Origin of the sequence: Muricoccus vinaceus (assembly GCF_042433125.1) — a bacterium.
Classification (GTDB): Bacteria; Pseudomonadota; Alphaproteobacteria; order Acetobacterales; family Acetobacteraceae; genus Roseomonas; species Roseomonas vinacea.
Window position 1 is genome coordinate 1 of sequence record NZ_JBHLVZ010000013.1, and the last position, 54747, is coordinate 54747.

Annotated in this window: 51 protein-coding genes and 1 tRNA gene (1 of these 52 only partly in view); 28 read left to right on the forward strand and 24 right to left on the reverse strand. The window is 73.3% G+C overall.

Going from position 1 to position 54747, the window contains the following annotated elements; translation table 11 throughout:
- Together ACFFIC_RS09045 and ACFFIC_RS09050 are read right to left on the reverse strand one after the other, a co-directional pair.
- Positions 1-705: Gfo/Idh/MocA family protein (locus ACFFIC_RS09045; protein ID WP_377049850.1), on the reverse strand; the 705-nt coding region annotated here is incomplete at its 3' end.
- Between the two features lie 2 nt (positions 706-707).
- On the reverse strand, positions 708-1685 hold the full coding sequence (locus tag ACFFIC_RS09050) for a PDR/VanB family oxidoreductase (RefSeq protein ID WP_377049851.1): 978 nt from the start codon (positions 1683-1685) through the stop codon (positions 708-710).
- 253 nt (positions 1686-1938) lie between these two features.
- Between ACFFIC_RS09050 and ACFFIC_RS09055 the strand changes: the two genes are divergently transcribed.
- From ACFFIC_RS09055 to ACFFIC_RS09065, 3 genes are all read left to right on the forward strand, one after another.
- Entirely contained in the window at positions 1939-3282 is a 1344-nt protein-coding gene (locus ACFFIC_RS09055; protein WP_377049852.1) for a Rieske 2Fe-2S domain-containing protein, read from the forward strand.
- 110 nt (positions 3283-3392) lie between these two features.
- A complete protein-coding gene (locus tag ACFFIC_RS09060; RefSeq protein ID WP_377049853.1) occupies positions 3393-3791 on the forward strand; it encodes a MarR family winged helix-turn-helix transcriptional regulator in 399 nt (132 codons plus the stop codon).
- A gap of 178 nt (positions 3792-3969) precedes the next feature.
- Positions 3970-5040 carry an SGNH/GDSL hydrolase family protein gene (locus ACFFIC_RS09065; RefSeq protein ID WP_377049854.1) on the forward strand — a complete coding sequence of 357 codons (1071 nt, stop codon included), beginning with the start codon at positions 3970-3972 and terminating at the stop codon, positions 5038-5040.
- 6 nt (positions 5041-5046) lie between these two features.
- On the opposite strand, the gene ACFFIC_RS09070 is transcribed toward ACFFIC_RS09065, so the two are convergent.
- Positions 5047-6285: a glycosyltransferase family 4 protein gene (locus ACFFIC_RS09070; RefSeq protein ID WP_377049855.1), complete on the reverse strand. Its 1239-nt coding sequence runs from the start codon at positions 6283-6285 to the stop codon at positions 5047-5049.
- Between the two features lie 187 nt (positions 6286-6472).
- Here ACFFIC_RS09070 and tsaB point away from each other — a divergent pair, with 187 nt between their 5' ends.
- Together tsaB and ACFFIC_RS09080 are read left to right on the forward strand one after the other, a co-directional pair.
- Positions 6473-7105: a tRNA (adenosine(37)-N6)-threonylcarbamoyltransferase complex dimerization subunit type 1 TsaB gene (tsaB, locus tag ACFFIC_RS09075; protein ID WP_377049856.1), complete on the forward strand. Its 633-nt coding sequence runs from the start codon at positions 6473-6475 to the stop codon at positions 7103-7105.
- Positions 7102-7551 carry a GNAT family N-acetyltransferase gene (locus tag ACFFIC_RS09080; RefSeq protein WP_377049857.1) on the forward strand — a complete coding sequence of 150 codons (450 nt, stop codon included), beginning with the start codon at positions 7102-7104 and terminating at the stop codon, positions 7549-7551. The genes tsaB and ACFFIC_RS09080 overlap by 4 nt, the downstream gene beginning before the upstream one ends.
- Here ACFFIC_RS09080 and ACFFIC_RS09085 read toward each other — a convergent pair.
- Positions 7538-7723: a sulfurtransferase TusA family protein gene (locus tag ACFFIC_RS09085; protein WP_456306931.1), complete on the reverse strand. Its 186-nt coding sequence runs from the start codon at positions 7721-7723 to the stop codon at positions 7538-7540. The two genes, ACFFIC_RS09080 and ACFFIC_RS09085, sit on opposite strands and share 14 nt — an antisense overlap.
- A 297-nt stretch (positions 7724-8020) precedes the next feature.
- Between ACFFIC_RS09085 and ACFFIC_RS09090 the strand changes: the two genes are divergently transcribed.
- The 10 genes from ACFFIC_RS09090 to ACFFIC_RS09135 all read left to right on the forward strand — a co-directional run bounded on the left by ACFFIC_RS09090 (position 8021) and on the right by ACFFIC_RS09135 (position 17627).
- Positions 8021-8476: a MucR family transcriptional regulator gene (locus ACFFIC_RS09090; RefSeq protein ID WP_377049858.1), complete on the forward strand. Its 456-nt coding sequence runs from the start codon at positions 8021-8023 to the stop codon at positions 8474-8476.
- 201 nt (positions 8477-8677) lie between these two features.
- Positions 8678-9283 carry a Fur family transcriptional regulator gene (locus ACFFIC_RS09095; RefSeq protein ID WP_456306930.1) on the forward strand — a complete coding sequence of 202 codons (606 nt, stop codon included), beginning with the start codon at positions 8678-8680 and terminating at the stop codon, positions 9281-9283.
- Positions 9283-10119, forward strand: a complete 837-nt coding sequence (locus tag ACFFIC_RS09100; protein WP_377049859.1) for a GNAT family N-acetyltransferase — start codon at positions 9283-9285, stop codon at positions 10117-10119. Before ACFFIC_RS09095 ends, ACFFIC_RS09100 begins: the two co-directional genes overlap by 1 nt.
- Positions 10120-10190: 71 nt before the next feature.
- Positions 10191-11195, forward strand: coding sequence for a lysophospholipid acyltransferase family protein (locus ACFFIC_RS09105; protein WP_377049860.1), 1005 nt, complete (start codon positions 10191-10193; stop codon positions 11193-11195).
- 144 nt (positions 11196-11339) lie between these two features.
- Positions 11340-12743 (forward strand): tRNA (N6-isopentenyl adenosine(37)-C2)-methylthiotransferase MiaB, encoded by a 1404-nt coding sequence (gene miaB / locus ACFFIC_RS09110; RefSeq protein WP_377049861.1) that lies wholly within the window; start codon positions 11340-11342, stop codon positions 12741-12743.
- A 53-nt stretch (positions 12744-12796) separates the two neighbouring features.
- Positions 12797-13819 carry a PhoH family protein gene (locus ACFFIC_RS09115; RefSeq protein WP_408906649.1) on the forward strand — a complete coding sequence of 341 codons (1023 nt, stop codon included), beginning with the start codon at positions 12797-12799 and terminating at the stop codon, positions 13817-13819.
- Between the two features lie 7 nt (positions 13820-13826).
- Positions 13827-14450 (forward strand): rRNA maturation RNase YbeY, encoded by a 624-nt coding sequence (gene ybeY / locus ACFFIC_RS09120; protein ID WP_377049862.1) that lies wholly within the window; start codon positions 13827-13829, stop codon positions 14448-14450.
- The gene (locus tag ACFFIC_RS09125; RefSeq protein WP_377049863.1) at positions 14447-15418 is read left to right on the forward strand and encodes a hemolysin family protein; all 972 of its coding nucleotides are present in this window, start codon (positions 14447-14449) and stop codon (positions 15416-15418) included. The genes ybeY and ACFFIC_RS09125 overlap by 4 nt, the downstream gene beginning before the upstream one ends.
- Positions 15419-15429: 11 nt before the next feature.
- The gene (lnt, locus tag ACFFIC_RS09130; RefSeq protein WP_377049864.1) at positions 15430-17013 is read left to right on the forward strand and encodes an apolipoprotein N-acyltransferase; all 1584 of its coding nucleotides are present in this window, start codon (positions 15430-15432) and stop codon (positions 17011-17013) included.
- Positions 17014-17171: 158 nt separating this feature from the next.
- Positions 17172-17627 (forward strand): helix-turn-helix domain-containing protein, encoded by a 456-nt coding sequence (locus ACFFIC_RS09135; RefSeq protein ID WP_377049865.1) that lies wholly within the window; start codon positions 17172-17174, stop codon positions 17625-17627.
- Between the two features lie 13 nt (positions 17628-17640).
- Here the strand turns inward: ACFFIC_RS09135 and ACFFIC_RS09140 are convergent, their stop codons facing one another.
- Entirely contained in the window at positions 17641-18144 is a 504-nt protein-coding gene (locus tag ACFFIC_RS09140; RefSeq protein WP_377049866.1) for a DUF2244 domain-containing protein, read from the reverse strand.
- A gap of 162 nt (positions 18145-18306) precedes the next feature.
- Here ACFFIC_RS09140 and nth point away from each other — a divergent pair, with 162 nt between their 5' ends.
- Positions 18307-18954: an endonuclease III gene (nth, locus tag ACFFIC_RS09145; RefSeq protein WP_377049934.1), complete on the forward strand. Its 648-nt coding sequence runs from the start codon at positions 18307-18309 to the stop codon at positions 18952-18954.
- A 13-nt stretch (positions 18955-18967) separates the two neighbouring features.
- On the opposite strand, the gene ACFFIC_RS09150 is transcribed toward nth, so the two are convergent.
- Positions 18968-20287, reverse strand: coding sequence for a solute carrier family 23 protein (locus ACFFIC_RS09150; protein ID WP_377049867.1), 1320 nt, complete (start codon positions 20285-20287; stop codon positions 18968-18970).
- Between the two features lie 188 nt (positions 20288-20475).
- The gene (locus ACFFIC_RS09155) at positions 20476-22023 is read right to left on the reverse strand and encodes a flavin-containing monooxygenase (protein WP_377049868.1); all 1548 of its coding nucleotides are present in this window, start codon (positions 22021-22023) and stop codon (positions 20476-20478) included.
- Positions 22024-22153: 130 nt separating this feature from the next.
- Here ACFFIC_RS09155 and ACFFIC_RS09160 point away from each other — a divergent pair, with 130 nt between their 5' ends.
- Positions 22154-22642 carry a hypothetical protein gene (locus ACFFIC_RS09160; RefSeq protein WP_377049869.1) on the forward strand — a complete coding sequence of 163 codons (489 nt, stop codon included), beginning with the start codon at positions 22154-22156 and terminating at the stop codon, positions 22640-22642.
- Entirely contained in the window at positions 22642-23979 is a 1338-nt protein-coding gene (locus tag ACFFIC_RS09165) for a GAF domain-containing protein (protein ID WP_377049870.1), read from the forward strand. The genes ACFFIC_RS09160 and ACFFIC_RS09165 overlap by 1 nt, the downstream gene beginning before the upstream one ends.
- 40 nt (positions 23980-24019) lie before the next feature.
- On the opposite strand, the gene ACFFIC_RS09170 is transcribed toward ACFFIC_RS09165, so the two are convergent.
- A complete protein-coding gene (locus ACFFIC_RS09170; RefSeq protein WP_377049871.1) occupies positions 24020-24937 on the reverse strand; it encodes a hydroxymethylglutaryl-CoA lyase in 918 nt (305 codons plus the stop codon).
- Entirely contained in the window at positions 24934-26160 is a 1227-nt protein-coding gene (locus ACFFIC_RS09175; protein WP_377049872.1) for a CaiB/BaiF CoA transferase family protein, read from the reverse strand. The genes ACFFIC_RS09170 and ACFFIC_RS09175 overlap by 4 nt, the downstream gene beginning before the upstream one ends.
- A gap of 69 nt (positions 26161-26229) precedes the next feature.
- Here ACFFIC_RS09175 and hemN point away from each other — a divergent pair, with 69 nt between their 5' ends.
- Positions 26230-27633, forward strand: a complete 1404-nt coding sequence (gene hemN, locus ACFFIC_RS09180) for an oxygen-independent coproporphyrinogen III oxidase (RefSeq protein ID WP_377049873.1) — start codon at positions 26230-26232, stop codon at positions 27631-27633.
- Between the two features lie 4 nt (positions 27634-27637).
- Here the strand turns inward: hemN and ACFFIC_RS09185 are convergent, their stop codons facing one another.
- From ACFFIC_RS09185 to hrpB, 5 genes are all read right to left on the reverse strand, one after another.
- On the reverse strand, positions 27638-28789 hold the full coding sequence (locus ACFFIC_RS09185; RefSeq protein WP_377049874.1) for a YbfB/YjiJ family MFS transporter: 1152 nt from the start codon (positions 28787-28789) through the stop codon (positions 27638-27640).
- Positions 28786-30219 (reverse strand): sensor histidine kinase, encoded by a 1434-nt coding sequence (locus ACFFIC_RS09190; protein WP_377049875.1) that lies wholly within the window; start codon positions 30217-30219, stop codon positions 28786-28788. The genes ACFFIC_RS09185 and ACFFIC_RS09190 overlap by 4 nt, the downstream gene beginning before the upstream one ends.
- Positions 30220-30229: 10 nt before the next feature.
- The gene (locus tag ACFFIC_RS09195; RefSeq protein ID WP_377049876.1) at positions 30230-30916 is read right to left on the reverse strand and encodes a winged helix-turn-helix domain-containing protein; all 687 of its coding nucleotides are present in this window, start codon (positions 30914-30916) and stop codon (positions 30230-30232) included.
- A 268-nt stretch (positions 30917-31184) separates the two neighbouring features.
- Positions 31185-32321, reverse strand: a complete 1137-nt coding sequence (locus tag ACFFIC_RS09200; RefSeq protein WP_377049877.1) for a trypsin-like peptidase domain-containing protein — start codon at positions 32319-32321, stop codon at positions 31185-31187.
- A gap of 145 nt (positions 32322-32466) precedes the next feature.
- Positions 32467-34917, reverse strand: a complete 2451-nt coding sequence (hrpB, locus tag ACFFIC_RS09205; RefSeq protein WP_377049878.1) for an ATP-dependent helicase HrpB — start codon at positions 34915-34917, stop codon at positions 32467-32469.
- Between the two features lie 126 nt (positions 34918-35043).
- Here hrpB and ACFFIC_RS09210 point away from each other — a divergent pair, with 126 nt between their 5' ends.
- Positions 35044-35550, forward strand: a complete 507-nt coding sequence (locus ACFFIC_RS09210; RefSeq protein WP_377049879.1) for a carboxymuconolactone decarboxylase family protein — start codon at positions 35044-35046, stop codon at positions 35548-35550.
- Positions 35551-35552: 2 nt separating this feature from the next.
- Positions 35553-36476 carry a sigma-70 family RNA polymerase sigma factor gene (locus ACFFIC_RS09215; protein ID WP_377049880.1) on the forward strand — a complete coding sequence of 308 codons (924 nt, stop codon included), beginning with the start codon at positions 35553-35555 and terminating at the stop codon, positions 36474-36476.
- 37 nt (positions 36477-36513) lie between these two features.
- On the opposite strand, the gene ACFFIC_RS09220 is transcribed toward ACFFIC_RS09215, so the two are convergent.
- Complete coding sequence (locus ACFFIC_RS09220) at positions 36514-37479, reverse strand: DUF305 domain-containing protein (protein WP_377049881.1); 966 nt, start codon at positions 37477-37479, stop codon at positions 36514-36516.
- 179 nt (positions 37480-37658) lie between these two features.
- Between ACFFIC_RS09220 and ACFFIC_RS09225 the strand changes: the two genes are divergently transcribed.
- The 3 genes from ACFFIC_RS09225 (at position 37659) to ACFFIC_RS09235 (ending at position 40939) form a co-directional block, all read left to right on the forward strand.
- Positions 37659-38609, forward strand: coding sequence for an aldo/keto reductase (locus ACFFIC_RS09225; protein WP_377049882.1), 951 nt, complete (start codon positions 37659-37661; stop codon positions 38607-38609).
- Complete coding sequence (locus ACFFIC_RS09230; RefSeq protein WP_377049883.1) at positions 38593-40806, forward strand: protein-disulfide reductase DsbD family protein; 2214 nt, start codon at positions 38593-38595, stop codon at positions 40804-40806. The genes ACFFIC_RS09225 and ACFFIC_RS09230 overlap by 17 nt, the downstream gene beginning before the upstream one ends.
- Positions 40807-40853: 47 nt before the next feature.
- Positions 40854-40939: transfer RNA gene (locus ACFFIC_RS09235), tRNA-Leu, on the forward strand.
- A 34-nt stretch (positions 40940-40973) separates the two neighbouring features.
- Here ACFFIC_RS09235 and ACFFIC_RS09240 read toward each other — a convergent pair.
- From ACFFIC_RS09240 to ACFFIC_RS09250, 3 genes are read right to left on the reverse strand one after another with little or no spacing between them, the layout of a single operon-like run.
- Positions 40974-41948 carry a pirin family protein gene (locus ACFFIC_RS09240; RefSeq protein ID WP_377049884.1) on the reverse strand — a complete coding sequence of 325 codons (975 nt, stop codon included), beginning with the start codon at positions 41946-41948 and terminating at the stop codon, positions 40974-40976.
- Positions 41945-42577, reverse strand: a complete 633-nt coding sequence (locus tag ACFFIC_RS09245) for an alpha/beta hydrolase (RefSeq protein ID WP_377049885.1) — start codon at positions 42575-42577, stop codon at positions 41945-41947. The genes ACFFIC_RS09240 and ACFFIC_RS09245 overlap by 4 nt, the downstream gene beginning before the upstream one ends.
- A 51-nt stretch (positions 42578-42628) precedes the next feature.
- Positions 42629-43552 (reverse strand): ring-cleaving dioxygenase, encoded by a 924-nt coding sequence (locus tag ACFFIC_RS09250; RefSeq protein WP_377049886.1) that lies wholly within the window; start codon positions 43550-43552, stop codon positions 42629-42631.
- A 196-nt stretch (positions 43553-43748) separates the two neighbouring features.
- Between ACFFIC_RS09250 and ACFFIC_RS09255 the strand changes: the two genes are divergently transcribed.
- A complete protein-coding gene (locus tag ACFFIC_RS09255; protein ID WP_377049887.1) occupies positions 43749-44180 on the forward strand; it encodes a DoxX family protein in 432 nt (143 codons plus the stop codon).
- A 69-nt stretch (positions 44181-44249) separates the two neighbouring features.
- The gene (locus tag ACFFIC_RS09260) at positions 44250-45140 is read left to right on the forward strand and encodes a LysR family transcriptional regulator (protein WP_377049888.1); all 891 of its coding nucleotides are present in this window, start codon (positions 44250-44252) and stop codon (positions 45138-45140) included.
- Positions 45141-45164: 24 nt separating this feature from the next.
- On the opposite strand, the gene ACFFIC_RS09265 is transcribed toward ACFFIC_RS09260, so the two are convergent.
- On the reverse strand, positions 45165-45710 hold the full coding sequence (locus ACFFIC_RS09265; protein ID WP_377049889.1) for a MarR family winged helix-turn-helix transcriptional regulator: 546 nt from the start codon (positions 45708-45710) through the stop codon (positions 45165-45167).
- Positions 45711-45923: 213 nt separating this feature from the next.
- On the opposite strand from ACFFIC_RS09265, the gene ACFFIC_RS09270 reads away from it, so the two are divergent.
- Complete coding sequence (locus ACFFIC_RS09270) at positions 45924-47504, forward strand: FAD-dependent monooxygenase (RefSeq protein ID WP_377049890.1); 1581 nt, start codon at positions 45924-45926, stop codon at positions 47502-47504.
- Between the two features lie 51 nt (positions 47505-47555).
- Here ACFFIC_RS09270 and ACFFIC_RS09275 read toward each other — a convergent pair whose 3' ends face one another.
- The 5 genes from ACFFIC_RS09275 to ACFFIC_RS09295 are packed head-to-tail and all read right to left on the reverse strand — an operon-like array spanning position 47556 to position 53803.
- Entirely contained in the window at positions 47556-48548 is a 993-nt protein-coding gene (locus tag ACFFIC_RS09275) for a tripartite tricarboxylate transporter substrate binding protein (protein ID WP_377049891.1), read from the reverse strand.
- Between the two features lie 41 nt (positions 48549-48589).
- Entirely contained in the window at positions 48590-49729 is a 1140-nt protein-coding gene (locus ACFFIC_RS09280) for an acyl-CoA dehydrogenase family protein (protein ID WP_377049892.1), read from the reverse strand.
- Positions 49730-49742: 13 nt separating this feature from the next.
- Positions 49743-50945 (reverse strand): acyl-CoA dehydrogenase family protein, encoded by a 1203-nt coding sequence (locus ACFFIC_RS09285; RefSeq protein WP_377049893.1) that lies wholly within the window; start codon positions 50943-50945, stop codon positions 49743-49745.
- A 12-nt stretch (positions 50946-50957) separates the two neighbouring features.
- Positions 50958-52136, reverse strand: coding sequence for an acetyl-CoA C-acyltransferase (locus tag ACFFIC_RS09290; protein WP_377049894.1), 1179 nt, complete (start codon positions 52134-52136; stop codon positions 50958-50960).
- Positions 52133-53803, reverse strand: coding sequence for an AMP-binding protein (locus ACFFIC_RS09295; protein ID WP_377049895.1), 1671 nt, complete (start codon positions 53801-53803; stop codon positions 52133-52135). The genes ACFFIC_RS09290 and ACFFIC_RS09295 overlap by 4 nt, the downstream gene beginning before the upstream one ends.
- A gap of 145 nt (positions 53804-53948) precedes the next feature.
- On the opposite strand from ACFFIC_RS09295, the gene ACFFIC_RS09300 reads away from it, so the two are divergent.
- Positions 53949-54747, forward strand: the 5' portion of a protein-coding gene (locus tag ACFFIC_RS09300; RefSeq protein WP_377049896.1) for an IclR family transcriptional regulator. 41 nt of this gene lie beyond the right edge of the window; only the first 799 of its 840 coding nucleotides appear in the window; it begins with the start codon at positions 53949-53951; its stop codon lies beyond the right edge, outside the window.

The window sequence follows — 54747 nt, forward strand, 5'->3', positions numbered from 1 at the left end:
GTGGCCGTGGCCGTTGTAGGTGAGGGTGGCGGACAGGCCCTCGCCGAAGTCGAGCAGGGCGTTAAAGGCGCCCTCGGTTCCGCGGGCGCGGTCCCACACCGTGGCGGTGGCGCGGATGGAGCGGGCGGGGCGGCCGGCGAGAAGGCGCGCGACCTCCACCTGGTGCGGCGCCTGGGAGAAGATGGCGCCGCCGCCCCGCGCCGTGTCCAGTTCCTCGGGGCGGCGGGGGCGGTACAGGTAGTCGGTGAAGTTCAGCGCCGTGACCATGCGGACGGCGCCGTACTCGCCCGAGCGGATGATGTCGCGGGCGCGGAGATAGGGCGCGTCGAAGGAATGGCTGTGGCCGACGATCAGGTGGATGCCGCCCTCTCGCGCGGCGGCGATCATGGCGAGGCCGTCCTCCACGGTCAGCGCCATCGGCTTCTCCACCAGCACGTGCTTGCCGGCGGCCGCGGCGGCGCGGACATGGGCGACGTGGAGTTGGTGGGGCGAGGCGATGTAGACGGCGTCGAGGCCGGGATCGGCGCAGAGGGCTTCGACGCTGTCATGGGTGCGTGCGCCGAAATCCTGCGCGAAGCGCGCGCGCGCCTCGGGGCGCGGGTCGGCGCAGGCGGCCATCTCCACGCGCGTGTCGCGCGCAAGGGTTGGCAGCATGAGCATGAAGGCGCGGCCGAGGCCGGCGACGCCGAGGCGGATGCGCCGCACGCCTAGAGCTCCAGCACGAGGCTGTCGGTCCTGGCGCGGGAGACGCAGATCATGAGCGACGTCTTCTGCTCGGCGGGGGTGAGGACCATGTCGCGGTGGTCCACCTCGCCGGCGGTGTAGCGGGTGCGGCAGGTGCCGCAGGTGCCGCTCTCGCAGGAGGAGGGGAGCTTGCGGCCATGGGCGCGCAGCACCTCCAGGATGGTGGTGCCCACGGGGATTTCGAGCGGGTCGCCATCCGCGCCGAGGCGTATGGTGAAAGGCTTGTCGTCCGCGCGGGGGCGGACGAGGTCGGAGCCGAAATCCTCGAAGTGGACGCTGTTCTCCGGCCAGTGCCCGGTCATGTCGCGCACGGCGTCCATCAGGGGGCGCGGCCCGCAGCAGTAGATGTGCGCCTTCGTCGGTTCCTCGAAGACCGGCCAGAGGTCGTAGGCGTTCTCGGGGTTGCCTTCGTCGTGGTGGATGACCACGGCGTTGCTGCCGGCGAAGGCAGGGTCGGAGAGTTCCGCGTGGAACGCGGTGCCGGCGGTGTGGCGCGTCAGGTAGAAGAGGCGGAAGGGCTTGCCGCCGGTGGCCTTGAGATAGCGGATCATCGCCAGGATCGGGGTGATGCCGATGCCGCCGGCGACGAAGATGTATTCCGGGGCGCGCGTGTCCAGCTCGAAGAGGTTGCGCGGCGCCGAGACCTCCAGCGTCGAGCCCTCCGCCGTGTTGTCGACCAGCGCGACGGAGCCGCCGCGGCCGCCTTCGTCGCGCTTGACGGCGATGACGTAGCGATCGCGCTCGTGCGGGTCGTTGCAGAGGGAATAGTTGCGCATCGCACCGGAGGGCACGCGCACGGAAAGGTGGGCGCCCGGCGTGAAGGGCGGCAGCTCGGCGCCATCGGGGGCGCGCAGCTCAAAGAGGTGGATGCCATCGGCCGCGGATTCGGCGCGGGCGACGCGGAGCGGCATCAGCTCGCCTTCGGCGGGCGCGTCGAGCATGGGTTTGTTTCCTCCCGGCGGCCTTGTGGACTGCGAGTGAGCGGTGGTTAGAAGCCTAAGCTTGTTCTGGCAAGGGTCTTTCCGGAGGGAGGGGATGATCACGCCTCAAGGAGCGGGCCGATCGGGTGTTTGCCGCGAGATTGCCGGAGCCCTGGGGCGGGCTGGATAAACCTTGACGCAAGCCACGCGCCGCATAACCTTAGAGGTCTAACTACTTGCCGGGCGTGCCCGGCTCACCGGGAGAACGCGCCCCATGCTGACCGCCGCCGAGAACGAGACCCTGTGCCGCGTGGAGGGCGATGCGCCGATGGGGCGCCTGATGCGCCGCCACTGGGTGCCGGCCCTGCTGTCCGAGCAGGTGGCCGAGCCCGACGGCAAGCCGGTGCGGGTGACGCTGTTCGGGGAGAAGCTGGTGGCCTTCCGCGACAGCGAGGGACGGCTGGGCGTGCTCGGCGAGTTCTGCGCGCACCGCAAGGCCTCGCTCGCCTTCGGGCGCAACGAGAATTGCGGGCTGCGCTGCCTGTACCACGGCTGGAAGTTCGACGTGGAGGGCAACGTGGTGGACATGCCGTCCGAGCCGAAGGAAAGCAGCTTCGCCGACCGGGTGAAGCAGAAGGCTTATCCCGTGCGCGAGGCCGGCGGGTTCATCTGGGTTTACATGGGCAAGCCCGAGGAGATGCCCGCGTTCGAGCAGCCGGCCTGGGCGCCCACCCCCGGCGCGAAGGTCTCGGCCCTGCGGATCGAGTTGCCCTGCAACTGGGCGCAGATCATGGAAGGGCAGATCGACAGCGCGCATTCGTCCTCGCTGCACTCCTCGGACATGCGGCCGGCGCGGGGCGATGCCGCGGCGCTGGACACGCACTGGGTGCGGCCCTCGACCGACAAGAACCCGCGCATCCAGGTGCAGGTGACCAACTACGGCATGCGCTACGCCGCGGTCCGGCGGCCGATCATGAACGCGGCCACGCAGGACTACGTGCGGATCACCACCTTCGTCGCGCCCTTCACGGCGCTGATCCCGCCCAACTCCACCTACAACGTGGCCAGCGTGATCGTGCCGCGGGACGACACCAGCACCTACTTCCACTTCATCGCCTGGACCGAGGAACTCCGCGAGAACATCTCGCCCGAGGCGTGGCGGAAGTTCTGCGTGACCGAGGTGGGCGTGGACGTGGACGCCGACTTCCGCCCGATGAAGCGGCACGCCTCCAACGACTACCTCCAGGATCGCGAGGCCATGAAGGGCGGCAACTCCTTCACGGGCATTCCGGGCATCCCGAACCAGGACATCGCGATGTGGGAATCCATGGGCGCGATCGCCGACCGCACGAGCGAGCGGCTGGGGGCGAGCGACATCGCCGTGATCCAGTTCCGCCGGATCATGCTGGACGCGGTCGCGCGCCACGAGGCCGGGTCCGAGCCGATCGGGCTGGGTTCCCCGCACCTGCCGCAGGCCAAGCTCCGCTCCTACCAGGGGGTGGTGCCCAAGACCGCGGACTGGCGGACGCTGGGCGCCTCGGAGGAGGAAGCCCACTATCTCACGGGCATGGAGGAAGAGCCGGAGGAGCGGGAGATGGCCCAGGCGGCGGTCGCCTGAGCCCGCCCCTCTCCAAGGCGATCCGGGCACCGGCCCCGGAACCGGAGCCACCGGCGCCCGCGGGCCCGCGCATCGATCCCCTGCCCTTCGACGAGAGCGTGGGCTTCCTGGTGCGCGACCTGAACCGCGCGATCCAGCGGCACCTGCAATCGCGGCTGCAGGCGCACGGGGTGGCGCCGGGTGCCTGGTATTTCCTGCGGGTGCTGTGGGAGGAGGACGGGATCACCCAGCGCGACCTCGCGCGGCGCCTGGGCATGATGGAGCCGACCGCCGTCATTGCCCTGCGCGGCATCGAGGCGGGGGGATGGATCCACCGCGTGCGGTCGGAGACGGACAAGCGGAAGGTGCACATCTTCCTCACCGAGGCCGGGCGCGCGCTGCGCGAGGCGCTGGTGCCCGAGGCGCACGCGGTGAACGCGCTGGCGACGCAGGGGCTGTCCGGCGACGAGGCCCGGATGCTGCGGGCGCTGCTGCGGCGGGTGCGAGGGAATTTTCCGGCGCAGGACTGAAGGCGAGGTGCCCTGGCGGGAGCCCCCGCGCCTCCCCTCCGGGCGGCCTTGCCGGGCGGCATCACGGCAGTATGATCATACCTCCCCCGTGGCTGGCCGGGCCTTCGTGCCCCGCGCCTCCCTTGCGGAAATCATGCCGTCCTCAATAATCGAACGATAATTCAGGGCGGGTGACATCATGGCGTTCCGTGCAATCCAAGGCGGCGTCCTCGCCGCAGGCCTGTTGCTCGCCGGGGCGCTTCCGGCCCGTGCCTCCCCCTACACCTCGGTTTATGTTTTCGGCGACAGCCTTTCCGACAACGGCAACCTCGCCGAGGTCTTCTACCGGCAGAACCTTCCGCACCCGCCGAGCTACCAGAACAGCTTCAGCAATGGTCCTGTCGCCGCGCAGGTGCTGGCCGGGCGCCTCGGCCTGTCGCTGCGGCCGTCCCTCTGGGTGACGGGGTTCCGGGACACCTTCGGCCTTTATGGCAGCGGCTTCGTGCCCGGCACCAACTACGCCGTCGCGGCGGCGACCGCGGCGGCCAGTGCCGTGGGCGGCCCGCCCGGGATCAACCTGCCGCAGCAGGTGGCGGCCTTCGGCGCGGCCACGGGAGGGAGCGCGGACCCGAACGCGCTATACCTGGTGGAGATCGGCGGCAACGACGTCCGCAACGCGGCGCTGGAGGGCACCGGCAGCGCGGCGGTGGCCGCCGGGGTGCAGACCGAGGTGGCGGCGGTGCAGGCGCTGCTCGCGCTAGGCGCGCGGAACCTGCTGGTGGTCAACGTGCCGGATATCGGGATCATCCCGGAGTTCACGCAGGACAATCCGGGCCTGACCGGCACCGCGACGCGCCTCACGCAGCAGTACAATGCGGGCCTCGCCGCCGGGCTCGCCGGCCTTGCGGTGCCGAGCGGCGCCAGCGTCATCCCCTTCGACCTGTCCAGCTACAACCTCTCGCTCCTTTCCGATCCGTCGCGGGTCGGGCTGACCAACGTCACCGACCGCTGCTATGTCGCGACGCCGGTCTCGGCCGCGACCAGCCCGCAATGCGGGCCCGGCGCGGAAAACATCGGCGGCTTCGCCTACTGGGACGCGATCCACCCCACCGCGACGCTCCAGGCGCTCTGGGCGGATGGTTTCGGACGGGCGCTCGCCGTGGCCGTGCCGGAGCCGTCGAGCATGGCGCTTTTCGGTTGCGGGCTGCTCGGGCTCGCCGGGCTGCGGCGCCGGCGTGCCCGCCCCGAGGCTGCCGGGGCGACCGCCTAACCCGCGTCACGCATAGGTCAGCGGCCGCTTCCGCGCGGCCAGCGCCTCGATCACCGCCATCTGCCGCGGCAGGCAGACGCGCCGGAGGTCGAAGCGCTTCTCCACCGTGCGCCGCGCCGCCGCACGGAGGGGCGCGTGCCGGGCGGGGTCGGCCAGGACCTCCGCCAGGCGGGCGGCCAGGGGCGCGGGGTCGTAAAGGTCCGTCAGCAGGCCGTTCACCCCGTCCTCGATCACCTCCTGCACGGGGGGCGTCGCGGAGCCGATGACGAGGGCGCCGCAGGCCATGGCCTCCAGCACGCTCCAGGACAGGACGAAGGGCACGGTCAGGTAGACATGCGCGGCCGAGACGCGGAACAGCGCGTGCAGCGCCGGATGCGGGATGCGGCCCAGGAAATGGACGCGGGCCGGGTCGAGCGGGCCGAGCTCGGCCAGCATGGCCTCGCGCCAGGTGGCGGCGCTCTCGGGCGCGCGGCCGTAGCTGGCCTGGTCGCCGCCCACGATCACCACGCGCGCGGCGGGGCGGGCGGCGAGCAGCGTGGGGAGCGCGCGCATGAAGGTGGGAAAGCCGCGATAGGGCTCGAGCCCTCGGGCGACATAGGTGACGACCTCGTCGCCCCGGCGCAGCACGGTGCCGTCGGGCAAGTCGAAGCGGGCCTCGGGGTCGGGGCGGCAGAGGTCGGTGTCCACGCCCTCGTGCACGAGGCTGATCTTCTGGCGGAACCATTCGGGGAAGCGCTCGCGCTGCCAGCGGGTGGGGGCGGCGCCCCAGTCGGCGGCCTGCATGGCCGAGAGCATGGGCATGTTCATCGCGCGCAGGCGCACGGCGTCCTGCAGGGTGGCGGGCTTGCCGGGCTCGTGGCCCACATCGGCGCCCGTCGCGCTGTAGAAGAACTCCGCGTAGAGCAGGAACGGCGCCTCGGGGAAGATGTCCTTGATGAAGATGGTGTCGCCCCAGCCGATATGGCCCAGCACGGCATCGGGCCTGAAGCCCTCCCGCCGGAGATCGATCGCGATGCGGGCAACCCGCTCGGCGCGGGCGAGCGCGGCCTGCGCGGGGCGCAGGCGGGGCGGCACGGCCTCCTCGGGCGGCGGAGGGGGATCGTAGACCCGGAGGTCCACGCCCTCGGGCACGGGAAAGCTGCGGGCGCCGATGCCCACCACGCGGTTGCCCGCGCGCGCGGCCAGGGCCGGCATGACATGCGCGTACTGCCCGGGAAAGTTCGGGTGGATCAGCAGCACCTTCATGGGCGGGGCCTTCCGGCCTGGCGGTGGGTCATCGGCGCTCCTTCGCCCGCGCAATCTGCTGCCTGCGGATGGGGCGCACAATCCCGTGAAGCATGCGGCCCCAGGCGCGGGTCGGCGCGGCGCCGGACGGGATGGCCCGCGCGGCGCGGTCCTGACACATTCGCGCCCGGTCGGAAGGAGAGGCGCGATGCGGTTGCTGGGCCTGGACGGCGCTCTCGCGAGCGCCTCGGCGGCGATCTGGGAGGATGGGGCGGTGCTCGCCGCGGCGCGGCGGGAGGGCGCGCGCGGGCAGCCCGCCGCCCTGCCCGCCCTGGTGGCGCAGGTGCTGGCCGGAACCGCGCCGCCGGAGGCGGTCGCGGTGGGGGTGGGGCCGGGAGGCTTCACCGGGCTGCGGGCGGCGATCGCGCTGGCGCGCGGGCTGGCGGCGGGATGGGGCGTGCCCTGTCACGGCGTGACCACGGGGGAGGCGCTGGCGGCCGCCCTGCCGGCCTGGCAGGCGGCGGGGCGCGAGGTGTGGTCCGTCACCGCCGCCGGGCGCGGCGGGCTGGTGCTGGAGCGCCCGGGCGTGGCCCCCGTGCTGCTGGAGGAAGCCGCCCTGCCCCGCCCCTCGGGGCCGGTGGTGCTGGTGGGGGATGCCGCGCCGGCGGCGGCCGCGCGGCTTCGGGCGGGAGGCGCGGACGCGCTGCTCTCCGATTGCCGCCTGCCCGAGGCCGGGGCGGTCGCGGCGGCGGCGGCGCGGGCCCTGGCGGCGGGACGGGCGCGGGATGCGGCGCCGCTTTATGCCGAGCCTCTCGCGCTGCGGACCCAGGGGGCGGCGTGAGCGGGGCGGCGCTGCAGCCCTTCGGCCGGGCGGAGGCGCCGGTGCTGGCCGCCCTGCACGCGCGGGCCTTCGCGCCGGAGGAGCGGTGGGGCGAGGCGGCGATCCGCCTGATGCTGGGGCTGGACGGCGGCTTCGGCCTGCTGGCCGGGCCGGCGGAGGCACCGCTGGGCTTCGTGCTGGCCCGTGCCGTGGCGGGTGAGGCGGAGGTGCTGACGCTGGCGGTGGACCCGCCCGCCCAGGGCGCCGGGGTGGGGGCAGCGCTGCTGCGGGCGGCACTGGCCGAGGCCGCGCGGCGCGGCGCGGCCTGCCTGTTCCTGGAGGTGTCGGAGGCGAATGCGCCGGCCCGCGCGCTGTACGCGCGCGCGGGGGCGGCGGAGGTCGGGCGGCGGCGGCGTTATTACTCGGATGGCAGCGACGCGCTGGTGCTACGGGTCAGCCTTTCCTGATCAGCAGGCGGGTGGTGCCGCCGGGTTCCTCCTGCTGGTCCAGGACGTGGTGGCCCTGCTCCGTGGCGGTGCGGGGGACGTTGCGGCGGGGTTCCTCGCCGCGGAGCCGCACGAGCAGAACGGCGCCGCGCGCCATCCGGTCAAGCGCGAGACGGGTGCGCACGAAGGTCATCGGGCAGGAATCGCCGGTGATGTCGAGCGTAACCTGCGGTTCGCAAGTCTCCACGGCATCTTCTGGGCCACTCGGCCCCATCGTTTCTTTGGTCACTCTTGTTCACCTCAAGCTTTCTCTGTTATCGCTGCATTAGACGATGTAGATCATGTGGGAATCGGGAGCGCGCCAAGTTGCCGGCAGTTTGAGCAGTTGCATTTCGCGCCCGCTTGCCTCCGGCTCCGCCTTTCGTTCCATCGCCGCCACGCACCCCGCCGACACACCTCGATACAACACACCGCCACCAAGGAGACCGCGATGCCGGACAGTACAGCCAATGCCCGGGACGGTGCTGATTCCGGCGTTCTCGGGCTGACTGCGCAGATCGTGGCGGCGCATGTGTCGAACAATCCCGTCCCCGTCGCGGAGTTGTCGGGGCTGATCGAGAACGTGCACCGCACGCTGTCGGGGCTGGGCCGCGCGCCCGAGGCGGCCGCGCCCGTGCGGCCGGAGCCGGCGGTTGCCGTGAAGAAGAGCGTGACGCCCGAATACCTGGTTTGCCTGGAGGACGGGAAGAAGCTGAAGATGCTGAAGCGGCATCTCAAGACCGCCTACAACATGACGCCCGACCAGTACCGGGACCGCTGGAACCTGCCGCCCGATTACCCGATGGTGGCGCCGGCCTATGCGGAGCACCGCTCCTCCCTGGCCAAGAAGATCGGGCTCGGCACCCGCCCGCGTCCCGCCCGCCGGGGGCGCGCCGCCAAGGACTGAGCGCGGGCGCGGCACCGCCCGCACCGGCCGGGTTCCCCGCCGGCCTCCCGGCCGGTTCCCGGCCGATCCACCGGGGCACGCCCCGGCATGCCCGCCGGCCCAGTCCGGGCCGCCGGGCTTTCGGAACGGTTTCCGGCCGGTTTTGCGGCCGGTTTGGCGCCGGGACGCTTGGCGGGTAGTCTCCGCCCGAACGGGATGACCATGGACCACGCCACCCAAACCCAGACCAAGGCGCCGCACGGCAAAGGACCGCATGGCGGCGATCCCACGCGGATCGAGCGGCTTTGCATCGAGCGCGGGCTGAAGATGACCGGCCAGCGCCGGCTGATCGCGCGCGTGCTGAGCGAGGCGGAGGACCATCCGGACGTCGAGGAGCTGTACCGGCGGGCCATCGCGCTCGACAGCAAGGTGTCCATCGCCACCGTCTACCGCACCGTGCGGCTGCTGGAGGAGAAGGGCATCCTGGAGCGGCGGGACTTCGGCGGCGGGCGGTCCCGCTACGACCCGGCCGATCGCGGGCACCACCACCACCTGATCGACGTGGACACCGGCATCGTCATCGAGTTCGAGGACGAGGAGCACGAGCGGCTCGTGCAGTCCATCGCCGAGCGCTACGGCTTCACCCTGGTGCAGCAGCGGCTGGAGCTGTTCGGCAAGCGGGCGGCGCCCGCCCCGGCGGCGGATGCCCGCCGGCGCGGGGGCGGGCGGGCCGAGGCGCCGCCGGCCCAGGGCGCCTCCCTCGGCTCCGACGCCGCGCCGGGCAAGGCTCCGGTGCCCCGCCCGGCCGCACCGAAGAAGGATGGGTGATGACCGGGCCGGCCCCCGGGTTGGGGGAACTGCGCGCGGGCAGGCTGGGCGTGCGGATCGCGCGGGACGCGGCGGAGGTGGAGGCCGCGCAGGCGCTCCGCTGGCGCGTCTTCTACGAGGAAATGGGCGCCCGCGCGGACGCGGCGACCGCGGCGTCGCACCTCGACGCGGATGCCTATGATCCCGTGGCCGACCACCTGCTGGTGCTGGACCATGAGCGTGGCGAGGGCGCGCGGGCGGTGGTGGGAACCTATCGCCTGATCCGGCGGGCGGCGGCGGAGCGGGTGGGCGGGTTCTACTCGGCCGGGGAATACGACCTTTCCCCGATCCTGGCGCAGCCGGGCGGGCTGCTGGAGCTCGGGCGGTCCTGCGTGGACGAGCGCTACCGCACGCGGGGAACCCTGCAGCTGCTGTGGCAGGGGATCGCGGCCTATGTGTTCGAGCACCGCATCGCGCTGATGTTCGGCTGCGCCTCCCTGCCCGGCACGGACCCCGACGCGCTGGCGGAGCCGCTGACCTACCTGCACGCGCTGCACCTGGCGCCGCCGGAGCTGCGGCCGCGCGCCCTGCCCGGCCTGCGCGTGCCGATGGACCGCATGGACCCGGCCGCCATCGATGCCCGCCGCGTGCTGGCGCGGCTGCCGCCCCTGGTGAAGGGATACCTGCGGCTGGGCGGCTTCGTGGGCGACGGCGCGGTGGTGGACCCGCAGTTCAACACCACCGATGTTTGCGTCGTGGTGAAGACCGACCAGGTCACCGCCAAGTACTTCCGGCACTACGAGCGCCGCCTGGGGCCGCAGCCCGAGCAGGACGAGCCGCTCGAGCTGCCGTTCTAGCGTCGCGGCGGCCGTGCCTTCCCTGCCCGGCGGCATGGACCTTCGCGGAAAGGCGGGCTAACCCGGCGGGCATGGACGCCGTCCCCAGCGACCCTGCCGTGGCCCTGGCCCCGAGCCGCCTTCGGCGCCGCATGCCCATCCGCTTCCGCCGCGCCGTGCCCGGCGGGCGCTTCTTCGACGTGATGGGCGACCGGCCCTTCGGCGGCCGGCTGCGGGCCGTGCGGCGCCTGGTGGTCGCGGGGCTCTGGACGCTGCTGTGCATGCCCGTGCAGGCGGTGCTGCTGCTGCTGCCCGACCATGCCCCGCCGGGGCAATCCGGGCTGGGGCAATCCAGGCTGGGGCACGCCAAGGTGGGCTTCGCGCGGATCTACTGGCGGACGATGTGCTTCATCATCGGCATGCGCGTGCGCGTGGTGGGGGAGCGCGGCGCGGTGCCGCGGACGCTCTACCTGGCCAACCATTCCTCCTGGCTGGACATCCTGGTGCTGGGGGGCGCGCTCGAGGCGCCCTTCGTGTCCAAGGCGGAGATTGGGCAATGGCCGCTGGTGGGGCTGGTGGCGCGGCTCGGGCGCACGGTGTTCGTCTCCCGCTCCCGCCGGCGCACCGGGGACGAGGCGCGGGAGATGCGCGAGCGGCTGCTGGCCGGGGATTCGCTGATCCTGTTCCCGGAGGGGACCAGCTCGGACGGATCGCGGGTGCTGCCCTTCCGCTCCTCCTTTCTGGCGGTGGCGGAGGCGGCGGAGGCGATCCGGCCGGTTTCGGTGGTGTATGACCGCCTGGGCGGCCTGCCGGCCTGCCGGCGGGACCGGCCCCTCTTCGCCTGGTACGGGAACATGGAGATCGCGCCGCATGTCTGGCGGCTGGTGCGCCATGCCGGGCTGCGGGCGACCGTGCTGCTGCACGATCCGGTGTCGCCCGGGGCGATCCCCAGCCGCAAGGCGCTCTCGGCCGCGGTGGAGGGGACGGTGGCGGAAGGGGCCTCCGCGCTCCGGCAGAACCGGGAGCCGCGGCCATTGCCCGTGGCGGTTCCGGCCCCGGCCGAAGGGCCCGAGGCGGGAGGGCCTCTTACCGCTTGACGGGAATCCTCCGCTTCCGCGAGGCTCCCCCCATGGACGCGCCCCCTCCGTCGCGCCCGGGTCTTTCTTGACCTCGAAGGCCCCGCGCCGCACATCGCCCCATCCCGTGGCCGAAGGCCCGGGCGTGAAGGGGTTTTCCTCCGTATGAGCAGTTCGATCGGCCCGGTTCCGGCCGGCTCCCTCCCCGCCGCCGCGAGGCCCGCGCGCAAGCTCCTGATCCGCACCTGGGGCTGCCAGATGAACGTGTACGACAGCGGGCGGATGGCTGACATCCTGGCGCCGCTGGGCTACGCGCCCACGGAGCGGGCGGAGGAGGCCGACATGGTCATCCTCAACACCTGCCACATCCGCGAAAAGGCGAGCGAGAAGGTCTTCTCGGACCTCGGGCGGCTGCGCGAAACCAAGAAGGCCCGCGCCGCCGATGGCCAGGGCACGATCATCGCCGTGGCGGGCTGCGTGGCGCAGGCGGAAGGGGCGGAGATCACGGCCCGCGCGCCCTGGGTGGACATCGTGCTCGGGCCCCAGACCTATCACCGCCTGCCGGAGATGGTGGCCCGCGCCTCACGCGCCGCGGGCGCCGTGATCGAGACGGACTTCCCGGCCGAGGACAAGTTCGACCACCTGCCGGAGGCCCGCGCCTCGCAGGGGCCGGTCGCCTTTCTGACGATCCAGGAGGGCTGCGACAAGTTCTGCTCCTTCTGCGTGGTGCCCTACACGCGCGGGGCGGAGTTCTCCCGTCCCGTCGAGGCGATCCTCACCGAGGCGCGGCAGCTCGCGGCGGGAGGCGCGCGGGAGATCGCGCTGCTTGGGCAGAACGTGAATGCCTGGGCCGGGATGTCGCGCGCGGGGACGAACTGGGGCCTCGCGCGGCTGCTGCGGGAACTGGCCGAAATCCCCGGCGTTGCCCGTCTGCGCTACACCACGAGCCACCCCCGGGACATGGACGACGACCTCATCGCGGCCCACCGGGACATTCCGGCCCTCATGCCCTACCTGCACCTTCCCGTGCAGTCCGGGTCCGACCGGGTGCTGGCCGCGATGAACCGGGGGCACAAGGCCGATCTCTACCTGCGGCTGGCGGACCGGCTGCGGGAGGCGCGGCCGGACATCGCGCTGACCTCGGACTTCATCGTGGGGCACCCCGGCGAAACCGCCGCCGACTTCGAGGCCACCATGCGGCTGGTGGAGCGGGTCGGCTTCGCGGGGGCCTATTCCTTCAAGTATTCCGCGCGCCCCGGCACGCCGGCGGCCGGCCAGCCCAACGCGGTGCCGGAGGCGGAGAAGGATGCGCGCCTGCAGGCACTGCAGGCCGTGCTGCGCGAGCAGCAGGATGGGTTCAACCGCGCCTGCGTCGGGCGCGTCGTCGATGTCCTGGTCACCGGCACGGGGCGGCATCCCGGGCAGGTGGCGGGCCGCAGCCCGTGGCTCCAGCCTGTTCATGCAACAGGCGCAGCCCCGGTGGGCGCGGTGGTTCCGATGCAATTGCGGGCCGCCCTCCCCAATTCCCTCTCCGCAACCATGGCGCCTCAGGAGTCCGCCGCCGCTTGACCCAATTCGCCGCCCCCGCCGGGGGCATCGCCCTCCGGCCCGAGCCCCGCGCCCTGCCGCGCAATCCGGCCTTCGCGCCCGATCTGCAGCGGACGGTCACCGTCAGCTTCGACGACAATGCGTTGCTTCCGATGCTGTACGGGGAGCACGACCGGCACCTGGCGCGGATCGAGCAACGATTGGGAGTTCGGATCGCATCGCGCGGCAACCGCGCGACGATCTCGGGCGGCGCCGAGGGCACGGGGCTGGCGGAATCGGTGCTGCGCGCGCTGTGGCAGCGCCTGGAAAAGGGAGAGATCACGGGCATGGCCGATGTGGAGGCCGCGTTGCGCATGGTGGACGGTCCGGCCGAGGACCCGCGCCTGCCGCTGGCGGACATGCCGGCGATCCGGACGCGCAAGGGCGCCATCGCGGCCCGCAGCCGCACCCAGGGTGCCTACATGGACATGCTCCAGCGCCACGAGATGGTGTTCGGCGTGGGGCCGGCCGGCACGGGCAAGACCTATCTGGCGGTGGCCCAGGGCGTGGCCCTGCTGATGGCGAACCAGGTGGACAAGATCATCCTGTCCCGCCCTGCCGTGGAGGCGGGGGAGCGGCTGGGCTTCCTGCCCGGCGACATGAAGGAGAAGGTCGATCCCTATCTCCGCCCGCTCTACGACGCGCTGCACGACATGATGCCGGCGGATCAGGTGGCGCGGCGGCTGGTGTCCGGGGAGATCGAGATCGCGCCGCTGGCCTTCATGCGCGGGCGGACGCTGGCCCATGCCTTCGCCATCCTGGACGAGGCGCAGAACACCACGCCCGCGCAGATGAAGATGTTCCTCACCCGCATGGGCGAGGGCACGCGGATGGTGATCACCGGCGATCCCTCCCAGGTGGACCTGCCGCCCGGGCAGAAGTCGGGGCTGGTGGAGGCCCTCTCCGTGCTGGACGGGGTGGAGGGGATCGGCGTCACGCGCTTCGCGGAGAACGACGTGGTGCGGCACCCCCTGGTCGGGCGCATCGTCTCGGCCTATGGGCGAGCGGAGGCCGCGGCGGCCGATGGCCGCGCCGCCCGGGCGCGTTTGAAGGAGTAGGACAGAGGTGGGCAGTCGCCCGCCCGGCGGCGCAGCCGCCGGGCCGAATACCAGCGCTTCCGGGGGCATGGCCTTCGGGGCGGATGAGGACGAAGACCCCGCGGGTGAACCCGCCGGGGACTTCGGCGATGGCTTTGACGCCGATTTCGACACCGGCTTTCCGGGCCTCGCCGAAGGGTGGGACCAGGGGATCGAGGTGGTGCTGGAGGATCCGGCCTGGCGCTCCGCCGTGCCGCGGGTGGAGGAGGTCGCGCGCCGCGCCGCCGCCGCCGCCTTCGCGGAGGCCGGGATCGAGGGCGCGGTAACGGTGCTGCTGACCGGCGACCTGCAGGTCAAGCGCCTGAACGGCGACCACCGGGGCAAGGTGAAGCCCACCAACGTGCTGTCCTTTCCCGCGCCGCACCCGGGCATGCCCGGCGACGTGGCCCTGGCGCTGGGCACCGTGCGGCGGGAGGCCCGCGCGGCCGGGCGCAGCGTAATGGCCCATCTTTCGCACCTGGTGGCCCATGGGGTTCTGCACCTGACCGGCCACGACCACCTGCGCGCCGGGGAAGCGCGCCGGATGGAGCGGGCGGAGGCGCGCATCATGCGGCGCCTCGCGCTGCCCAATCCCTGGAGGGGCGTGGCGTGAGCGAGCGGCATCCGAACGGCAGCTCCGAGCGGGCGCAGCGCAACAACATCTTCTGGCGCTTCCAGGGATTGTTGCGGCGGCGCGAGGCCGAGAGCGTCCGCGACCAGGTGGAGGCGCTGGTCGAGGGCGAGGGCGAGGAAGGGCGCGCGCCGGAGGCGGACGCGCTGGACGCGAACGAGCGCGTGATCCTCGGCAACGTGCTGAAGCTGCGCAACAAGACGGCGGTGGACGTGATGCTGCCGCGCGCCGACATCATCGGCATGCCCTGCGACCTGACGCTGGACGAGGCCATCCGGCTGATCCAGCGCGAAGGCCATAGCCGCTTCCCGGTCTACAGCGAGAACCTGGACGACATCCGGGGCATGGTTCACATCAAGGACGTCTTCGCGGCGGTGGGGCGCGACGGGGAGCCCTTCTCGCTGGATGCGGCACTCAGGCCCCTGCTGTTCGTGGTGCCGCAGGTGCCCGTGCTGGACCTGCTGCTGCAGATGCGCGAGGCCCGGACCCACATGGCGCTGGTGGTGGACGAATACGGCGGCATCGACGGGCTGGTGACCATCGAGGACCTGGTGGAAACCATTGTCGGCGACATCTCGGACGAGCACGACGAGGAGGCGCCGCCCCAGGCGGTGGAGCGTCCGGACGGCAGCCTGGATGTCGATGGCCGCATGACCATCGAGGCCTTCGAGGCGCGCTACGGCGAGGTGCTGACGGTCGAGGAGCGGCACCAGGACATCGACACGGTGGGCGGGCTGGTCTTCACCCTGGCCGGGCGCGTGCCGGCGCGGGGGGAGCTGGTGTCGCATTCCTCGGGCATCGAGTTCCGGGTGCTCGACAGCGACCCCCGCCGCATCCGCCGGCTGCGGGTGCGGCGGCCGGCACCGGCGACGCCCGCGATCGAGATGCCCGGCGCCGGCATCGAATCCGGCGCCACGGCGCCCCAGGCGCCCTCTCAGGCAGCGGAATAGGCGGAACCCTCTTGCAGCGACTGGTCGGCTTTCTGGAGTCCCGCGCGGGCTGGCGCGCGCTGGCTGCCGCCTTCGGCCTGGGGGCGCTGTCCTCGCTGGCGATGCCGCCGGTGTTCGCGGTGCCCGTGCTGCTGCTGTGCCTGCCGGGATTGCTGGTGCTGCTGGGGCGGGCGGGAAGCTGGAAGCGGGCGGCGGTGATCGGATGGGCCTTTGGATGGGGTCAGCACGTCACCGGGCTGTACTGGATCACCTATTCCATCCTCACGGAGGCGGAGCGGCTGTGGTGGCTGGTGCCGCTGGCCGTGCCGCTGCTCGCGCTGTGGATGGGGCTCTACGCGGCCATTCCGGCGGTGCTGGCCGTGCGCGCCCGGCCCGGCTGGCCGCGGGTGCTGGTGCTGGCCGGGGGCTGGGTGCTGGCCGAGTTCGTGCGGGGCTGGGCGTTCACCGGCTTTCCCTGGAACCTCTTGGGAACGGCCTGGGCCTTCTCGGCCGTGTCGGTTCAGGGGGCGGCCTGGATCGGCGTGCACGGCCTTTCGCTCGTGACGGTGGTGCTGGCCTGCACGCCGCTGCTCGGGCGGCGGGCGATGGCGGGCGGGCTGGCGGCGATCGCCGGCTTCGCGGCCTTCGGCGCGGCACGGCTCTGGCCGGCGGGGCCGGACCCCCTCGCGGTGACGCTGGTGCTCGTGCAGGGCAACGTGGCGCAGGAGGCGAAGTGGCGGGAGGAAAGCCGCGTGCCGATCTTCCGCCGCTACCTTGAGTTGAGTCAGGAGGGCGTGGAAGCCGCCCTGCGCGAGCGGCCCGGAACGCGCACGGTGGTGGTCTGGCCGGAAACGGCAAGCCCCTTCCTGCTCGCCGATGACCCGGAGGCGCGGCGAATCGCGGCCACCGTGCTGCCGCCGGACGGGCTGCTGCTGGCGGGGACGGTGCGGGGTGAGTGGGGACCGGACCGGCGTCCGCTGCGGCTGTTCAACAGCCTCGTGGCCATGGGGCCGGACGGGGTGATCACCGCGACCTACGACAAGTCGCACCTTGTTCCCTTCGGGGAGTACATGCCGCTCTCGGGACTGCTGCCGATCCGGGTGATCCGCGGCGGGGTCGATTTCGGGGCGGGCGCGGGGCCGGTGGCGATGCCGCTGCCCGGCCTGCCGCCGGCCGGGCCGCTGATCTGCTACGAGGTGATCTTTCCCGGCGCGGTGGTCGGCGCGGAGCGGCCGGGCTGGCTGCTGAACGTCACCAACGATGCCTGGTTCGGGGTTTCGGCCGGGCCGCACCAGCACCTGGCAACAGCACGTTTGCGTGCGGTGGAGGAGGGGCTTCCTCTCGCGAGGGCTGCCCAGACCGGCATCTCTGCAACCTTCGATTCGCGGGGGCGGGAGGTGGCGCGGCTCGGGCTGGGGGAAACGGGCTTCGTTCTCTCGCCACTGCCTGAAGCCGGGGAGGCCACGCCCTTCGCGCGGCTGGGACTTTGGATTCCGGGGGTTATGGCGGCGCTCGCGCTTCTGGCGGGTTGGCTCGGCAGCGGAATCCGACGCAACGATTCCGGCGGTCAGGTCGTTCTTCCGACCGTGCAGGTGCTGCCGACCTCGTCGCAATAATTGGAATTCTCGAAAGAGTTGACAATCCGTTAGCGTCTGGGCAAAGTCGTTTCGAACATTGCAGGGTTCTATGACGGCAACGGGCATTCCGTTCGCCGACCAAGGTGTGCAAGACGCGCGCCGCCCCCTGGTCTGGATGGGATAAAGGAGTGGCGCGGATGGCGGGTGAGGATACGCTTGATCGATCTGAGAAAGCCGAGCACCGCCCGAGCCCCATCGACGTGCATGTGGGAAGCCGCGTGCGGTTGCGGCGCACCCTTCTGGGCATGAGTCAGGAGAAGCTGGGCGAAGCGCTCGGCCTCACCTTTCAGCAGGTCCAGAAGTACGAGCGCGGGGTGAACCGGATCGGAGCCAGCCGGCTTTTCGACCTGGGGCGGGTGCTGGACGTGCCGATCGGCTTCTTCTTCGACGACATGCCCGACAGCATGAGCGGGGTGACCAGCGGCATCCGCTCGCGCCTGGCGGGCTTCGCGGAAAGCCAGGAGGGATTCGAGGACGACACCATGCACCGGCGGGAAACGCTGGAGCTGGTGCGGGCCTATTACCGGATCACCGAGCCGGGCGTGCGCAAGCGGGTCTTCGACCTGATCAAGAGCCTCGCGCCGACCGAATAGGCGGGGCCGCCTTTCAGCGGTTCTGCGGATTGTCGAAGACCGGGCTGCGGTATTGGCGCAGCGCTTCGGTCAGCGCCTCGGCGAGGCTGGTCTTCTCGGGCTCGTGCAGGAAGTGGCCGATCTCGGTGGAGCGGCCGCGGGCGGCGAGGCGGAGCTCGCTGACCCGGCCCGGGCGCGGGGTAAGGGCGACGCGGGCCCAGTAGGCGTCGAACTCCACGGCGCGGCGCTGGCCCCGGCGGTCGGTCCGGTCCACCCGCAGGCGGCCATCGGCCAGGGTGATCCGCTCCCCGATGCGGTCCGACCAGCGGCGATGGGCGCGGAGAAGCCCGATGACCAGCACCACCTCCAGGCCCATGAAGCCCGCCACCGGCCAGGCGCCGAGCGACCAGAACAGCACCGTGAGCATGGCGGAGCCGGTCGCCACCAGGGCGATGATGGCGCGCAGGCCGGCTGGGGTGCCGGACTGGTGCGGCACGGTCAGGGCCTCGAAGAGGGGTGCGTCCGGGCTGGGATCCATGGCTTGCCAGCATATGGTGGCCGTTGCCGGATTTCCTCCCCGCAGCCTGCCTGGGCTATGGACGATCGCGTGAGCCGCGCCCCTTCCCCTGCCCCGATCCTCCTGAAGAAGGCAGCGAAGCCGCTGCACGGCACGGCGAGCAAGCCGCGCCGCGCGCGCCGCATGGCGGCGGCGCAGGCGGCGGGCTTCGTCCGGGCGCTGGCGGCCGCGAATCCGGCGCCCGAGCCGGAGCTGGAATACCAGGATCCCTTCACGCTGCTGGTGGCGGTGGTGCTCTCGGCGCAGACCACCGACCTCGCGGTGAACAAGGCGACGGCGACGCTCTTCGCGGCGGCGCCGGACGCGGCCTCGATGGCCGCGCTCGGGCCGGAGGGAATCGCGCCGCACATCCGCCGGATCGGGCTGTGGCAGGCCAAGGCGAAGAACGTGGCGGCCCTGGCGCGGCTCCTGATCGAGCGCCACGGGGGCGTGGTGCCGCGGGAGCGGGCGGCGCTGGAGGCGCTGCCGGGGGTGGGGCGCAAGACCGCCAACGTGGTGCTGAACGTGGCCTTCGGCGAGGATGCCATGGCGGTGGACACGCATATCTTCCGCCTGGGCAACCGCACCGGCCTCGCGCCCGGGGACACGCCGCGCGCGGTGGAGGACGGGCTGGTGCGCCGCTGCCCGCCGGAGTTGCTGCGCGACGCGCATCACTGGCTGATCCTGCACGGGCGCTACGTGTGCAAGGCACGGCGGCCAGAATGCTGGCACTGCGTGGCGCGGGAGTTCTGCAACTACCCGGACAAGGTGGCCGGCCCCACGGCTGGGTGAGGCCGGCCGCGGCTCAGTGCGGCGGGCGGTCCGGCATGCCGTGCGCCACCGCCACCGGCTCCCGGCGTCCGATGCCGAGAAGCTGGTAGAGGCCGATGGCGGCGATGGTCGCCGTGCCGATGCCGGCGATGGAAAACCCGCCCAGCGTGACCGTGAAGTTGCCGGAGCCGAGCACGAGCGCGGTGCCGACGGTGAGCAGGTTGCGCGGGTCCGAGAAGTCCACGCGGTTGTCCACCCAGAGGCGGATCATGGCGGCGGCGATGAGGCCGAAGACGATGACCGCGAGGCCCCCCAGCACCGGCCCGGGAACCGTGCGGAGCAGCGCGCCGAACTTGGGGGAAAAGCCGAGCGCGATGGCCGCCAGCGCCGCCACCACGAAGAGCAGGGTGGAGAAGACGCGGGTCACGGCCATGACCCCCATGTTCTCGACATAGGTGGTGACGCCCGTGCCGCCGCCGAAGCCGGAGACCATGGTCGCGATGCCGTCGCCCAGGAAGCCCCGGCCGATGAAGGGATCGAGGTCGCGCCCGGTCATGGCGCCGATGGCCTTGATGTGGCCGAGGTTCTCCGCGACCAGAATGAAGGCGACGGGGGCGATGAGGGCCATGGCGCCGGCCTCGAAGCTGGGCGCGCGGAAGGCGGGCATGCCGAACCAGGGTGCGCCGGCCAGTTCGGCGAAGGAGATGGGCGGCAGCAGGCCCATGACGTTGCCGACGAAAAGGTAGAGCACGTAGCCGCAGGCGATGCCCGCCAGGATCGAGATGCGGCGGATCGCCAGCGGCGCGTAGACGGCGATGCAGGCCGTGGCGAGCAGGGTGGCGAGGGCCACGAGGACGTGCGGGCCGGTGCCCTCGATGCCCTTCACCGCGACGGGGGCGAGGTTCAGGCCGATGGCGGCCCCCACCGCGCCGGTCACGGCGGGCGGCATCAGCCGCTCCACCCAGTTCGAGCCGGTGCCCATCACCAGCAGGCCGATGGCGGCGTAGAGGGCACCCGCCGCGATGATGCCGCCCAGCGCCGGGCCGATGTTGGGGTTGGGGCCCGTGCCCGCATAGCCGGTGACGGCGATCACCACGGCGATGAAGGAGAAGGAGGAGCCGAGATAGCTCGGCACCCGGCCGCCGACGAGCACGAAGAAGATCAGCGTGCCGATGCCGGAGAACAGGATGGCGAGGTTGGGATCGAAGCCCATCAGCAGCGGGCCGAGGATGGTGGAGCCGGACATGGCCACCAGGTGCTGGACGCCCAGCAGGCCGGTGGTGCCCCAGGGCAGGCGTTCATCCGGGGGGACGGTGGTGCCGCGGGCCAGGGGCCAGCGGGGAAAGAAGGACATGCCGGGGTGGTCCTTGGCTGCTCGGGACGCGGGGGGGCATTATGCGGGCCCTTCCGCCTCCCGGGCAGGCCGGGGCGGCCTCGTTCCGCCCCCGTGCGCGGCAGGGGCGGAAGGCGGCGCTGGCACGTGGCCATGGCCGCTCGGGGCGCCGGGCAGGCGAGGTCCGTCCCGCCGGCCGGAGTGCCGCGTCAGGCCGCTGCCGCGCTCGGGCCGGCCTTGATGCTCTCCCACCGTGCCGCTTCCTCGGTGGTGATCATGGGCGAGGCGAGGCAGCCGAAGCTGGCGGCGTCGGCCGCGATCCGCGCCGCGGCACCGGCGCAGCGGTCCGGCCCCACGAGGCGGAAGGAGGCGGGCGAGAGCGGACCGAAAAGCAGGGCGCGGCGCAGTTCCGGCCAGAGGTCCGCGTCCGGCTCCACGCCGGCATGTCCGGCGAAGAGCAGGGCCATGGCGTTCATCGGAACTGCCTGGGGCCCGCCGCGCCGCATGCGGCAGGCAGCGAGGCCCCCCTGCATGATGGCCGCGCCGGGCATGGGCACCACGCCCGACCAGGAATAGGCCAGCCAGCGCGCCTGCAGCTCCAGCACCGGGAAATACGGCCCCACCTGGTCGAAGAGGCCGAGGAAGGCGAGCCCGGGGAGGTCCGGATGGAAGGTGTGGTCGTGCAGGTCGATGTGCGGCCCGTCGAGGTTCAGGGCCGCCGCGATCTCCGGCGCCAGGAAGGGCAGCGAGAGGCGGTAGCCGGTGCCGAGCACCATCGCATCCGCGGTTTCCGTGCGGCCATCGGCGAAGGCGACCTGCCGGCCCGACACGCGCGCCAGCCACGGGCGGACCTGGATGCGGCCATCGGCGACGAGGTCGAGGTGGTGCTGCGACTGCGTCAGGCCCGCGGCGAAGATATCGGCGTCCGGCCGAGGCGCGCCGGCCTGCTCGGGGCTGCCGGCGCTGGACAGCACCATTCGCCGCAGCTCCTCCGCCACGGCGGCGGGTGGCATCACGGCGGCGGCACGGGCCGCGAAGCGCGTGAAGGCGACGTGGTCGGTGGGCACGCCGGCCGTCAGCTTGCGCAGGACATAGCGTTGGCGGCGCTGGGCCACCGTGACGCGCCTTGCGCCGGCCAGGGCCAGTTCCGAGGCGATCTCGAGGGCGCTGACCGAGCAGCCGGCGACAACGACCGAGCGGTCCCGGTAGGCGGCCGGGCCGGCGTAGTCGAAGCTGTGGCGCACGCCGCCATCGCCGGTGAAGGTGTCGAGGCCGCTGACCTCCGGCCAGGCCGGCGCGTTGTGCCGGCCCGTCGCGACGACGACGCGCGCGAACCTCTCGGCCCGCCGCGCCTCGCCCGCTTGCGAGCAGACGATCCAACCCCTTCCTTCCGGCGACCGGGCGAGGTGGCTGACGCGGGTTCCGGATCGGATGCGCGGCAGCAGCCGCGCTTGGGCCGCGTAGCGCCGCAGGTAGCGCAGCACCTCGTCCCGCGCCGGGAAGACGGCCGTTCCCGGCGCGTGGTCCAGGCCGGCGAAGGCGGTCATGATCCGGCTGGTGTTGGTGCGCATGCCCGGCCAGGTGCCGCTCATCGGCGAGGCTCCGTTCCATTGGCCGCCGAGGGCATCGGCGGCCTCGAACAGCACGGGCTCGAAGCCCTGGCGCGCCAGCCACGCGCCGGCGGCAAGACCCGCCGGGCCGGCGCCGATGATGGCGACCGCGCGCGGCGCCATGACGATTGGATCCCTGGTGTTCATCCCCGGCCCTCCTTCTGCCGTGACCTCGGGCCGGAGTCCTAGGGCCACTGCCGGGGCGGGCGCTTCCTAAGTCTTCCCTAACTGGCCGCCGCGCTTCCTAAGACTTTCCTATCCGACTAGCCTCGCCCCCATGCGACCTGCCCGGGGCTGCCGGATCGACGCCGATCTGGCCGCCTTCATCGAATCCCCGGTCATGATCATCCTGGGCACCGGCATCGGGAGCGTGCCGGAGATCGGGCGCGGCATGGGTGCCTCGGTCGAGGTGGACGGCGCCCTGCAGATCGTCGTCTCCGCCTGGCAGTGGCCGGGAACCGTGGCGCAGGCGCGCGCGAATGGGCGCATCGCGGCGACCTTCGCCCGGCCTGCCGACTACGTGACCTACCAGGTGAAGGGCCCGGTGGACCGCGTCGCGCCGCTGACGCCGGCCCTCGAGGCCTGCGCGGCGCGCTACGCCGCCCGCATCACGGATGTGCTGGCGGGGCTCGGCCTGCCGCCTGAGTTGACCGCGCCGTGGCGGTCCGGGCGCGACCTGGTGGCCTTGCATGTCCGCCCCGAGCGGGTCTTCGTGCAGACGCCCGGGCCCCTCGCCGGCAACCTCCTGGCGGGGTCTGGCGGGTGATGCTGTCGCTTGCCGGACTGGAACCCTGCTTCGAGGGCGTGGTGCCCTCCATCCTCTGCACCCTCGCCCCGGACGGCACGCCGAACATCTCCTATCTCTCCCATGTCCGGCGACACGGGGACGCGCAGGTCTCCGTCTCGAACCAGTTCCTTTCCAAGACCGCGGCGAACCTACGGGAGAATCCGCGCGCCGCCCTGCTGGTCGTGGATCCCGGCGACGGCGCGCAGTACCGGCTGGACCTCCTCCACCGCGGGAGCCTTGAGGCCGGGCCGGCCTTCGACCGCATGGACGCGGACCTGCGGGCCACCAGCGCGCAACTCGGCATGGCCGGCGTGATGCGGTTGCGGGCCATCGACATCTTCGACGTGCTCCACCTCCACCAAGTGGAGGGGGAGCGAACGGCCGCGGCGCCGGCGCCGCCCTCCGGACAAGGGCTCGCCCGCGCGCTCGCGGTGAGCGAGGCGCTGATGCGGGCGAACGGGCTGGGCGGCATGGTGGAGGCGGTGCTCGACGCGCTGACCGACGCCTTCGGGCACGAGGCGACGCTCCTGCTGCTGCACGAGCCGGCCCGGGGCTGCCTCGTCGCCCTTGGCAGCCGCGGCTACGGGGTGAGCGGCATCGGCGCGGAGGTGCCGCTCGGGGAAGGCCTGATCGGCCTGGCCGGCCAGGACAGGCGCCTCCTCCGCGTGAGCGATGCGAGCCGGCTGCGGCGCTACGGGGACGCCATCCTGGCCAGCTCCGAGCAGGAGGCGCGAACGCGCAGCGTCGCGCTCCCACGCCTGCCGGACGCGCTGAGCCAGCTTGCCGTGCCGCTGGAGGCGCAGGGGCGCGTGCAGGGCGTGCTCTTTCTCGAGAGCACCCGGCGGATGGCCTTCGATGCCGAGGACGGGCGCGCGCTCTCCCTGGTGGCGCGGCAGCTCGCCCTGGCAATCGCGCTGGCCGAGGCCGAGCTTGGGGAAGGCGCGGCCACCGGGCCGCAGGATCGGGCGTCATCCGCCGCGGGCCGCCCCGTGCAGGTGGTGCACCACGCGGGGGACGACAGCGTCTTCATCGGCCACGAGTACCTGGTGAAGGGAGTCGCTGGCCGGTTGCTCATGTGGATGCTCGACGCCTACCAGGCAGCCGGGCGGCGCGATTTCACGAACCGGGAGATCCGCGCCGATGGCGGGCTGCGGCTGCCGGAGCTGAAGGACAACCTGGAGACGCGCCTGCTCCTCCTGCAGCGGAGGCTCGAGGAGAAGCGCGCGCCGGTCCGGCTGCTGCGCCCGGCGCGCGGCCGCATCCGCCTTGAGGTGGAGGGCCGGCTGGTGGTGGCCTCCGACCAGGGGGGGCGCTGAGGGGCCTGTCCGGCGGCCGCGGTTCAGGGCCGCGACACGTTCAGGCCGCGCGGCGGACCGAGGGCACGCCGCGCAGCCGCCCGCCGGGGGTGCCGCCGGGGATCCGGGCCGCGATGTCGGCGGCCTCCAGCAGGCGGTTCCAGTTGATGCCGGTCTCGACCCCCATGCGGCGGAACAGCCAGGCGACGTCCTCGGTGGCGACGTTGCCGGTGGCGCCGGGGGCGAAGGGGCAGCCGCCGAGGCCGCCCGCCGCGGAGTCGAAGATGCGGACGCCGCCGGCCCAGGCGGCCGAGACGTTGGCCACCCCCATGCCGTAGGTGTCGTGCCCGTGGAAGGCGAAGCGCAGGCCCCAGGAGCGGTGGGCCTGCTCGAAGATGCGCCGCACCTGGTCGGGGGCGGCGTTGCCGGTGGTGTCGGCCAGCGCGATCTCCATGGCGGGATCGAGAGCCACGACCCGCTCGATCCAGTCCAGCGCCTCGCCGTCGGGCACCACCCCCTCGAAGGGGCAGTGAAAGACGGTGGACAGGTTGAACCGGAGCTCGAGGCCCGCCGCCTTGGCGTCGCGCACGATGGCGGCGAGGTCGGCGAAGGATTCCTCGCGCGTGCGGTTGAGGTTGGCCTTGTTGTGGCTTTCCGTGACCGACATGAAGAGGCCGAGGCGCTGGGCGCCGGACGTGGCGGCGAGGTCGAAGCCACGGCGGTTGGGCACCAGCACCGTGCATTCCAGCCCCGGCAGCTCGAGCGAGGCGCGGAGCACCTCGGCCGTGTCGGCCATCTGCGGGACCGCCTTCGGCGACACGAAGGAGCCGATCTCCATGCGCCGGATGCCGGCGTCGTAGATGGCCCGGACAAGGGCGATCTTGGTTTGCGTCGGCACGAAGGGGCCGATGGATTGCAGGCCGTCGCGCGGGGCGACGTCGCTGATGGTGGCGCGCGGGGGGGTGATCGGGGTGCTCATGGGGTGTCCTCCTGCTTCAGCAGCGAACCGAAGACGTAGTCGTTGTGGGCGCCCACCGCGGGGCCGGGCCAGCGCACCATGGCGGCGGGCGGCACGCCCTGGAAGCGGAAGGGGGCGGCGGGATGGGGCACGGTGCCGATCAGGGGGTCCTCCACCGGCAGCACCATGTCGCGCGCCTGGAAGTGGGGGTCCTCCACGCAGTCCTGCATGTCGTAGAGCCGCGAGCACGGCACCTCGACGGCCTCCAGCGCGTCCTGGGCCTCCCTGGCGGGCAGGGTGCGGGTCCAGGCGGCGATGGCCTCGTCCAGCTCGGCGGCGTTGGCGCAGCGGCCGGAATTGCTGGCCATGCGGGGGTCGTCCGCCAGGTCCTCGCGGCCGATGCGGGCCATGAGGCGGCGGAAGATCAGGTCGGAGTTGCCGGCCACCGCCAGCCACTTGCCGTCGGCGCAGGGGTAGGTGTTGGTCGGCGCCGCGCTGGGAAGGGCGGCGCCCATGGGCTGGCGGACGCGGCCGAGCATGGCGAATTCGGGCAGCATCCCCTCCATCAGGGAGAAAACGGAGGACACGAGGTCGAGGTCGATCACCGTCCCCTTCCCGTCCGGGTTCCGGTCCCGTCCCCAGCAGGCGGAAACGAGGGACAGCGCCGCGTACATGCCCGCGAGGTCGTCGCTGATGGAAACGCCGCAGCGGGGCGGGGGCAGGCCGGTCTGGCCAGGGTTGGCGGTGAGGTGGCGCAGCCCCCCCATGGCTTCCCCGATGGCGCCGAAGGCGGGCTTGTCGCGGTAGGGCCCGTCCTGGCCGTAGCCGGAAACGCGGGCGATCACGAGGCGCGGGTTCCCGGCATGCAGCGCCTCCGGCGAGAGGCCCATGCGCTCGATGGCGCCGGGGCGGAGGTTCTCCACCAGGGCATCGGCGCGGGCGAGCAGGGCGCGCAGGCGCCCCCTGCCCTCCTCCGTCTTCAGGTCCAGCGTGACGGACAGCTTGTTGCGGCCGTGGATGGAGAACCACACGGCGTGGCCGTTCACGCGCGCCCCCCAGTCGCGGTGCGGGTCGCCGCCGGGCGGCTCGACCTTGATCACCTCGGCGCCGAGGTCGGCGAGGAGGCGGGTGGCGAAGGGGGCGGCGATGTAGTGGCCGAGCTCCACCACGCGAAGGCCGGTGAGGGGCAGGCGGGGATCCTGCGGCGGGGCCTGGCCCGGCTTCTGGTCCGGCATGTCCGGCATGGGCGTTCCTTCTTCTCGGGCGCGATGTTCCCCGCCCGGGCGGCGCTGGCAAGGGGGGACGGGGGCTGCTTGACCTGCGTCAAGGTGGCGCGCGGGGCCGGCCTGTATGGGCGGGGAATGAACGCCGCCGCCCCGTCCCGCGCCCTCCTCGCCCTCGCCGAGGCCAAGGTGCCGCGCTACACGAGCTACCCCACCGCCGCCCAGTTCGGGCCGCTGGACGAGGCAACCTACCGCGGCTGGCTGCGCGACGGGATCGGGGCGAAGGACGCGCTCTCCCTCTACCTTCACGTGCCCTTCTGCCGCGATCTGTGCTGGTACTGCGCCTGCCACGCGAAGCCGACGCGCTCGGAGGCGCGGATCGACGCCCTGGCGGCGGCGCTGGAGGCGGAGGCGGACCTGCTGGCGGCGGCGCTGCCGGAGCACGGCGGGGTGTCGCACCTGCACCTGGGCGGCGGCACGCCCACCATCCTCGGCCCCGCGCGGATCCGCGCGCTGGTGATGGGCCTCAAGGCCCGCTTCGGGTTCCGGGCGGGAGCGGAGATCGCGATCGAGCTGGACCCCCGCCTCCTGGAGGAGGCGATGGTGGACACGCTGGGCGAGGTGGGCGTCACGCGCGCCAGCCTGGGCGTGCAGGACATCTCGCCCGAGGTGCAGGCGCGGATCGGCCGCCCGCAGCCGGCGGAGCTGGTTTCGGTGGCGGTGGAGCGGCTGCGGCGCGCCGGGATCGGCAGCGTGAACCTGGACCTGATGTACGGTCTGCCCGGGCAGACCACCGCGCATGTGGAGGCCAGCGCGCGCTTCGCGGCCTGGCTGGACGCCGACCGGATCGCGGTGTTCGGCTACGCGCATGTGGCCTGGATGAAGCCGAACCAGCGCGCGATCGATGCGACCACCCTGCCCGGCGCGGAGGCGCGGATGGAGCAGGCCGAGGCGGCGGGGGCGGTGCTGTCGGCCGCGGGCTACGCGGCGCTGGGGCTCGATCATTTCGCGAAACCGGCGGACCCGCTGGCGCGGGCGGCCGCCGCGGGGCGGCTCCGGCGGAACTTCCAGGGCTACACCACCGACGACGCGCCGGTGCTGCTGGGGCTCGGCCCCTCGGCGATCGGCAGCCTCCCGGGCGGAATGGCCGGGAACGTCCTGGACGAGCGGACACACGGGGATGCGGTGGCGGAGGGGCACCTGCCCGTGGCGCGCGGGGTGGCCGTGACGGCGGAGGACCGGGCCCGCGGGGCGATCATCGAGCGGCTGATGTGCGACTTCGCGCTCGACCTGCAAACGGTGGCGCCGGGGATGGAGCCGGTGGTGGCGGCGGCGCTGGAGGCCATGGCGCCGCTGGCCGGGCAGGGCCTGGTGGAGGTCTCGCCCGGGCGGGTGGTGGTGACGGAGCTGGGGCGGCGCTTCGTGCGGCAGGTGGCGGCCTGCTTCGACGCCTATCTGGCGCCCTCCGAGACGCGGCACTCGGCGGCGGTGTGAGGGATCAGTCCTCCCGGCGGGCCACGATGAGGCCCGCGAGGCTGAGCACGAGTCCGGCCAGGAAGACGGGGGCATGGGCATCGCCGGCCCAGGCGAAAAGAACGGCGAGCGCATAGCCTGTCAGCGCCTGGGCGCCGGCATAGAGGGCCGTGGCGCGGGACCAGTGGCGCGCCGTGTCCGCCCCGGTCGCGGCCCGCAGGCGGGCCAGGGCCACGGCGGAGATGCCGATGCCCGAGAAGCCGGAAAGCAGGGCGGCGATCGGCACGGCGGCGGGATGGGGCAACAGGGCGGCGGCCAGCGCCGCCACCTGAGCGGCCATCCAGAGCGGCATGGCGCGGGCGCCCAGCCGGTCCGCCGCGCGGCCGCCCGAGAGGGTGCCGAGGAGGCCGCCCAGGCCGAAGAAGGCCCAGACCAGCCCGGCGGCGGCCACCCCCATGCCGTGCCCGCGCGCCGCGAGGTCGCCCAGATAGACCATCGGCGCGGCCATGCCGGCGGCGGACAGGGTGTAGGCGAGGATCAGGGAGGCGGGGGCCCTGGTGGGACCGGTCGCGGGAGCGGCGGTGGACGGCGCGACGGGCGCTCCGGGCCAGCGCGGATGGGCGAAGGCCCAGAGGGCGGCGATGGCCAGGCCCAGGCCGGCCCAGGCCGCGGAAAGGCCGCCGGTGGAAACCAGGGCCGGCACCAGGAGCGAGGCCAGCACCACGCCCGCGCCCACGCCGGAGATGACGAGGCCCCCGGCCCGGCCGCGCCGCGCGGGCTCCGTCACGGCCTGCACGGCGGGGCCGACCAGCGCCATGGTGACGCCGCCGGCCAGCCCCGCCGCCGCCCGCCAGGCGGCGAGCCAGGGAAAGCCCCAGGGCGCGGCGGGATGCAGCGCGGAGGCAAGGAAGGACAGGGCGGCGAGCGCCATGCCGGCGTCCAGCGCCCGCCGGGTGCCGAGGCGGAGGCCGACCAGGGGGCCGAGCAGGGCGCCGGCGAGGTAGCCGGTGAAGTTGATGGCGCCCAGCGCGCCCGCCTCCCCTCCCCCGACCCATCCGCCCGCGACGAGCGCGGGAAAGAGGGGGACGTAGCCGAAGCGGGCGAGGCCGATCACGGCGCAAAGGGCCGCCGCCCCCGCGAGGGCCGGCCGCAGCGCGGGGTCGGGGGCGCGGCTCATGCCTCGGCCGGGGTGGCGAGGCCGGCGTGAAGGACCAGGGTGGCGGCGAGGCCGGGGGGCATGCGCCCGCGATGGGCGTCGGCCAGGATCAGCTCCCCTCCGTGCAGGCCGGCCACGGCGCGGACCAGGGACAACCCCAGGCCATAGCCGGGGGTCGCGCGGGCGCTGTCGGCCCGGAAGAAGCGCTCCCCGGCGCGGGCGCGGTCGGCGGGAGGAAGGCCGGTGCCTTCGTCGGCCACCGTGATGCGCAGCGTGTCCTCGGATATCATGGCCGAGAGGCGGATGCGGCCTCCGGCGGGGGAGAACTTCACGGCGTTGTCCAGCAGGTTGGCCACGGCCTGCAGCAGCAGGTCGCGGTCCCCGGTCATGGGCAGGCTGTCCGGCAGCTCCGCCTGGAGGAGGACGCCGCGGGCCTCCGCGATGGCTTCGTAAAGCTCGGCGGCGTCGGCGAGCAGCGGGGACAGGTCGAGGGTCGCGAAGGCGGCGCGGCGGGCGCCGGCCTCGGCCTCGGTGATGCGGAGCACGGCCTGGAAGATGCGGGTCATGCCGTCGAGGTCGGCCAGGCCCGTCTCGATGGCGCGGCGCATGGTCTCGGGATCGCCGTCCAGCGCTTCCTCCAGCCGGCCGCGGGCGCGGGCGACGGGGGTGCGGAGGTCGTGGGCGATGGCGTCCGACACGCCGCGGATGCCGGCCATGAGGGTGCCGATGCGGTCCAGCATGGCGTTCAGCGTGCGGCCCAGGCGGTCGAACTCGTCCTCGCGGCCGGACAAGGGAACGCGCTGGGTGAGGTCGCCCCCGGCGATGGCGGTGACGGTATCCGCGGCCGGGCGCAGGCGCGACTGCAGGGCCCGGCGCAGCAGCAGCGCGCCGATGAACGCGATGAGCCCCGCGGCGCTGGCCGCCCATCCCAGGCCGCGGGCGAGAAGCTCCCGCAGGCGCAGGCGCTCCTCCACGTCGCGGCCGACGATCAGGCGGTCGCCGTTCGGCAGGTCGGCGCGGTAGAGGCGGGCCTCGGTGAGGGCGCCCTCGCGGATCAGGGGCGCGCGGAGCCAGCGGAGCGGCTCGCCGTCCGGCGCGGGACCGTCCAGCTCGTCCGGCGTGGCCGCGAGGTTGCCGGCGATCTGGCGGCCGGCGGCGTCGGTCAGGCGGTACAGGTCCTGGGCGTCGCCGTCGCGGATGAGGCGGAAGGCGATGGCCTCCTCCACCCCCGCGCGCCCGGCCTCGCGGAAGCGCTGGGTGAGGGCCGCGACGTCGGCGCGGATGGCGGCGTCCGTCTGCCGGTCGAGGCCGCCGGCCGTGTTCCACCAGACGATGCCGGCGAAGGCCACGCCGCCGAGCAGGAACATGACGGCGAAGAAGACGGCGAAGCGGAAGCCCGCGCTGTCCACCAGGCGGGGGACGGGCGCGCGGCGGATCTGCTCGGCGACCATCGGGGGAACCTTAGGCGGCGTCCTCGGCGCGGATCATGTAGCCGGCGTTGCGGATGGTGTGGATCAGCGGCTTGTCGAAGCCGCGGTCGATCTTCTGGCGAAGCCGGGAGACGTGGACGTCGATCACGTTGGTCTGGGGGTCGAAGTGGTAGTCCCAGACCTTTTCCAGAAGCATCGTGCGGGTGACGACCTGCCCGGCGTGGCGCATCAGGTGCTCGAGCAGGCGGAACTCGCGGGGCTGCACGTCGATGCGCTTGCCCCCGCGGGTGACGGAGCGCGACAGGAGGTCCAGCTCGAGGTCGGCGACGCGGAGGCGGGTGGCCGGAACCTCGGCGGCGGGGCGGCGGCCCAGGGCCTCCACGCGGGCGAGAAGCTCGGCGAAGGCGAAGGGCTTGGTGAGGTAGTCGTCGCCGCCGGCCTTGAGGCCGCGCACGCGCTCGTCAACCGAGGACAGCGCGGTGAGAAAGAGGACGGGCGTGCGGTTCTCCTGCCCGCGCAGCGTTTCGACGAGGCGCAGGCCGTCCACGCCGCCGGGCAGCATGCGGTCGATCACCAGGAGGTCGAAGGGTTCACCGGCGGCGGCGAAGAGGCCGTCGCGGCCGTTGTCGCGGTGCTCCACGGCGTGTCCGGCCTCGGTCAGGCCCTTGCGGACAAAGCGGGCCACCTCGGGGTCGTCCTCGACCAGCAGGATACGCATGGGGGTCCTTGGGGTTCGTGTGAGGGGTGGCGTGCCTGAGGGCAGAATGGCGCGGGGGCGGCCGGGTGGCCAGATGGGGCCATTCCCAACCCCCTGCCGCCAGGCGGCGCCCCCTGGTGGCCGAGGACGCGCGGCCCGTGCCCGACCACCGGCGCGGCCGGGGCTGCGCCGGCCGCCGGCCCCGGCGAGGGCGCGCATGGAGGGGTGTGACTTCGCCGGACCGGACCGGGTGCATGCCAGGCGCGGGAGGACCGCCCGGTTCGGACGGCTATTGCGGCTGCACCGCCGCCGCGGTGCCGGGCGGGCGCCGGCCGACCTGCACGTTGACGTCCTGGCCCCGGCCCTCCCGCGTCAGGGTCAGGCGCACGCTCTGGCCGGGGGTGATGCCGGCGATGCTGCGAATCAGCGCGCGGGAGGTTTCGATGCGGTCGCCGTTGAGGGCGGTCACGAGGTCGCCCTGCCGCAGGCCCGCCCGGGCGGCGGGGGAATTGCGCTCCACCCCCTGGATCTGCACGCCGCGGCGGCCGCGGGGCGCATCCGGGTTCACGTCCTGCACGGCGACGCCGAGCCAGCCGCGCTCCACCCGCCCGTCGCGGCGAAGCTGCTCGATGACGTTGCGGGCGAGGTCCGACGGGGTGGCGAAGCCGATGCCGGCGGAGGCGCCGGAGGGGGAGTAGATGGCGGTGTTGATGCCGATCACCTCGCCCGCCGTGTTGAACAGCGGGCCGCCGGAATTGCCGGGGTTGATGGCGGCGTCGGTCTGGATGAAGTCGTCGAAGGGCCCGGCGCCGATCTCGCGCCCGCGGGCGGAGACGATGCCCGTGGTGACGGTGCCGCCGAGGCCGAAGGGGTTGCCGGCGGCCATCACCCACTGGCCCACGCGCACGGGGCTGCTGCCCCAGGGCACGGCGGTGAGCGGCACGCGGGACTCGATGCGCAGAAGCGCGAGGTCGGTCAGCTCGTCCGTGCCGACGACGCGGGCGGGGTGCTCGGTGCCGTCCTGGAGCGAGACCACGACGCGGGCGGCGGAGCCGACGACGTGGTTGTTGGTCACCACGAAGCCGGACGGGTCGATGATGAAGCCCGACCCGGCGCCCTGCACCTGCTGGCGGCCGCGGCGCTCGCGGAAGTAGCGCTCGAACGGGGTGCCTCGAAGTTCGGGCGGGATCTGGGTGGTCTGCTCGCCCGTCACGGCGATGTTGACCACCGCGGGCAGCACGGCCTGGGCCAGGTCCGCGAAGTCCGGCAGCACCGTCATGCGCGGGGTGGCGGACTGGGCCTGGGCATCGAGGGGCGTGCAGCCGGGGACGATCGCGAGGGCGGCCAGGCCCATCAGCGTGGCGCGGCGCGCCACGCGGTGGGTGCTGTTGGACTCAACCGGCGGCGGGGTCACGGGGTCGGACATGCGGGGTATCGGCTCTCCGGCGGTGCGGCGGGGTTTCCCCATAGAGGGGGAACGAGGCAGGGGTGTTCAAGGCGCCGGGCGCCGCCCGTGCTGCATGCGGGGCACAGGTGGGCGCGCGGGCAACAGGTTCGGGCCGCTTTCCCGCTCAGGCGCCCTGGCCGGGGTCCTCGGGCCAGGCATGGCGGGGATAGCGGCCACGCATCTCGCGCCGCACCTCGGCCCAGCCGCCGCGCCAGAAACCGGGGAGGTCCGAGGTGACGGCGATGGGCCGGCCGGCGGGGGACAGCAGCGACACCTGGAGGGGAACGCGCCCCCCCATGAGGCGCGGCGGGTTGGCCAGGCCGAAGAGGTGCTGGGCGCGGGCCTCGATGGCCGGGACCTCGCGGTCGTAGTCGATGGCCGCCGTGCGGCTCTCCGGCAGGTCCACGCGGGCGGGGAGGTCGGCGTCCAGGCGGCGGCGGAGGTCCCAGGGGATGAGGGATTGCAGGATCGCCACCGCGTCCAGCGCGCGGAGATCGGCCAGGCGGGACCTGCCGTGCAGGTGGGGGGCCAGCCAGTCGGCGGCGGTGGCGGCCAGCGCGGCGTCGGAAACGTCGGGCCAGGGCGGGCCCTCGGTGGCATGGGCCCAGCGCAGGCGGGCGCGGAGCTGGATGGCCGGCTTGGTCCAGTCCAGGTCGCGGAAGGCCCGGGCGGCGGCGGCACGGGCCAGGGCTTCGGCCACCAGGGCGGGGTCGGCGTGGGGAAGGGTCGATTCCTCCAGCACCAGGGGGCCGAAGCGCAGGCGCCGGCGGGCGGTGACGGCGTTGGCGCGGGGGTCGAACTCGGTGACGTCCTCGCGGACGAAGCGCTCGGGGAAGCGGGACTCCAGCGTGGCGCGGTCGAGCGGCGCGGCCATGCGGATGCGGGCCTCGGTGCCCTGCAGCTCCATGGCGGCGACGGCCAGGAGCGGCGACTTGCGCAGCGGGTCGGTGGCGGCGAGGCGGGCGCCCTGGCCGGAGGACAGGCGGTAGGCGCCCTCCATGGTGCCGCGGCGGGCGGCGATGCGGTCGGGAAAGCCGGCGGCGAGAAGCGCGGCGGGATCGCCCTCGGGCTCCGTCCGCTCGGGCACGGAAAGGCGGCGGCGGTGGAGCTGGGCGGTGCGGCGGATGCGGGCCACGGCGGCGCGGTCGGCCTCCGGGTGGTCGCCGCCGCGGAGCAGGTCGAGCCGGAGGTGGAGCTCGGTGGGGGCGTCGCGGTTGCGGATGGGGTCGCGCTCCTCCAGCAGCGCGGCGAGGTCGGCGGCGAGCGCCCCCTCCCCGGGCGTGCGGGTTTCCACCATCACGCGGGCGAGGCGGGGGTGGGCGCCGAGGCGGGCCATGCGGCGGCCGGTGGCGGTGATGCGGCCTTGCTCGTCCAGCGCGTCGAGGTCGCGCAGCAGGGTGCGGGCGGCGGCCAGGGCGCCTTCCGGCGGCGGGTCCAGGAAGGAAAGGGCGCGGGGGTCGGCGCCCCATGCGGCGCAATCGAGAGCCAGGCCGGAAAGCTCGGCCTCCAGCATCTCCGGGCGGTCGGCGATGGGCAGGCCGCGGTGCAGGGCCTCGGTCCAGAGGCGGATGGCGACGCCGGGCTCGGTGCGGCCGGCGCGCCCGGCGCGCTGCTCGGCGGCGGCGCGGGAGATGCGGACGGTGGCGAGGCGGGTGAGGCCCGTCGCGGCGTCCAGGCGGGGCGCGCGGCGGAAGCCGCCATCGACGACGATGCGGACGCCGGGGACGGTGAGGCTGGTTTCCGCGATGGAGGTGGCCAGCACCACCTTGCGGCGGGTGGAGGGGTTCAGCGCCCGGTCCTGCTCGGCGGGCGGCATCTCGCCGTGGAGCGGGAGGATCTCGGCGTCGATGCCGGACAGGCGGTCGGCGGTGCGGCGGATCTCGCCCCAGCCGGGCAGAAAGGCGAGGACGTCGCCGGGATGCTCGCGCAGCGCCTCCCGGATGGCGCCGGCCATGGCCTCGGGCAGGTCGCGCGGCTCCTTGATGTCGCGCGGGCGGTGGTGGACGGCGACGGGAAAGGCGCGGCCGGCGCTCTCGATCAGGGGCGCATCCAGCAGGGTGCCGAAGCCCGCGGCGTCCAGCGTCGCGGACATGGCCAGCAGGCGGATGTCGGGGCGCAGCGCGCGCTGCATGTCGAGGCACAGCGCGAGGCCGAGATCGGTGTCGATGTGGCGCTCATGCGCCTCGTCGAACAGCACGGCGGACACGCCGGCGAGGTCCGGGTCGGATTGGAGGCGGCGGACGAGCAGGCCCTCGGTCACGACCTCGATGCGCGTGCGGTCGGAGACGGCACGGTCCAGGCGGGTGGACAGGCCGACCAGGCCGCCGGGGGCGCCCTCCCCGGCCAGGTCCGCCATGCGCCGGGCGGCGGCGCGGGCGGCGACGCGGCGGGGCTCCAGCACGAGGATCTTTCCCGTGGCCCAGGGCTCGTCCAGCAGGGTGAGCGGGACGATGGTGGTCTTCCCCGCGCCGGGGGGCGCGACGAGGACGGCGTTGGAAGGCGTGTCATCCCGCGTCCGCAGGGCGGCCAGAAGGGCGGGCAGGGCCTCGGCGACGGGGAGTTCGGGGAGGTGCATCGTGCGGCCGGTCTCGGCGGCGGGAAGCGGCTTGTCAAACGCCGGGCGCGGAATCTTCGGGGCCGGGTGTCACACCGGGTGTCGCTGCCTCGTCCTGTGGCTGACACCCCTGCAAGGAAGACCGCCATGACGCCCCGTCTGAACTACTTCGCCGCCGCTCCCAAGCTGATGCAGGCCATGATGGCGCTCGAGAAGGCCGTGGTGTCGTCCGGGCTGGAGCACGGGCTGATCGAACTGGTGAAAACGCGCGCCTCCCAGGTCAACGGCTGTGCCTTCTGCATCGACATGCACACGCAGGACGCGCGCAGGGCGGGGGAGACGGAGGCGCGGCTCTTTCTGCTGGACGCCTGGCGGGAGGCGCCGCACTACACCCCGCGCGAGCGCGCGGCGCTGGCCTGGACGGAGGCGCTGACGCTGGTCGCCGCGACCCGTGCGCCGGATGCGGACTACGATGCGCTGAAGGCCGAGTTCTCGGAGGAGGAGATCGCGAAGCTGTCGGTGCTGATCGCCACGATCAACGCCTGGAACCGCCTGGCGATCGGCTTCCGCGCCGTGCCGGCCTCGGCCGCTGCGCTTGCAGCGACCCCGGCCGCTGCAAGCGCAGCGCCTCCGGCGGAAGCGCGGGTGGCCTGAGCGTGGCGGAGGGGCGCGCGGATCCGGTGGAGCACTTCGCGCCCCTCCGCGCCGAGTTGATCGGGCTCGCCTACCGGATGACCGGTTCGCTGGCGACCGCCGAGGATATCGCGCAGGACACCTTTCTCCGCTGGAACGCGGCGGATCGCGCCGCCATCGACGTGCCGCGGGCCTGGCTGCTGAAGGCCGCGGCGCGGCTGAGCCTGGACCACCTGAAATCGGCGCGGCACCGGCGGGAGCAGTATGTCGGCCCCTGGCTGCCCGAACCGGTGCTGGACTCGGAGGAGGCGCCGCAGCAGGCCGCCCATGCGCACGCGCAGGCCGTGTCGGTGGCCTTTCTCCTGACGCTGCAACGGCTTTCGCCGGCGGAGCGCGCGGTGTTCATCCTGCACGACCTGTTCGAGACACCCTTCGCGGAGATCGCGGGGCTTCTGCGGCGGAGCGAGGCGGCCTGCCGCAAGCTGGCGACGCGCGCCCGGGCGCATCTCGGCGAGGCGGAGGCCCGCCAGCCCATCGCGGATGCCGAAGCGCGGCGGATCGCGGGCGCCTTCCTGGCAGCGACCCGCGACGGCGACGAGGGGGCGCTGCGCGGACTTCTGGCGGCCGAGGTGGTGCTGCACACGGATGGCGGCGGCATCCGGCCCGCGGCGCTCAACCTCATCGGGGGGGCGGAAAAGGTCGGACGCTTCTTCGCGGGACTGGCGCGCAAGCGGGCCGGCCCCCCTGCCCCGTTGCTGCGGATGGGCCGGGTCAACAGCATGCCCGGCTATGTCACGCTGGAGCCGGACGGCCTGCCCCAGACCACGGCGCTGGAGGTGCGGGACGGGCGGATCGCGGCGATCTACATCATGCGCAACCCGGAGAAGCTGGGCTCGGTGCGGGCGAGCGCCGCCGCATGGGCCGCACGGGCGCGCAGCGCGGTGTAGGCGGTGCGCGCCGTGCCGCGGCGCAAGGCGGGCGCGCTCAGTGGCCGTGATGGGCCGTGGGCGCGGCCCGGCGGCGCGGCCCGGGCGGCGCAGGAGTGGCGGGCACGGCGGCCGGCCGGGCCGCGCCGTGGCCGGCATGCGGGCCTTCATGCCGGTCGTCAGGCCGGCCGTTTGCGGGGGCTGCGGGCGCCGCGTGGCCCTCGTGCCCGCCATGGGACATGCCTTCCATGCCGTGGATCATGGAGGCCGGAACGGGGATGGCCGAGGCGTCGCCGGGAAAGGCGGCCACCACGCGGCGCATGAGGCCGATCTCCTGGATCTGGTCGGTGAGGATGTCCACGTTCAGCAGGCCCAGAAAGGTGTTCCGCCCGTTCGGATCGGCCTGGTAGGCGCGGGCCATGTCGAGCGCGCCCTGGTGGTGGATGGTCATGGCGCGGGCGAACTGCACGTCGCGCGCGCTGACCGGGGCGCCCGGGCGGTCCAGCGGCGAGAGCGGACCGGGGATGGGGGCCTTGCTGTAGCGGTACTGGATCGCGAGGTTCTCCACCGCCGCGGGCTGGACCGCGAGGCGGGCGAAGCCGAGGTCCAGCACCGCGGCGGGCTGGTCCAGGCTGGCTGCCACGCCGTCGAGCAGGGCGATCTCGAAGCGCTGGTTGTGGATGATGGCCACGGCCAGGTCGCGCAGCGCCGGGCTGCTGGCGGCGGGGTCGCGGAGGTATTCGTCGGACATGGTCAGGGCGCCCGCGTGGTGGGCGCGCATGCCCGTGACGTAGTCGCGGTCGGCCTTGAGGGTAGCCGGGAGGCGGTCGCGCGGCACCACGGTGTAGGTTCGCGAGAGCACGGGCTCGATGCCCTCGTCCGATCCCTCCCCCACCATGGCGGCGGCGGGATGGGCGGCGGCGAGGAGGGCGAGGGCCGTGGCCGTGGCCGTGGTCGCGAGGAAAGGCGCGAGGCTCCGCCCGGCGTGGCGGCGGGTTCGGTCCGGAATGGCTTCAGGGGTCATTGGGGCCTGTGTTCCTGCTGCCGCGAAGTCCGGCGCGGCGTTCACGGCACAAGCTGGGGTTTCCCACCGTGGGAAGGTCAAGGGGATATCCGGGAAGGCGCCACTCCGCGTCGTCACCCCTGGGCAGAGGGGGGCCGGGCGCCCACCTCCGGGGCCGCACCCGGAAAAAGGACCACCCCATGCAGATGCGCCCGCTCGGCCGGACCGGCCTGGAGATCGCCCCGCTGGTGTTCGGCGGCAACGTCTTCGGCTGGACCGCGGACGAGGCCACCAGCTTCTCCCTGCTGGACGGCTTCGTGGATGCCGGGCTGAACGCCATCGACACGGCGGACGTGTATTCGCGCTGGGCGCCCGGGCATCAGGGGGGCGAGTCCGAGGCGATCATCGGGCGCTGGCTGCGCGCCAATCCCGGCAAGCGGGAAAAGGTCCTGATCCTCACCAAGGTGGGGATGGACATGGGGGAGGACCGCAAGGGGCTGTCCCCCCGCTGGATCGAGCGGGCGGTGGAGGATTCGCTGCGCCGGCTGGGAACGGACCGGATCGACCTCTACCAGTCCCATTCCTTCGATGCCGAGACCCCGCAGGAGGAGACGCTGCGGGCCTATGACGCGCTGGTCCGGGCGGGAAAGGTGCGGGCGATCGGGTGCTCGAACTTCGATGCGGCCCAGCTTGGGGAGGCGCTGGAGGTGGCGGAGGCCAAGGGGCTGCCGCGCTACGAGAGCCTGCAGCCGGAATACAACCTGTATGACCGCGCGAGCTTCGACGGGCCGCTGCGCGACCTGGCCATGCGCGAGGGCGTGGGGGTGATCACCTATTTCAGCCTCGCCGCCGGGTTCCTGTCGGGCAAGTACCGGTCCAAGGCGGACCTGGAGGGGCGGGCGCGGGCAGTGCGCGCGGAGAAGTACCTGAACGAGCGCGGCATGCGGATCCTGGCGGCGCTGGACGAGGTGGCCGCGCGGCGCGGCGCGAAGCCGGCCGAGGTTGCGCTGGCCTGGGTGATCGCGCGGGAGGGCGTGACGGCGCCCATCGCGAGCGCGACGAGCCTGGAGCAGCTGGCGAGCCTGGTGCGGGCGGTGCACCTGCCGCTGGAGGCCGGGGACGTGGCGGCGCTGGATGCCGCGAGCGCCTGAGGCGTCGCGCAAGGGTGCGCATCGGGCGCTGCGCGGAGGCGCGCATCGGGCGTCGCGCGAAGGAGCGCATCGGGCGCTGCGCGAAGGCGCGCATCGGGCGTTGCAGGGGGCGGCGCATCGGTCCTATGCCGTGCTGATGCACGCGTTCCTCCTCTTGCTGGTGGTTTTGCTGGCCTCCCCCGCCGCGCGGGCGGCGGAGAGCGAGGCGGTGGCCTCGCCCCGCGCGCGGGTGACGCTGGTGGCGGAGGCGGCCGCGGTCGCGCCGGGGCAGCCGTTCCGGATCGCGCTGCGGCAGGTGCTGGCGCCGGGGTGGCACACCTACTGGACCAACCCCGGCGATGCCGGGGAGGCGCCCTCGCTGGAGCTGGCCCTGCCCGATGGCGGCTCGGCGGGGGCGATGGCCTTTCCGGCGCCGGCGCGCATTCCTTATGGCCCGCTGGTGAACTTCGGCTACCTGGGCGAGGCGGTGTTCCCGCTCACGGTGACGCCGCCCGCGGGGCTCGAGCCCGGGCGGCTCTACACCATCGAGGGAACGGCGCGCTGGCTGGTCTGCGCGGATCTCTGCATCCCCGAGGAAGGGACCTTCCGGCTGGACCTGCCGGTGGAGGCCGCCGCGCGGCCGGATGCGGCGGCGGCGGCGCTGTTCCGTTCGGCGGAGGCCGCGCTCCCGCGCCCCTCCCCCTTCACGGTGCAGGCGGGGTTCGAGGGTGCGCGCGGGGCCGTCGCGCTGTCGGGCCTGGGGCCGGGCGGAGTGCGGGAGGCCTTCTTCTTTCCGGACGAGGCCGGGGTGATCGACAACGCGGCGCCCCAGGTGGTCTCGCTGGCCGATGGGGCGCTGGTGATTTCGTTCCGCCGGGGCACGGGGGCGGTGCCCGGGGTGCTCTCGGGCGTGGTGGGCCTGACCGATGCGGCTGGGGTGCGCTCGTCCTACGCGGTTTCGGCGGTGCCGGGGGCGATGCCGGCGGGCGGTGCGGCCATCGGGGAAGCGGGCGGGGCGGCGCTGTGGCAGGTGGTGCTCTGGGCGGCGCTGGGCGGGCTGATCCTCAACCTCATGCCCTGCGTGTTCCCGGTGCTGGCGATGAAGGCCATGGGGCTGGCGCGGCTTTCGGGCGCGTCCCGCGGGGCGGTGCGGGCGGAGGCGCTGTTCTACGTGGCCGGGGTGGTGGCGGCGTTCCTGCTGATCGGCGGCGCCCTGGTGGCGGCGCGGATGGCCGGATCGGCGGCGGGGTGGGGATTCCAGTTCACCTCCCCGGTGTTCGTGGCGGGGCTGGCCTGGCTGATGCTGGCGGTGGGGCTGAACCTTTCGGGGGTGTTCGCCGTGGGCGGCCCCTCGACGGGCGGGCGCATGGGAAGCTTCGGCACGGGGGCGCTGGCCGTGGTGGTGGCGACGCCCTGCACGGCCCCCTTCATGGCGGCTGCCCTGGGCGCGGCGCTGGCGATGCCGCCCGCGGGGGCCATGGCGGTGTTCGCGGCGATGGGGCTGGGCATGGCGGCGCCGCACGCGCTGCTGGCGGCCGCGCCGTCCCTGGCGCGCGCGCTGCCCCGGCCGGGGGCCTGGATGGAGCGGCTGCGGCAGGTGCTGGCTTTTCCGATGTATGGGGCGGCGGCCTGGCTGGCCTGGGTGGTGTCGGTGCAGTCGGGCCCCGATGGGCTGGCCTGGGTGATGGCGGGCGCGGTTCTGGTGGGCTTCGCCGGTTGGGCCCTGGGCGCCGCGCAGGCGGCGGGGCGGCGGGCCTGGCTGGGGCGCGGGGCGGCGGGGGTGGCGGTTCTGGCCGCGCTGGCGCTGCTGCCGATGGTGCGCGCCGCGGCGGCGCCGGCGGGGATGGCGGTGGTAGCCGGCGAGGCCTGGTCGGCGGCGCGGGTGGCGGCGCTGCGGGCCGAGGGGCGCCCGGTTTTCGTAAACCTGACGGCGGCCTGGTGCATCACCTGCCGGGTGAACGAGCGTGTGGCGCTGGACACCCCGGCCACGCGCCAGGCCTTCGCCCGGGAAGGCGTGGTGGTGCTGACGGGCGACTGGACGCGGGGCGATCCCGCGATCTCCGCGCTGCTCCGCGAGCGCGGGCATGAGGGGGTGCCGCTTTACCTGTTCTATCCCGCCGGGGGCGGGGCGCCCGTGGTGCTGCCGCAGATCCTGACGGAGCGGATGGTGATCGAGGCGGTCTCGGCGGGGCGGGAGGGCGCGCGGCCGGCGGCGTGAGGGGGGTGGGCGTGACGCCGGCGCGCGGGGCGCTATGCTGGCCGTGGCCCCCCTTGGCGGAACGGTAGACGCAGGCGACTTAAAATCGCTCACCCGTTGGGGTGTGCCGGTTCGAATCCGGCAGGGGGGACCATGCTTGCGGCCCGGCCCTCCCCTGCCCTTCCATCTCAGCTCGTGGGCGAACCCGCCGACGGCACCTGGGTCGTGGCACGCACCGAGACGCGTTCCTCCGGCAGCGGGATGAACTCCTTGTCGTCGCCCGGCACGGTGCCGAAGCGCCCGGCCTTCCAGTCCGCCTTGGCCTGCTCGATCCGCTCGCGCGAGGAGGAGACGAAGTTCCAGAACAGGTGGCGCGGCCCGTCCATGGCGGCGCCGCCCAGCATCAGCAGGCGCGCGCCCTTCGGCCCGGCCGTGAGGGCGAGGCCGTCGCCGGCGCGGAACACCAGCATGCGCCCGGCCTCGAAGCGGTCCTCGCCCACCGTGACCTCGCCCTGCACCACATAGGCGCCGCGCTCCTCGTGGTCGGGCAGCGGCAGGGAGGCGCCGGGCGCGAGCACGGCATCGGCGTAGAACAGGTCGGACGGCGTCTCGACGGGGGAGCGGGCGCCCCAGCCATGGCCGGCGATCAGGCGCAGGCGGGTGCCGCCGTCCTCGATGATGGGCAGGGTGGCGGCGGGATGGTGGACAAAGGCGGGCGCCACCTCCTCCTGCGCGCGCGGAAGGGCGACCCAGGACTGGATGCCGTAGAGCGGGTTGTTGTGGGAGCGCAGCGCCTGGCCCGTGCGCTCGGAATGGGCGATGCCGCGGCCGGCGGTCATCCAGTTCACGTCGCCCGGGCGGATCGAGAGGTCCGAGCCCAGCGTGTCGCGGTGCTGGATCTCGCCCTCGAACAGGTAGGTGACGGTGGAGAGCCCGATATGCGGGTGGGGGCGCACATCGAGGCCCTTGCCGGTGAGGAACTCCCCCGGCCCCATCTGGTCGAAGAAGATGAAGGGGCCGACCATCTGGCGCTCCTTCGCGGGCAGCGCGCGGCGGACCTCGAAGCCGCCGATGTCATGGGCGCGCGGGATGATGACCTGGCCGACGGCGCCGGCCTCGGGGCATTCGGGCATGGTGCCCGCGGGATCGCTCTCGACGCTCATGGGGCATTCTCCGGAAGGGCCGCGAGCCAGTCGCGGGCAAGGGCGACGTCCATCTGGGACAGTCCGTGGCCGAGGGGAAGGTCGTGGTGCTTCACCGTGGCGCCGGCCGCCTGGAGGATCGCGGCCAGCCTCGCGCTGTTCTCGGCGGGCACGATGGGATCGCTGGCGCCGGACAGCAGCAGCACCCTGGTGCCGTCCAGCCGGGCCGCGGGCGGATCGCGGAAGGGGACCATGGCGCGCAGCAGGGCGGCGCCGCGCAGCAGGCCGGGGTGGCGCAGCAGCAGGGCGGCCGCGATGTTGGCGCCGTTGGAGAAGCCGAGCGCGACGGGGGCCGCGATGCCGTGGCGGGCCTGGGCGTCGCGGATGAAGGCGGCCAGGTCGTCGGTCCGGGCGCGCAGGTCCTCCTCGTCGAACACGCCTTCGGCCAGGCGGCGGAAGAAGCGGGGCATGCCGTTCTCCAGCACCTGCCCGCGGGGCGAAAGGAGGGCCGCGCCCGGGGCGACCAGCCGGCCGAGGCCGAGCAGGTCGTTCTCGTCGCCTCCCGTGCCGTGCAGCAGCAGGAGCGGCGGGCGGGCCGGGTCGGCCGCGGGCTCGAAGCGGTGGGCGAAGGCGGGGGCGGTGGTGCTCATCTCTGGGTTCCCTTGGCGGGCCGCATCACGGGGATGCGGCCCCTCCCTTGTTCAGGCGAGGACGGGAAGCGCGGCTTCGATGGCGGCACGGTGGCCTTCCAGGAAGCGCGGCAGCTTCAGCGCGGTGCCGAGCGCCGCCTCGGCCTCGTCCACGGCGAAGCCGGGGATGTCGGTCGCGATCTCGAACAGCACGTGGCCGGGCTCGCGGAAGTAGACGGAGCGGAAGTAGTCGCGGTTCTTCTGCTCGGTGGTGCGCAGGCCGTGATTGTCGGCGAGCTTGCGCACCATCTCCGCCTGCGCCGCGTCGTCGGCGGCGCGGAAGGCGAGGTGGTGGACGGAGCCGCGCCCCATGCGGGCCGGCAGGAAGCCGCCCACCGCCCGCAGGTCCACGATGCCGCCCAGCGCCGTGCCCTCGGCCCGGTAGCGGGTGGTGTCGCCCTCGCGCCCGGCCTCGGCGAAGCCGAACACGTCGGACAGGATGGCGCCCGTGTTCTCCGTGCGGTCGAGCATCAGGGTGACGCCGTGAAAGCCGCGGATGGCCGCCTCGGCCGGGATGCCCTCGCTTTCCCAGGCGGGCTCGCCCCCGATGCCCGGAAGGCCGACGAGGGACAGGCGCAGGCCGTCGGGGTCGCGGAAGGAAAGCACCGTCTCGCCGAAACGGGTGCTGCGCTCCAGCCCGTGGTTCACCAGGCGCTGTGTCCAGAAGCCGATGGCGGATTGCGGGATGCGGAAGGCGGTTTCCTGCAACTCGCCCGCCCCGGCGCGGCCGGGTGCCGCGTTCTCCCAGGGGAAGAAGGTCAGGATCGTGCCGGGGCTGCCCGCGGCGTCGCCGTAGTAGAAGTGGTAGGCGCCGGGGTCGTCGAAGTTGACGGTCTTCTTGACCAGCCGGAGGCCGAGCACGCGGGTGTAGAAGTCGAGGTTGCCCTGCGCGCTGCCGGCGATGGCGGTGACGTGATGGATGCCGTTCTGGGTCATGGGGGACTGAACTCCGCTGGGGAAAGCACCGGGGGGCGCTTCGTCTGGGTGCAGCAAATGGCCTTTCGCCGGTGGGAAGCCAGCCAAAACCGATTGCGCTGGTGCAATCCCATCCTTGTCGAACCGGTCATGGCATTGCGGATCGCCGGCAGCCATTCTTCGGGCCAGTTTCGCAACCCGAATGGAGTGTTCCTCCGTGATCGACACCCGCTTTGCTCCCTATGCCCTCCTCCTCCTGCGCGTCTCGCTGGGGGTGATGTTTCTTGCCCATGCCTGGCTGAAGGTTTCCGTCTTCACCATGGCGGGCTTCGCCGGCTTCCTCGGGCAGGTGGGCCTGCCCGCCGGGCTGGCCTGGCCGATCGTGCTGGCCGAGGCGATCGGGGGCGCCGCGATCCTGCTCGGCGTCTACGCCCGCGTCGTTTCCGTGGCGCTGCTGCCGGTGCTGCTGGGCGCGCTGGTGGTGCATTCCGGCAATGGCTGGGTGTTCAACGCACCCAATGGCGGCTGGGAGTACCCGGCCTTCCTGGCCGTCGCGGCGCTGGTGCAGGCCCTGGCCGGCGATGGCGCCCTGGCCCTGCGCGGGACGCCCGTGCCGGCGCCGCGGCGGGACCTCGCCGCCGTGGCCTGACGCCCCTAGAATCCTGCAACCTGCCGGCGGCACGCTTCGGTGCCGCCGGCCTCGCGTTTGGGGATACTCGTGAAGGACGCCGCCAGAACCCTTGCCTGGGACGACTTCCGCCTGATCAACGCGGTGGCGGAAACGCGCAACCTGCCGGCGGCGGCGGCGCAGCTGGGCATCGACCATTCCACTGTGTTCCGGCGCCTGCGGGCGGTGGAGGCGGTGCTGGGCACGCCCTTGTTCGAGCGACACCGCGCCGGCTACGCCCTCACCCCCGCCGGGGAGGAAGTGGCCGCCCTGGCCGCGCGGGTGGACGAGGACATCACCGCCGTGACGCGCCGGCTGGCGGGACAGGCGCCCGCACCCTCGGGCGAGCTGCGGCTGGCCACCAGCGACAGCCTGCTGTCGGACCTGCTGATGCCGATGCTGGCGCGCTTCCGGCGGGCGCATCCGGCGATCCGGCTTGATGTCGTGACGGGGAATGCCTCGCTGAACCTGTCCCGCCGCGACGCGGACGTGGCGGTGCGCGCCACCGACGACCCGCCGGACACGCTGGTGGGGCGGCGGGCGGCAGGCATCGCCTGGGCGCTCTACGGCACGGCGGTGGCTGACCCGGAGACGGCGGACTGGGTGTGCCTGGGCGACAACCTCGCAGGGCTGCGCGTGGTGCGCGCCGCGCGGGAGGCGGTTCCGGCGGAGCGGCTGGCGGCGCGCTTCGACACGGTGCTCGGGCTGGCCCACGGGGTGGCCGCCGGGATCGGCATCGGCCACCTGCCCTGCTTTCTCGGGGATTCCTGGCCAGGGCTGGTCCGGCTGGCGCCGCCCCAGCCGGAATATGCCAGCGGCTTGTGGCTGCTGACCCATCCGGACCTCCGGCACACGCCCCGTGTGCGGGCGCTGCTGGATTTCCTGGCCGGGGAGATCGCGGAAGCGAGGCCGCTGATCGAGGGGCTCAGCCCGGGTGCCTAGTGCGGGGTGCCTGGTCCGGGGTGCTTAGTCCTCGGGCCGCATGAGCGGCACGCGCACCAGGGCGTCGTGGTGCGACAGGAGGCGGTCCAGCAGGGCGGAAAGAGCCCCGGCCTCCTCGGGGGAAAGGGGCGCGAGCAGGCGGCGGCGGGCGCGCTCGGTGGCGGGCGCGATGGCCTCCAGCAGGCGGGCGCCCTCCTCCGTCAGGCTCAGCACGCGGCGGCGGCCGTCTGTGGCGTGGCGGCTCCGGCGGAGCAGGCCGCGCGTTTCCAGCAGGCCCACCACCATGCCCGTGGTGGAGCGGTCGAGGCCGAGAGCCTGGGCGACGCCCACCTGATCCAGCCCGGGGCGCCCGCGCAGGGCGGTGAGGATGCCGTACTGGGTGGAGGTGATCTCGAAGGTCCGGCACTCCTCGGCGAAGACCGAGAGCGCGATCTGGTGGGCGCGGCGCAGCTTGAAGCCGGGCCGCGCGTAGATGGCGTCCAGCGCGGAGGGAGCGGCGTTGCCCGCGGCAGCATCAGCGCCGGGGGCAGCAGCAGCGCCCGGAGCCGCAATAGCGCCTGTGGCAGCCATCTCTGGCGCGGGGCGATGCTTGAGATCCTGTTCGTTCAGCGCTCGGGTTCCTGGGGGCACGGCAATGGGTTCGCAGGAAACGCGGCCGAATGCCAGGGGGATCGCGCAAACTCATCAGCCGTCTGACGATCTTGACCGCAGCAGGAGCTTGTGAAAGCTTCGCCCGCCCCGGTTTCCCTGCCGGGCCAGCAAGAACGAAGCACCGGAAACGCCATGCCAGACAATCAGGACAGCACGCAGGTCGTCATCGTCGGCGGCGGGCCGGTGGGAACGGGGCTGGCGATCGAGCTGGCGCTGCGTGGCGTGCGCTCGATCCTGGTGGAGCGGTATCCCTCCCCGCAGCCCATCCCCAAGGGGCAGAACCTGACGCAGCGGACCATGGAGCACTTCCATTTCTGGGGCGCGGAGCCGGCGCTGCGGGCCGCGCGGACCATTCCCCCGGAATACGGCATGGGTGGGCTGACGGCCTATGGCACGCTGCTGGGCGACTACCAGCACGACTGGCTGAAGCGGGAGCTGGTGCAGCAGTTCTACTTCAAGGGCAACGAGCGCCTGCCGCAATACGCGACCGAGGCGGTGCTGCGCGCGCGGGCGGCGGAACTGCCGGAGATCACCACGCTGTATGGCTGGACCGCCGAAGGCGTGGAGCAGGACGCGGAGGGCGTCACCGTCACCGTCGCCGAGCGCAAGGGCGGCGGGCGGCGGGTGCTGCGCGCGGCCTATGCCGTGGGATGCGACGGCAGCAAGTCCACCGTGCGGGAGGCGGCGGACATCACGCAGACGCGGTCCGACCACGACCGGCTGATGGTGCTGCTGGTGTTCCGCTCCACGGGGCTGCACGAGCTGCTCAAGCGCTATCCCGGCAAGTCCTTCTACAACGTGCTGCACCCTGACCTGGAGGGCTACTGGCAGTTCTTCGGGCGGGTGGACCTCGGCACCACCTGGTTCTTCCACGCGCCGGTGCCGGCGGGCACCACGAAGGACAGCATGGACTTCACCGCCCTGCTGCATCGCGCGGCCGGCGCGGAATTCGACGTGGCCTTCGAGCATATCGGCTTCTGGGACCTGCGCTTCGCCATCGCGGACCAGTACCGGCGCGGCCGCCTGTTCGTGGCGGGCGACGCCGCGCACAGCCACCCGCCCTATGGCGGCTACGGCATCAACACGGGGCTGGAGGACGCCGTGAACCTGGGCTGGAAGCTGGCGGCCAGCTTCGGGGGCTGGGCGCCGCCGGGGCTGCTCGATACCTACGACGCGGAGCGGCGGCCGGTCTTCGCCTCCACGGCCGGGGACTTCATCGAGAGGTCGATCCACGTGGACCGCGACTTCCTGGCGGAGCACGACCCGCTGCGCGACCGCGCGGCGTTCGAGGCGGGCTGGGCGGCACGGACCTCCGGCGCGGCCACGGAGGTCGCGTCCTTCGAGCCGAACTACGAGGGCTCACCGATCGTGCTGGGGCCGGCGGGCAAGCCGGGCGCGGTGGGGTCGCACAGCCTCGCGGCACGCCCGGGGCATCACCTGGCGCCGCAGCCGGTGGCGTCGGGGGAGAATGTTTACGAGGCGCTGGGCCTGGGCTTCGCGCTGCTGGCCGCGGAGCCGGACGGCCCGGTCGCGCGGCAGTTCCGCGCGGCGGCGGAGGAGATGCGCCTGCCGCTGGACGTGATCGCGCTGGGGGACAAGGCGCGGGAGAATTACGCGGCGGCGAACGTGCTGGTGCGGCCCGACCAGTTCGTGGCCTGGGCGGGCGATGCGGCGGATGCGCAGGCGGTGCTCGAACGGGCCCGAGGGGGGTGAACCGGGCGGGTGAGGGTCACGGGGGAGGCACGCCTCCCCCGGCCCCTGCCTTCAGCTCGCCTTGAGCCCGAGGCGGCGGATCATGGCGCCGTCCTCCTCGTACTGCGCCCGCGCGGCGGCGGTGTAGTCGGCGCTGCCGAGGAAGGCGGGAGACATGTCGTAGCGTTCCAGCACCGCGACATGGGCGGGGTCCTGGGCGGCCTCGCGGAAGGCTTCCTCCAGGGCACGGACGATCGCGGGGTCCATGCCGGCCGGGCCGCCGATGCCGTAGGGCGAGGTCGAGACGATGTCGAGGCCGAGTTCCTTCAGCGTCGGCGCGTCGGGGAAGCGCTTCGCGCGCTCGGGCCCCCAGGTGCAGAGCAGGCGGAGCTGTCCTGCGGCGACGAGTTCCGACCAGCCGCTGGTTTCGGCGGAAACCTGGGTGTTGCCCGACAGGGTGGATTGCAGGTTCTCCGCCGCGCCGCGATAGGGAACCTGCACCCACTCGATGCCCTCCTTGGCCGCCACCTGCTCCATGGTGATGTGGAGCGAGGTGCCGGAGCCCGGGGTGCCGTAATTGATCTTGCCGGGGTTCGCCTTCGCGTAGGCGATCAGCTCCCGGAAGGTCTGCCAGGGGGCGTCCGCCTTCACCACCACGCCGAAGAGGTAGCCTGTGATCTGGGCGATATAGGTGAAGTCCTTCATCGGGTCGAAGGGCGGGCGCGGCACCATCTGCGGGTAGCGGAACACCGAGATGGGGATCTGCGACAGCGTGTAGCCGTCCGGCCGCGTGTTTCCCGCGAGAAGCTGGGCGCCGAGGATGCCGCCCGCGCCCGCGCGGTTTTCCACCACCACGGGCTGGCCGAGGCGGCGGGAGGCGGCGTCGGCCAGGGCGCGCATCAGGATGTCGGTGGAGCCGCCGGGCCCCCAGGGCACGATCAGGCGGATCGGGCGGTCGGGGAAGCGGCCCTGGGCGAGGGCCGGGCGCGCGAGGGCCGCGACGCCAGCGCCGAGCGCGAGCGCACCTCGCCGTCCGGTGGGGCGGCCGATGGTGGGGGTGAACATGGGTCGTCTCCTCGTCAGGCCATTCGGCCCATCGTCCTGCGTCAGATCTCTTCGACCAGCCCACCGGCCTCGGCCACCTCGCGCAGGTGGTGGTCGGTGTCCCCGAACAGGGATTCGGCGGCGGTCAGGCGCTTGAAGTAGTGGCCGGCCTTGTATTCCCAGGTCATGGCGATGCCGCCATGGAGCTGCACCGCTTCCTGCCCGACGAGGCGGGCGGAGCGGTTCACCTGGGCCTTGGCGGCGGCCATGGCGGGGCGACGCTCGCGCGCCTCCGGCTCCTCCGCCATCATGGCGGCGAAGATCGCCATGGAGCGTGCCTGCTCCACCGCCACCAGCATGTCCGCCGCGCGGTGCTGCAAGGCCTGGAACGAGCCGATGGTGACGCCGAACTGCTGGCGCTGCTTGAGGTAGTCCACGGTCATGCGGTGGAGTTCCTCCATGCCGCCGAGGCTGTCGGCGCAGAGGGCGGCGAGCGCCACATCCACCACGTGGCCGGCGAGCGGCAGGCCGCGGTCCATCTCGCCCAGCACGCGCTCGGCCGGCACGCGCACGCCGTCGAAGGCGATCTCGGCCACGCGGGTGCCGTCCTGCGCGGGCATGCCGTGGCGGGAGACGCCCTCCGCGTTCGCGTCCACCAGGAACAGGGTGACGCCGTCATGGTCGCGGCGGTTGCCGGCGGTGCGGGCGGTGACCACCAGCAGCCCGGCCTCGTCGCCGCCGAGCACCACGCCCTTGCGGCCGTCGATCACGAAGTCCCCGCCGTCGCGGCGCGCGGTGGTGGCGACGTCGTAGAGGTCGAAGCGGGATTGGCGCTCGAGCTGGGCGAAGGCCATCTTGAGCGAGCCATCGGCGACCTGCGGGATGAACTCCGCGCGCTGCGCCTCCGTGCCGCCGAGCCGGAGGAAGCCGCCGCCCAGCACCACCGTGGAGAGGTAGGGTGCGGTGATCAGGGCGCGGCCGATCGCCTCCATGACGATCATGGTTTCCACCGGGCCGCCGCCGATGCCGCCGTCCTCCTCGGAGAAGGGGAGCGCGAGAAGGCCGAGCTCGGCGAAGCCGTTCCACAGCGCCTCCCCCTCTCCCGCCGCCATGGCGTGGGCGGGGTCGCGCGCGTTGTCGGCGGCGAAGCGGTCGATGCTTTCCTTGAGGAGCCGCTGCTCCTCCGTCAGGTCGAAGTCCACGCGCGGTTTCCCTTCAGAGACCCAGGAAGGCCTTGGCGATGATGTTGCGCTGGATCTCGTTCGAGCCGCCGTAGATCGAGACCTTGCGGTAGTTGAAGTAGAGCGGCGCCGCGGCATCGGCCCAGTCCGGCGAGACGGCGGGCTCGTTCCAGCCTTCCGGCCGGTCGTGCTCGGGCGCGGGCAGGGCGTAGGGGCCGGCGACCTCCAACAGGAGCTCCGTGGTGGCCTGCTGCAGCTCGGAGCCCTTGATCTTGAGGATCGAGGAGGCGGGATCGGGCTTGTCGGCGTCGCGGTGGCGCTGGTTGGCGACGACCCGCATCTGGGTGATCTCCAGCGCCTTCAGCCCCACCTCGATCTCGGCGACGCGGCGGCGGAAGTCGGTGTCGTCCCAAAGCGTGCGGCCGCCGGCCTCGGTCTCGCGCGAAAGGCGCTTGGCGCGGGCGAGGCGCTGCTTGGACAGGCCGATGCGCGCGATGCCCGTGCGCTCGTTGGCGAGAAGGAACTTGGCGTAGTCCCAGCCGCGGTTCTCCTCGCCCACCAGGTTCTCGGCGGGAACCTCCACCTCATCGAAGAAGACCTCGTTCACCTCGTGCGCGCCGTCGATGGTGATGACGGGGCGCACCGTGATGCCCGGCGTCTTCATGTCGATCAGCAGGAAGGAGATGCCGCGCTGCTTCTTCGCCTCCCTGTCCGTGCGGACGAGGCAGAAGATCCAGTCGGCGTGCTGGCCGAGCGTGGTCCAGGCCTTCTGGCCGGACACGACGTAGTTGCCGTTGCGCTTCTCCGCGGTGGTGCGCAGCGAGGCGAGGTCCGATCCCGCGCCGGGCTCGGAGAAGCCCTGGCACCACCAGATGTCGAGGTTGGCGGTGGCGGGCAGGAACTTCTGCTTCTGCTCCTCCGAGCCGAAGGCCGCGATGACCGGGCCGACCATGAAGACGTTGAACTGCAGCGGCAGGGGAACGGCGGCGCGCTGCATTTCCTCGGTGAAGATGTAGCGCTGCACGGGCGACCATTCCTTGCCGCCCCAGGCCACCGGCCAGTTGGGGGTGGCCAGCCCCGCCGCGTTCAGGATGCGCTGCGACGTGACGATGTCGTCCCGGTGCAGGTGGCGGCCCTCGGCCACCTTGCGGCGGATCTCGGCGGGCACCTTCTCGCGGAAGAAGCGACGGAGGTCGTCGCGGAAGGCGATCTCCTCGGGGGTGAAGCGCAGGTCCATCGGGGGCTCTCCTTACGCGATCTCGATCAGGCCGGCGGCGCCCTGGCCGCCCGCGACGCACATGGTCACAACGGCAAAGCGCACCCCGCGGCGGCGGCCCTCGATCAGGGCGTGGCCGACGAGGCGCGCGCCGCTCATGCCGAAGGGGTGGCCGATGGAAATGGCACCGCCGTTGACGTTGACCAGCTCCGGGTCGATCCCGAGCTTGTCGCGGCAGTAGATGGACTGGGAGGCGAAGGCCTCGTTCAGCTCCCACAGCCCGATGTCCTCGACCTTCAGGCCGTGGCGGGCGAGCAGGCGCGGCACGGCGAAGACCGGGCCGATGCCCATCTCCTCCGGCTCGCAGCCGGCCACCGCGAGGCCGCGGAAGATGCCGAGCGGCGAGAGGCCGCGGCGGGCGGCCTCGTCGGAGGACATCAGCACGCTGGCGCTGGCGCCGTCCGAGAGCTGGCTGGCGTTGCCGGCGGTGACGTACTTCCCTTCCTTCACCGGCTTGAGCTTGGACAGGCCCTCGATGGAGGTGTCGGGGCGGTTGCCCTCGTCCTTGTCGAGGGTGATCTCCTGCTGGCGTATCTGGCCGGTGGCCTTGTCCGTCACGTTCATGGTGGCGGTGATCGGCACGATCTCGCCGTCGAAGCGGCGGGCCTGCTGGGCGCTGGCGGTGCGGCGCTGGCTTTCCAGCGCGAACTCGTCCTGCGCCTCGCGGGAGATGCCGTAGCGCTCGGCCACGAGGTCCGCCGTGTCGATCATGGTGTCGTAGATGGAGGGCTTGTTCGCCTCCAGCCAGGCGTTGCGGTAGTGGTTGCGGTTCACCGTGGGCTGCACGAGGGAGATGGATTCCACGCCGCCCGCGACGGCGACGGGCACCTTGTCCACGATGATGCGCTTGGCGGCGGCGCCGATGGCCTCCAGCCCCGAGGCGCAGAAGCGGCTGACGGTGAGGCCGGCGGAGGTGACGGGAATGCCGGCGCGCAGCGCCGAATGGCGGGCGACGTTGCCGCCCGTCGCGCCCTCCGGGTAGCCGCAGCCCATGATCACCTCCTCCACCGCCTCCGGCTCCAGCTTCGCGCGGGACAGGGCGGCGCCGATGGCGTGGGCACCCATGTCGGCGCCGTGGGTGGCGTTCAGCGCGCCGCGATGGGCGCGGCCGATCGGGGTGCGGGCGGTGGAGACGATCACGGCGTCGGTCATGCGGGGGGGCTTTCTCTGGGAGGGGCGTTCCGGGCCATTTCCTCGGCGGCCAGGGCGCTTGCCAGCAGCTTGCCGGCGGGGGAGCGGGGAAGTTCGGTGCGGAGTTCCAGGGCAGCCGGCATCTCGTGGCGGCCCAGGCGGTCGCGGAGGAAATCCCGGAGCGCATCGAGCGTCAGCTCGGGCGCGCCGGGGCGGAGCGTGACGAAAGCCTTGGCGGACTGGCCGCGGTAGCTGTCGGGGATGCCGATCACCACCACCTCGTGGACGTCGGGGTGCTCGTAGATCGCGCCCTCGATGGCCGCCGGATACACGTTGAAGCCGCCGGAGATGATCATGTTCTTCCGGCGGTCCATGAGAAAGAACATGCCGTCCGGCTCCATGCGGCCGATGTCGCCGGTGAGGAACCAGCCGTCGCGAAAGGCGGCGGCGGTTTCGGCGGGCTGGTTCCAGTATCCGGCGAAGACGTTGGGGCCGCGGATGGCGATCTCCCCGGCCTCGCCCGGCGGAAGCGGGCGGGCGGGGTCGTCCAGCGCCACGATCCGCATGTCCACGCCCGGAAGCGGCACGCCGATGATGCCGGGGCGCAGCGTGGCCGCCACGGGCACGCGGGTGCCGGCGGGGGAGGTCTCGGTCATGCCCCAGCCGATGTGCAGGCGCTGGCCGAGCAGGGCCTCCACCCTGGCGCCGACCTCGAAGGGCAGCGGCGCGCCGCCGGAGATGCAGGCGCGGAGGGATGAGAAATCCGTCCCGGGCGCGTCCGGGTGCTTGAGGAGGGCGATCCACATGGTGGGCACGCCCGGCATGACCGTGACGCGCCGCGCCTGGAGGTCGCGCAGCGCCGTTTCGGCGTCGAAGCGGGGGCGCAGCAGGATCTCGTTGCCGCAGGCGAGGTGGCGCAGGAGGACGCTGGACAGGGCGTAGATGTGGAACAGGGGCAGCACGCCCATGACGCGCTGCTCGCCCTCGGCCAGCACGCCGCCATCCTGCCAGTGGCGGTAGATGTCCACGGTGGCCGTCAGGTTGGCGTGGGTGAGCATGGCCCCTTTCGGCAGGCCGGTGGTGCCGCCGGTGTACTGCAGCAGGGCGATGTCGTCGGGCGAGACCTCCGGCAGGCGCGCCGGGGGGAGCCCGGCGCCGAGGGTGGAGAGAAGAAGGGCGCGGGGGTCACCCTCCCCTGCTTCGCCTCCCCAGGCCGCGTCCTCGCCCAGCAACACGCGGTCGGCGATGCCGGACTCCAGCAGTTCGAGCGCCGTGGGCAGCATGCCCGGCAGGTCCGTGGTGATCACGGTGCGGGCGCCGCTGTCCGTCATCTTGTGGTGCAGCACCCGGCGGGCATCGAGCGGGCTGAGATGGACCACGCGGGCGCCGAGCCTGGCCAGCGCCAGGAAGCAGACGGGGTGCCAGGGCGTGTTGGGCAGCAGCAGCGCCACGGGCAGGCCGGGGGTGATCCCGAGGTGCTGGAGGCCGGCCGCCAGCCGGTCCACGGCGGCGTCGAGGGTGGCGTAGCTGGTCTGCCGGCCGCGGTATTCCAGCGCCGGCCGCGCGGACCAGCGGGCCACGGCCCCGTCCAGCAGGGCGCCGAGCGTGCCGGGCCGGATCGGCGCGTCCCACCGGCAGCCCGGCGGATAGGCCGCGAGCCAGGGGCGCAGGCGCGCCGCCTCAGCCATTCATGTCCAGGGCCGCCGTCACGGGCTGCATGGTCGCGTTCCTCTCTGGCCTTGTCTCATATTCCGCATTGCGGAAATATGTTCTGCCGTTCCCGGGCTTGGTATCGGAGAGGGGTGCGCGCGGTCAAGCGCGGAGGGGAGCGGGATGCGAAAGCGTGCGGTGGCGGAAGCGGGAGAGGAGGCCGGGGGCGAGGACCGGCAGTTCGTGGCGGCCATCGCCCGCGGCTTCGACATCCTGCACGCCTTCCGGGCCGAGGACCCGATGCTCGGCAACCAGGAGCTGGCCGAGCGCACGGGGCTGCCGCGCGCCACGGTGTCACGCCTGACGCACACGCTGACGCGGCTGGGCTACCTCACCTACCTGCCGCGCTTCGCGAAGTACCAGCTCGGAATGGGGGCGGTGCCGCTGGGGCAGCTGGCGCTGGCGAACATGGGCATCCGGCGGATCGCGGCGCCGCTGATGCGGGCGCTGTCGGAGGAAACCAACGCCTCCACCTCGCTGGGCAGGCGGGACGGGCTGATGATGCTCTACGTGGAGCACGTCTCTCCGCGCACGGCGGTGGCCCTGCAGCTGGAGGTGGGATCGCGCCTGCCGCTGGCGCTGACGGCCATGGGGCGGGCCTGGTACGCGCGGTCGGACCCGGCGGCGCGGGCGGCGGTGGACCGGGAGATCGCGCTCCGGCAGCCGGCGGAATGGCCGGCGATCCGGGCGGGGCTGCTCGATGCCGTGGCGATGGGGGAAAGCCTGGGCTTCACCGCCTCGCTCGGGGACTGGAACCCGACGGTGCACGCGGCGGGGGCGGCCATCGCCCTGCCCGGCGGGGAGATCGTGGCGCTGAACTGCGGGGCGCCGGCCTTCATGCTGGGGCGGGAGCAGGTGCTGGGCGAGATCGGGCCGCGGCTGGCGGCGGTGGCGCGGCGGATCGAGGCGATGGCCCAGGGCA

Excerpts from the sequence above, each read along its gene's own strand:
- ACFFIC_RS09290 (WP_377049894.1), bottom strand. The coding sequence starts at position 52,136 with ATGACCGACGCCGTGATCGTCTCCACCGCCCGCACCCCGATCGGCCGC.
- ACFFIC_RS09135 (WP_377049865.1), top strand. The coding sequence starts at position 17,172 with ATGGCGGGTGAGGATACGCTTGATCGATCTGAGAAAGCCGAGCACCGC.
- ACFFIC_RS09185 (WP_377049874.1), bottom strand. The coding sequence starts at position 28,789 with ATGAGCCGCGCCCCCGACCCCGCGCTGCGGCCGGCCCTCGCGGGGGCG.
- ACFFIC_RS09220 (WP_377049881.1), bottom strand. The coding sequence starts at position 37,479 with ATGACCCCTGAAGCCATTCCGGACCGAACCCGCCGCCACGCCGGGCGG.
- ACFFIC_RS09295 (WP_377049895.1), bottom strand. The coding sequence starts at position 53,803 with ATGGCTGAGGCGGCGCGCCTGCGCCCCTGGCTCGCGGCCTATCCGCCG.
- ACFFIC_RS09285 (WP_377049893.1), bottom strand. The coding sequence starts at position 50,945 with ATGGACCTGCGCTTCACCCCCGAGGAGATCGCCTTCCGCGACGACCTC.
- ACFFIC_RS09095 (WP_456306930.1), top strand. The coding sequence starts at position 8,678 with ATGGACCACGCCACCCAAACCCAGACCAAGGCGCCGCACGGCAAAGGA.
- nth (WP_377049934.1), top strand. The coding sequence starts at position 18,307 with ATGGCGGCGGCGCAGGCGGCGGGCTTCGTCCGGGCGCTGGCGGCCGCG.
- ACFFIC_RS09065 (WP_377049854.1), top strand. The coding sequence starts at position 3,970 with ATGGCGTTCCGTGCAATCCAAGGCGGCGTCCTCGCCGCAGGCCTGTTG.
- ACFFIC_RS09265 (WP_377049889.1), bottom strand. The coding sequence starts at position 45,710 with ATGGCTGCCACAGGCGCTATTGCGGCTCCGGGCGCTGCTGCTGCCCCC.
- miaB (WP_377049861.1), top strand. The coding sequence starts at position 11,340 with ATGAGCAGTTCGATCGGCCCGGTTCCGGCCGGCTCCCTCCCCGCCGCC.
- ACFFIC_RS09140 (WP_377049866.1), bottom strand. The coding sequence starts at position 18,144 with ATGGATCCCAGCCCGGACGCACCCCTCTTCGAGGCCCTGACCGTGCCG.
- ACFFIC_RS09210 (WP_377049879.1), top strand. The coding sequence starts at position 35,044 with ATGACGCCCCGTCTGAACTACTTCGCCGCCGCTCCCAAGCTGATGCAG.
- ACFFIC_RS09155 (WP_377049868.1), bottom strand. The coding sequence starts at position 22,023 with ATGAACACCAGGGATCCAATCGTCATGGCGCCGCGCGCGGTCGCCATC.
- ACFFIC_RS09245 (WP_377049885.1), bottom strand. The coding sequence starts at position 42,577 with ATGAGCACCACCGCCCCCGCCTTCGCCCACCGCTTCGAGCCCGCGGCC.
- ACFFIC_RS09230 (WP_377049883.1), top strand. The coding sequence starts at position 38,593 with ATGCCGCGAGCGCCTGAGGCGTCGCGCAAGGGTGCGCATCGGGCGCTG.
- ACFFIC_RS09170 (WP_377049871.1), bottom strand. The coding sequence starts at position 24,937 with ATGAGCACCCCGATCACCCCCCCGCGCGCCACCATCAGCGACGTCGCC.
- ACFFIC_RS09055 (WP_377049852.1), top strand. The coding sequence starts at position 1,939 with ATGCTGACCGCCGCCGAGAACGAGACCCTGTGCCGCGTGGAGGGCGAT.
- ACFFIC_RS09175 (WP_377049872.1), bottom strand. The coding sequence starts at position 26,160 with ATGCCGGACATGCCGGACCAGAAGCCGGGCCAGGCCCCGCCGCAGGAT.
- ACFFIC_RS09240 (WP_377049884.1), bottom strand. The coding sequence starts at position 41,948 with ATGAGCGTCGAGAGCGATCCCGCGGGCACCATGCCCGAATGCCCCGAG.
- ACFFIC_RS09070 (WP_377049855.1), bottom strand. The coding sequence starts at position 6,285 with ATGAAGGTGCTGCTGATCCACCCGAACTTTCCCGGGCAGTACGCGCAT.
- ACFFIC_RS09150 (WP_377049867.1), bottom strand. The coding sequence starts at position 20,287 with ATGTCCTTCTTTCCCCGCTGGCCCCTGGCCCGCGGCACCACCGTCCCC.
- ACFFIC_RS09090 (WP_377049858.1), top strand. The coding sequence starts at position 8,021 with ATGCCGGACAGTACAGCCAATGCCCGGGACGGTGCTGATTCCGGCGTT.
- ACFFIC_RS09195 (WP_377049876.1), bottom strand. The coding sequence starts at position 30,916 with ATGCGTATCCTGCTGGTCGAGGACGACCCCGAGGTGGCCCGCTTTGTC.
- ACFFIC_RS09270 (WP_377049890.1), top strand. The coding sequence starts at position 45,924 with ATGCCAGACAATCAGGACAGCACGCAGGTCGTCATCGTCGGCGGCGGG.
- tsaB (WP_377049856.1), top strand. The coding sequence starts at position 6,473 with ATGCGGTTGCTGGGCCTGGACGGCGCTCTCGCGAGCGCCTCGGCGGCG.
- ACFFIC_RS09275 (WP_377049891.1), bottom strand. The coding sequence starts at position 48,548 with ATGTTCACCCCCACCATCGGCCGCCCCACCGGACGGCGAGGTGCGCTC.
- ACFFIC_RS09085 (WP_456306931.1), bottom strand. The coding sequence starts at position 7,723 with ATGACCTTCGTGCGCACCCGTCTCGCGCTTGACCGGATGGCGCGCGGC.
- ACFFIC_RS09200 (WP_377049877.1), bottom strand. The coding sequence starts at position 32,321 with ATGTCCGACCCCGTGACCCCGCCGCCGGTTGAGTCCAACAGCACCCAC.
- hrpB (WP_377049878.1), bottom strand. The coding sequence starts at position 34,917 with ATGCACCTCCCCGAACTCCCCGTCGCCGAGGCCCTGCCCGCCCTTCTG.
- ACFFIC_RS09225 (WP_377049882.1), top strand. The coding sequence starts at position 37,659 with ATGCAGATGCGCCCGCTCGGCCGGACCGGCCTGGAGATCGCCCCGCTG.
- ACFFIC_RS09250 (WP_377049886.1), bottom strand. The coding sequence starts at position 43,552 with ATGACCCAGAACGGCATCCATCACGTCACCGCCATCGCCGGCAGCGCG.
- ACFFIC_RS09105 (WP_377049860.1), top strand. The coding sequence starts at position 10,191 with ATGGACGCCGTCCCCAGCGACCCTGCCGTGGCCCTGGCCCCGAGCCGC.
- ACFFIC_RS09050 (WP_377049851.1), bottom strand. The coding sequence starts at position 1,685 with ATGCTCGACGCGCCCGCCGAAGGCGAGCTGATGCCGCTCCGCGTCGCC.
- ACFFIC_RS09190 (WP_377049875.1), bottom strand. The coding sequence starts at position 30,219 with ATGGTCGCCGAGCAGATCCGCCGCGCGCCCGTCCCCCGCCTGGTGGAC.
- ACFFIC_RS09160 (WP_377049869.1), top strand. The coding sequence starts at position 22,154 with ATGCGACCTGCCCGGGGCTGCCGGATCGACGCCGATCTGGCCGCCTTC.
- ACFFIC_RS09165 (WP_377049870.1), top strand. The coding sequence starts at position 22,642 with ATGCTGTCGCTTGCCGGACTGGAACCCTGCTTCGAGGGCGTGGTGCCC.
- ACFFIC_RS09100 (WP_377049859.1), top strand. The coding sequence starts at position 9,283 with ATGACCGGGCCGGCCCCCGGGTTGGGGGAACTGCGCGCGGGCAGGCTG.